We start from the raw sequence: 57,671 nt of genomic DNA, 5'->3' as shown, positions 1-57,671 counted from the left end.
CGCTGTCCAATGCGTCGGCCGCCTCCGACGTGAGGTAGTCGTCCCTGACGTACGGTCGGCTGGTCGCGTACCGCTCGCGGTAGTCGAGTCGGGGGTTGAGCAACACCAGCCGTCCGACGTCCTGCGGTCGGTGGGCGGCGTGCAGCGCGGCGGCGCCGCCCGAGAACGATGCGGCGATCACGTCGACGGGCCGGCCGGAGCTGTCGCCCGCCCGGATGTGGTCACAGGCGGCCCGGATGTCATTGGCGACCCCGGCAATGGTCACCTCGTCGGGCCGTCCCGCGCTGGCTCCGTGCGCGCGGAGGTCGAAGCGGAGACACCGGATGCCCGTGGCAGCCAGGCCGGCGGCGAGCCGGGTGAAGAAACCGCCCTCGTGACGGGTCACCCCGGCTCCGTGCACCAAGACCGCCAGGCCGCGTGCCGGTCCGTGCGACGCCGTGACGGTTCCCGCGAGAGCAGTGCCGTCGAGTGATCGGAAGGCCCTGTCCGACTCAGCCATGTCCCGAGCGTAGTGAGAGTGTTCCGGCGTCGCAGGCGTTCCACCGGACTGGCCTCACCGGCGGGGGTGCTTGGTGATGCCGGTGCCGACAGCGGCCCCATGGAAGTGCTGCGCTTCCCACATCACGCCGGTTTCCGGGCCGGTGCCGCCGCCCGGGAGGCGCGGGCCGCGACAAGGAAGCCGAGCGATGGGGCGACCGCACAGGCGACGGAGGCGACGCCGAAGACGGCCGGCCCGCACCGGAACACGCGGCGCCGCCCGAAGCGGTCCGCGAGGGCGCCGGACGCGATGAGGAGACCGGCCATGACCACGGTGTAGGCGTCCACGGCCCACTCCGGGCCGCGGGTGCCCAGGCCCAGGCCCCGGCGGACGCCGCCGTCATGACCCCGGGTACGGCGAAGGGCCGTCACTCCAGAGGGAGTGGCGGCCCTTCGTCAGCTCTGTCCGTCCGTCACATGACGCGCACGGCGCCCGTGGGCGGGGAGTAGCTCATGTCGCGCTCGACGATGCCCGTGCTGGGGTTCTGGGCGCCGATGAACTTGCCGCCGCCGATGTAGACGCCGACGTGGTACGCGCTGCCCGCGGAGCCCCAGTAGAGGATGTCGCCCGGCTGGAGGTTCGACAGGGACACCTGGGTGCCGGCGGTCGACTGGTCCTGGGAGACGCGGGGGAGGCTGATGCCGATCTGCTGGTAGGCGGCCATGACGAGGCCGGAGCAGTCGTAGGAGGAGGGGCCGGTGGACCCCATCACGTAGGCCTTGCCGACCTGCGCCCGGAGGAAGGAGACGAGGGTGGCGGCGTTGCCGGTCGCACCCGTGCTGCTCTTGGACGAGCTGGTGGAGGTCTTGGTGGCGCCCGAGCCGGAGCCGGAGGAGCCGGAGCCCTCGTCGTCACTGTCGGAGGAGGAGGCGGCGGTGGCCTTGGTGCCCAGCGAGGTGCGCTTGGCGTCGCGGGAGGCGCGGGCCTGCTCGGCCTCGCGCTTCTCCTTGGCCTCGGCGGCCTTGCGCTCGGCCTCGGCCTTGCGGTCGGCCTCCTGCTTCGCCTTCTTGGCGGCGACGCGGGCGTGGTCGACGGCCTTGTCCACCTGCGCACGGACCTGGTAGTCGTTCGCGGTCTGCTGCGTGGCGGCCGCGCTCTCGGCGACGGAGGAGGAGAGGGCGGCGTTGAGCGCCGGCATCTCGATCGTCGCCTCGGCCGGCTTCTCGGCAGCGGTCGCCTGAGCGGCGCCCGTGACGGCCAGGGTGCTGAGGACGCCACCGGCAACACCCGAGCGGATGGCCCACGACTGCGTCGCGGGGCGACGGGGCTTCCGGTGGCTGGTTATGTGCGCGTTGGGGGACATGGGACAAGGGCTTACCAGGCCCCGTAGGTTGAGTTCAATATAAGTGACGTGGACCACAAACGGCGTTCGGGGTCCCGGAATTCGGGGCAGGCGCACCGGAAGCGGTCTCTCCGCGGCCCGCTCCGGCAATCGTGATCATGCTCCTAAGCATGGCATTTGGGCGCCGGAGGCGATCAGCGGCACGGCATATCACGTTCCGGTCTCGGTCGTCGAGGTCCGCTTCACAAACCGGGCGCCGGGCGCACGCCTGCGTGGCGGAGTTCACGTGCGCACGCCCTTGCCGCGGGCTGGTGAAGGAAAGCACGAGCCGACGATCCGACGGCGGCCGGCGCGACGTGTCGGTGACACCGCTCCAGCGGGTGGCGCTCCTATATCAGTTGACGGAGGCATACGCCAATTTGCATGTAGGCCCCATGGCTTGATAGTGCCTCACCCCTTCGAGACCGCCTCGACCAGCGGAAAAGTGCCGGAATGTGACCACAGGCGATCACTCGGATGCTTCGGGTGAGAAGATCACCGCTCATCCGACTTGATGATCGTTCGTCAGGTGGTGGAGATCACAAACGCCGTCGCGTACGCCGTGTCGCAGATCACAGACCGCCGGGCATAAGATGCCCTCGACCAGGGCTTGTGAACTGCCTCACATATTCGCGATCTTCGCAGATCCCTTCCGCGGTGTTCGCCGGTGAGCGGTCCGCGCGGAGGTCCGGTCAGCCAGCAGTCAGTGTCGACTGGAAGGAGCGAGGAGCGGTGAACGCCTACGCGCCCATCCTCGTACTGGGAGCCCTCGGTGCCGGCTTCGCGATCTTTTCCGTGGTCATGGCATCGCTCATCGGGCCGAAGAGGTACAACCGCGCCAAGCTCGAAGCCTACGAATGCGGCATCGAGCCGACGCCGCAGCCGTCCGGCGGCGGCCGCTTCCCGATCAAGTACTACCTGACGGCGATGCTCTTCATCGTCTTCGACATCGAGATCGTCTTCCTCTACCCCTGGGCCGTCGCCTTCGACTCCCTCGGGCTGTTCGGCCTCGTCGAAATGCTGCTCTTCGTACTCACCGTCTTCGTCGCCTACGCCTACGTCTGGCGGCGCGGCGGCCTGGAATGGGACTAGGGGGCCACCGCACATGGGTCTTGAGGAGAAGCTGCCCAGCGGCTTTCTGCTGACCAGCGTCGAACAGGCCGCGGGATGGGTCCGCAAGGCGTCGGTCTTCCCCGCCACCTTCGGCCTGGCCTGCTGCGCCATCGAGATGATGACGACCGGCGCCGGCCGCTACGACATGGCCCGCTTCGGCATGGAGGTCTTCCGCGGCTCCCCGCGCCAGGCCGACCTGATGATCGTCGCCGGCCGGGTCAGCCAGAAGATGGCGCCGGTGCTGCGCCAGGTCTACGACCAGATGCCCAACCCCAAGTGGGTCATCTCCATGGGCGTCTGCGCCTCCAGCGGCGGCATGTTCAACAACTACGCGATCGTCCAGGGCGTCGACCATGTCGTCCCCGTCGACATCTACCTGCCCGGCTGCCCGCCGCGCCCCGAGATGCTCCTGGACTCGATCCTCAAGCTGCACAAGAAGATCCAGGGCGAGAAGCTCGGCCCGCACCGGGCCGCCGCCGAGGCCGAGACCGAGCGGGCGGCGCTGAAGTCCCTGCCGCTCATCGAGATGAAGGGGCTGCTGCCGTGAGCGAGCAGGACCGTCCGGACGAGCGGGTCCCCGTCCAGCGCGGCGACACCGGCGAGGCCATCGGCGTCCGCAAGGGCATGTTCGGCGCGAACAACGGCGGTGACACCACCGGCTACGGGCGCCTGGTGCGCACCGTCCGGCTCCCCGGGGAGAGCGTCCGCCCCTACGGCGGCTGGTTCGACGAGGTGGCCGACGAGCTGGAGGGGGCGCTGGAGGAGCAGGGCCTCGTCCCGTCGAACGCCATCGAGAAGACCGTCGTCGACCGCGGACAGCTCACCTTCCACATCGCCCGCGAGCACCTGCCGCGCGTCGCCCGGACGCTGCGGGACGACCCGGCGCTCCGCTTCGAGCTGTGCACCGGCGTCAGCGGCGTCCACTACCCCGGGGACAAGGGGCGCGAGCTGCACGCGGTCTACCACATGCGCTCGATCACCCACGCCAGGGTGATCCGGCTGGAGGTCACCGCCCCTGACGCCGATCCGCACGTGCCGTCCGTCGTCGACGTCTATCCGGCCAACAACTGGCACGAGCGCGAGGTCTACGACTTCTTCGGCCTGGTCTTCGACGGCCACCCGGCGCTCACCCGGATCATGATGCCGGACGACTGGCAGGGCTTCCCGCAGCGCAAGGACTACCCCCTGGGCGGCATCCCCGTCGAGTACAAGGGCGCCCAGATCCCGTCTCCGGACCAGCGGAGGTCGTACAGCTGATGTCCACCAGCGAATCCCCCACGAGCCCCCACGGCACCGCGGGCCCGCGCGAGACCACCGAGGGCACCGTCTACACCGTCACCGGCGGGGACTGGGACGAGGTCGTCGCCGCGGTCCGGAAGACCGACGACGAGCGGATCGTCGTCAACATGGGCCCCCAGCACCCCTCCACCCACGGCGTGCTCCGCCTGATCCTGGAGATCGACGGCGAGACGGTCACCGAGGCCCGCGCGGGCATCGGCTACCTGCACACCGGGATCGAGAAGAACCTCGAATTCCGCAACTGGACGCAGGGCACCACCTTCGTCACGCGCATGGACTACCTCATGCCGTTCTTCAACGAGACGGCGTACTGCATGGGCGTGGAGCGCCTGCTCGGCATCGAGGACCGGATCCCCGAACGGGCGACGACCCTGCGCGTGCTGCTGATGGAGCTCAACCGCATCTCCTCGCACCTGGTGTTCATCGCCACCGGCGGTATGGAGCTCGGCGCCACCACGGTCGCCGTCTTCGGCTTCCGGGACCGCGAGATGGTCCTCGACATCTTCGAGCTCATCACCGGGCTGCGGATGAACCACGCGTACGTCCGCCCCGGCGGCCTCGCCCAGGACCTGCCGCCCGGCGCGGTGGACCAGGTGCGCGAGTTCGTGAAGAAGATGCGGAAGAACCTCGTCGAGTACGACAAGCTCGCCGTCGGCAGCCCCGCCTACAAGGCCCGGCTGCAGAACGTCGGCTACCTCGACCTCACCGGCTGCATGGCCCTCGGCGTCACCGGCCCGGTGCTGCGCGCCGCCGGCCTCCCGCACGACCTGCGCAGGTCCGACCCGTACTGCGGGTACGAGACCTACGAGTTCGACGTGCCGACGGTCGACACCTGCGACGCGTACGGGCGCTTCCTCATCCGGCTGGAGGAGATGCGGCAGTCGCTGCGGATCGTCGAGCAGTGCCTGGACCGGCTGGAGCCCGGTCCGGTCATGGTCGGGGACAAGAAGATCGCCTGGCCGGCGCAGCTGGCCCTGGGGCCGGACGGGCTGGGCAACTCCCTGGACCACATCAAGAAGATCATGGGGACCTCGATGGAGGCCCTGATCCACCACTTCAAGCTGGTGACGGAGGGGTTCCGGGTGCCCCCGGGACAGGTGTACACGGCCCTGGAGTCGCCGCGCGGCGAACTGGGCGCACACGTGGTCAGCGACGGCGGCACCCGGCCGTACCGGGTCCACTTCCGCGACCCCTCCTTCCACAACCTCCAGTCCATGGCGGCGGTGTGCGAGGGCGGCCAGGTCGCCGACGTCATCGTCGCGGTGGCGTCCATCGATCCTGTGATGGGAGGCGTCGACCGGTGAGCGTCGCACGCGCGGCCGCCGGGCCGCAGATGACCGTGATGGCGGCACCTCTGCGCCGCGCGGGCGGAGAAGCGAACAAACAAGAGGGGTGCGTCGCACGCGCGGCCGCCGGGCCGCAGATGACCGTGATGGCGGCACCTCTGCGCCGCGCGGGCGGAGAAGCGAACGAGGAGGCGTGGTGACGACAGAAACGCACCTGGGGATGCCCCAGCTCCCCGCCCCCGACTACCCCGCCGAGGTGCGCGCCCGGCTGGAGGCCGACGCCCGGGAGGTGATCGGCCGCTATCCGGACAGCCGGAGCGCCCTGCTGCCGCTGCTGCACCTGGTGCAGGCCGAGGAGGGGTACGTCACCCGCACCGGAATGCGCTTCTGCGCGGAGCAACTCGGCCTGACCACGGCCGAGGTGACGGCGGTCGCGACCTTCTACACCATGTACCGCCGCCGGCCGGGCGGCGACTACCAGGTGGGGGTCTGCACCAACACCCTCTGCGCGGTGCTCGGCGGCGACGCCATCTTCGACGCGCTCCGCTCCCACTTGGAGGTGGAGAACGGGGAGACCACCGGCGACGGCAAGGTCACCCTGGAGCACATCGAGTGCAACGCCGCCTGCGACTTCGCACCGGTGGTGATGGTGAACTGGGAGTTCTTCGACAACCAGACCGTCGAGAGCGCCAAGCGGCTGGTGGACGACCTGCGCGCCGGGCGCGCGGTCGAGCCGACGCGCGGGGCGCCGCTCTGCACCTACCGGGAGACCGCCCGCATCCTGGCCGGCTTCCCGGACGAGCGGCCGGGCGCGGTCGAGGCGAGCGGCGGGGCGGGGCACGCCTCGCTGGCGGGGCTGCGGCTGGCGAAGGGCGAGACGGGTCCTGCCAGGGTCGGACCACCGCGCGGCGCACCGCCGTTGGGCGAGCGCCCCCCGGACCATCCGAGCTCCCACGACGCGCCCCAGCCGACATCCGCCTCGGACCCCGAGCACCCGAGCGGTCCGGTCACCGGGGACGCCGAGGAGGAGAAGGGATGACCGTGTCCACTCATTACGGAGGGGCCTCCCGGCCGGAGGCCGGGGGAGGGGACGCTCCGGAGAAGCTGCTCGCACCCGTGCTGAGCGCCTTCTGGGACGAACCCCGCTCGTGGACGCTGGAGACCTACCTCCGGCACGAGGGCTACCAGGGGCTGCGCAAGGCACTGGCGATGACGCCGGACGACGTGATCGCCTATGTGAAGGACTCGGGACTGCGCGGACGCGGCGGCGCCGGCTTCCCCACCGGGATGAAGTGGCAGTTCATCCCGCAGGGCGACGGCAAGCCGCACTACCTCGTCGTCAACGCGGACGAGTCCGAGCCGGGCACCTGCAAGGACATCCCCCTCCTCTTCGCCAATCCGCACTCCCTCGTCGAGGGAATGATCATCGCCTGCTACGCGATCCGTTCGGAGCGCGCGTTCATCTATCTGCGCGGCGAGACCGTCCCCGTGCTGCGGCGGCTGCACGAGGCCGTCCGCGAGGCGTACGCGGCCGGCTACCTCGGGCGGAACGTCCTCGGCAGCGGGATCGATCTCGACATCACCGTGCACGCGGGGGCGGGCGCGTACATCTGCGGCGAGGAGACGGCCCTCCTCGACTCGCTCGAAGGACGCCGCGGCCAGCCCAGGCTCCGGCCCCCCTTCCCCGCGGTCGCGGGGCTCTACGCGTGCCCCACTGTGGTGAACAACGTCGAATCCATCGCCTCGGTTCCCGCGATCCTCAGCAAGGGCAAGGACTGGTTCCGTTCGATGGGCAGCGAGAAGTCCCCGGGCTTCACGCTGTACTCGCTGAGCGGCCATGTCGCCGGCCCGGGACAGTACGAGGCGCCGCTGGGGATCACCCTCCGCCAGCTGCTCGCCATGAGCGGCGGTATGCGCCCCGGCCACCGGCTCAAGTTCTGGACGCCGGGCGGCTCCTCGACCCCGCTGCTCACCGACGAGCACCTGGACGTGCCGCTGGACTACGAGGCGGTCGGCGCCGCCGGGTCGATGCTCGGCACCAAGGCCCTCCAGTGCTTCGACGAGACCACCTGCGTCGTCCGGGCCGTCACCCGGTGGACCGAGTTCTACGCGCACGAGTCCTGCGGCAAGTGCACCCCCTGCCGCGAAGGCACCTACTGGCTCGTCCAGTTGCTGCGCGACATCGAGGCGGGCCGCGGCCGGATGGCCGACCTCGACAAGCTGAACGACATCGCCGACAACATCAACGGCAAGTCCTTCTGCGCGCTCGGGGACGGCGCCGCGAGCCCGATCTTCTCCTCGCTGAACTACTTCCGGGCCGAGTACGAGCAGCACGTCAAGGGCCGTGGCTGCCCCTTCGACCCGGCGAAGTCCACGGTGTGGGCCGACCAGTCGCACCCGGAGGTGCACGTATGACCGTCACCACGTCCGCGCCCTCAGGAGGGGGGAACGCGGCCGTACCCCCCGACGACCTGGTGTCCGTCACCATCGACGGCATCCCGGTGTCCGTGCCCAAGGGCACGCTCGTCATCCGGGCCGCCGAGCTGGTCGGCATCGAGATCCCGCGGTTCTGCGACCACCCGCTGCTGGACCCGGTGGGCGCCTGCCGGCAGTGCATCGTCGAGATCGAGGGCCAGCGCAAGCCGATGGCGTCCTGCACCATCACCTGCACCGACGGCATGGTGGTACGGACCCAGCTCACCTCCCCGGTCGCGGAGAAGTCGCAGCGCGGGGTGATGGAGCTGCTGCTCATCAACCACCCGCTGGACTGCCCGGTGTGCGACAAGGGCGGCGAGTGCCCGTTGCAGAACCAGGCGATGACCGCGGGGCAGGCCGACACCCGGTTCGAGGGCCGCAAGCGCACCTACGAGAAGCCGGTGCCGGTCTCGCCGCAGATCCTGCTGGACCGCGAGCGGTGCGTGCTCTGCGCCCGCTGCACCCGGTTCTCCAACGAGATCGCCGGGGACCCGATGATCGAGCTGCTGGAGCGCGGCGCGCTGGAGCAGGTCGGCACCGGCGAGGGCGACCCGTTCCTCTCGTACCACTCCGGCAACACCATCCAGATCTGCCCGGTGGGCGCGCTCACCTCGGTGGCGTACCGGTTCCGCGCCCGGCCGTTCGACCTTGTGTCGTCGCCGACGGTGTGCGAGCACTGCGCGGGCGGCTGCGCCACCCGCACCGACCACCGGCGGGGCAAGGTCATGCGGCGGCTGGCCGCCGAGGACCCCGAGGTCAACGAGGAGTGGCTGTGCGACAAGGGCCGCTTCGCGTTCCGTTACGCGCAGCGCCCCGAGCGGCTGGAGACGCCCCTGGTGCGCAACGCCGAGGGCGCCCTGGAGCCGGCGAGCTGGCCCGAGGCGCTGGAGGCGGCGGCCCGCGGGCTGACCGCCGCGCGCGGCCGGGCGGGCGTCCTGACCGGCGGCCGGCTGCCGCTCGAAGACGCCTACGCCTACGCGAAGTTCGCCCGCCTCGCGCTCGACACGCACGACGTCGACTTCCGCGCCCGGGTGCACAGCGGCGAGGAGGCCGACTTCCTGGCCGCCCGGGTGGCCGGACGGGGCAGGGACCTCACCGGGGACGGGGTGACGTACCGCTCCCTGGAGCAGGCCCCGGCCGTGCTGCTCGTCGGGTTCGAGGCCGAGGAGGAGGCGCCCGGCGTCTTCCTCCGGCTCCGCAAGGCCTGGCGCAAGCACGGCCAACGGGTGTTCTCCATCGCCCCGTTCGCCACCCGAGGCCTGGAGAAGGCGGGCGGCACCCTGCTGCCCGCGGCTCCCGGCACCGAGCCGGAGTGGCTGCGCGCCCTCGCCGACGGCACCGCCCCGGACGGCGACGCCCGGGCCGCGGCCGAGGCGCTGCGCCGCGAGGGCGCGGTGATCGTCGTCGGAGAACGGGCGGCCGGGGTGCCCGGGGCGCTGACGGCCGTCGCGGCGACGGCGGACGCGACCGGCGCCGCCCTGGTGTGGATCCCGCGCCGGGCCGGTGAGCGGGGCGCCGTCGAGGCGGGCGCCCTGCCGGGCCTGCTGCCCGGCGGCCGTCCGGCCACCGATCCGCGCGCCCGGGAGGAGACGGCCGCCGCCTGGGGCGTGCCCGAACTGCCGCGCAGCCCCGGCCGGGACACCGGACAGATCGTCGAGGCCGCGGCCACCGGCGAACTGGCCGCGCTGCTCGTCGCCGGGGTGGAGGTCGCCGACCTGCCCGACCCGGCGCGGGCCCGCGAGGCGCTGGACGCGGTCGGCTTCCTGGTCGCGCTGGAGCAGCGGCCGAGCGAGGTGACGGACCGGGCGGACGTGGTCCTCCCGGTCTCCGCCGTCGCCGAGCGGTCCGGCACCTTCGTCAACTGGGAGGGCCGGGCCCGCCCGTTCGAGGCCGCGCTCAAGCCCGACCAGATGGTCCGCCGGCACGTCCTGCCCGACCTGCGCGTGCTCCATATGCTCGCCGACGCGATGGCCGCCGAGGGCGGCCCGCACGGGCCCGCGCCGCTGGGCCTGCCGGACGTCCGGGCCGCCCGGGCCGAGCTGGCCCGGCTGGCCCCCTGGACCGGCGCCCCCGCCGCCGATCCCGTCGAACCCGCGCGCCGGATCCCCGCCGCCGGACCCGGCGAGGCGGTGCTCGCCGGCCACCGGCTGCTGCTCGACCAGGGCCGGCTCCAGGACGGCGACGACGCGCTGGCCGCCACCCGGCACCCGGCCGTCGCCCGCCTCTCCCCGGCGACGGCGGCCGAAACAGGCGTCGCGGACGGCGCGTTGCTCGCCGTCAGCGGCCCGGCCGGGACCGTCCGGCTGCCGCTGCGCGTCACGCCCATGCCGGACCGGGTGGTCTGGCTCCCGCTGAACTCGACGGGCGGCGGCGTCGCCTCCGACACCGGGGCGCTCCCCGGGGAGGCCGTGCGCATCGCACCCGGCGGGGACCCCGAGGGACCGGAGGTGCTGTCGTGAACGCGGTCGCTGCCGTGAACGCGGTCCAGGGCTGGGAGCCGGGCTCCCTGCACGTACTGGCCAACGAGAACCTGTCGATGTTCGGCCGCGACCCATGGTGGCTGGTCGTCGTCAAGGCCGTCTTCTGCTTCGCGTTCGTCATGCTGACGGTGCTGCTGTCGATCGTCATGGAACGCAAGCTCATCGGCTGGATGCAGCTGCGCATCGGCCCCAACCGGCACGGCCCGTGGGGAATGCTCCAGTCCCTCGCGGACGGCATCAAGCTGATGCTCAAGGAAGACATCGTCGTCAAGCGCGCCGACAAGGCCGTCTACATCCTCGCGCCGATCGTGGCGGCCATCCCGGCCTTCATGGCGATCGCGGTGATCCCCTTCGGGCCCGCCGGCAACGAGGTGTCGATCTTCGGCCACCGGACGACGATGCAGCTCACCGATCTGCCGATCGCCGTCCTCTACATCCTGGCCACGGCCTCCGTCGGCATCTACGGCATCGTCCTCGGCGGCTGGTCCTCCGGCTCCACCTACCCGCTGCTCGGCGGCCTCCGCTCCTGCGCCCAGATGATCTCCTACGAGATCGCGATGGGCGTCTCGTTCGCGGCCGTCTTCCTCTACTCCGGGTCGATGTCGACCTCGGCGATCGTGGAGGCGCAGCACAACCGGTGGTATGTGCTGCTGCTGCCGGTCTCCTTCATCATCTACATCGTCGCGATGGTGGGGGAGACGAACCGGGCGCCGTTCGACCTGCCGGAGTCCGAGGGCGACCTGGTCGGCGGCTTCAACACCGAGTACTCGTCCATCAAGTTCGCGATGTTCATGCTGGCCGAGTACGTGAACATGGTGACGGTGTCGTCGGTCGCCGTGACGCTGTTCCTCGGCGGCTGGCGGGCGCCGTATCCGGTCTCGGCATTCTGGGAGGGCGCGAACCACGGCTGGTGGCCGATGCTCTGGTTCGTCATCAAGCTCCAGCTGCTGCTCTTCTTCTTCATCTGGCTGCGCGCGACCCTGCCGCGGCTGCGCTACGACCAGTTCATGAAGCTGGGCTGGAAGATCCTCATCCCGGTCTCGATGGTCTGGCTGATGCTCGTCGCGACGGTACGGGCGCTGCGGAACGAGGACTACGACTTCCAGTCGATCGTCCTCTACGTCGCCGGCGCGGTCGTCGCCATCCTGCTGCTCTCCTTCGTCGCCGATCTCTTCCGGGACCGCGGCGACCGGGACGTCGAGGGTGCCGGGCAACCATCCGGCGACGGCGGCGAGTTCGATCCCATGGCGGGCGGCTTCCCGGTCCCGCCGCTGCCCGGACAGACGCTGCCGCCGGTGCCGCGCAGGCGCTCGCGGCGGGATCCGGAGCTCGCCGAGGCCGCTGTCAGTGGTGGAGTGGATACTGTGCGTGACGGCTCTCAGGACGGAAAGGAGGGTGACGGTGCCCACTGAGTCTTCCCGCGAGGACGCCCCGCGTCCCCGCAAGAACCCCGTGGCCGGCTTCGGGGTGACCTTCAAGGACGTCTTCAAGAAACGCCTCACCGAGCAGTACCCGGAGTACAAGAAGCCCACCGCGCCGCGCTTCCACGGCCGCCACCAGCTCAACCGGCATCCGGACGGCCTGGAGAAGTGCATCGGCTGCGAGCTGTGCGCCTGGGCCTGCCCGGCCGACGCGATCTACGTCGAGGGCGCGGACAACACCGACGAGGAGCGCTACTCGCCGGGCGAGCGGTACGGGCGCGTCTACCAGATCAACTATCTGCGCTGCATCCTCTGCGGGCTGTGCGTCGAGGCGTGCCCCACCCGGGCGCTCACCATGACCAACGAGTACGAACTCGCGGACAGGAGCCGGGAGTCGCTCATCTACACCAAGGAGGAGCTGCTCGCCGGGCTGGAGGACGGCATGGTCGACAGCCCGCACGCGATCTTCCCCGGGATGACCGAACAGGACTACTACCGCGGCCTGGTGACCGAGGTGGCGCCCGGCACCGAGCGCCAGGTGGCGGTCAGCAAGGGCGAGAAGCCCGAGTCCGAGGGGGTGGAGGCATGAACGTCGCCGCCGACTCCCTCACCTCCACGGGCGAGGCGGTCCAGTTCTGGATCCTGGCGGTCGTCGCCACGGCGGGCGCGCTGGCCACGGTGCTGATGAAGAGAGCGGTGCACAGCGCCCTCTCGCTCGCCGGGACCATGATCGTGCTGGCCGTGTTCTACCTGGCCAACGGCGCGTACTTCCTCGGCGTCGTGCAGGTCGTGGTCTACACCGGCGCGATCATGATGCTGTTCCTCTTCGTGGTCATGCTCGTCGGCGTCACCGCCGCCGACTCCCTGCGCGAGACCATCCGGGGCCAGCGGTGGCTGGCCGCCCTGTGCGGGCTGGGCTTCGGCATCCTGCTGATCGCCGGGATCGTCAACGCGTCCCTGCACCACTTCAACGGGCTCGGCCAGGCCAACTCCGGCGGGAACGTCGAGGGGCTCGCCGCCCTGATCTTCACCAAGTACGTCTTCGCCTTCGAGATCACCGGCGCCCTGCTGATCACCGCGGCGGTCGGCGCCATGGTGCTCACCCACCGCGAGCGCATCCGGCGGGCCGCCACCCAGCGGGAGCGGTCGCAGCAGCGGGTGCGCGACGGCGTCCAGGTGGCGCCGCTGCCCGCGCCGGGCACCTACGCCCGGCACAACGCCAACGACATCCCCGCCCTGCTCCCCGACGGCACCCCGTCCGAGCTCAGCGTCAGCGCCACACTGCGCTCCCGCGGCCAGGTGCGGGACGTCTCCGGGGAGGCGCTCGCGGACCTCGCGGCGCTGGAGCAGCGGTCGCGCCGGTGGCTGGAGCGCGACGGCGACGAGGACCGGAAGGGAGCCGCCAAGTGAACCCGGTCAGCTATCTCTACCTGTCCGCCCTCCTGTTCACCATCGGGGGCGTCGGCGTGCTCGTCCGGCGGAACGCGATCGTCGTCTTCATGTGCATCGAGCTGATGCTGAACGCCTGCAACCTGGCGTTCGTCACCTTCTCCCGGATGCACGGCAACCTGGACGGCCAGATCTTCGCCTTCTTCACGATGGTCGTGGCCGCGGCCGAGGTCGTCGTCGGTCTCGCGATCATCGTGTCGGTCTACCGCGCCCGCCACTCGGCCTCGGTCGACGACGCCAGTCTGCTGAAGCTGTAAGGGGACGCCGCCATGGAGAACCTCATCGGACTGCTCGTCCTCGCGCCCCTGCTGGGGGCGGGGATCCTGCTCTGCGGCGGGCGGGCCCTCGACCGGGCCGGGCACTGGCTGGGCACCCTGCTCGCGGCCGTCTCCTTCGCCCTCGGCGTGGTGCTCTTCGCCGACATGCTCGGCCGCGACGCCGAGGGCCGCGCGCTGGACGTGACCGTCTTCCAGTGGGTGCCGGTCGGCGGCTTCCGCGCCGACGTCGGCTTCCACCTCGACCAGCTGTCCATGACCTTCGTCCTGCTGATCACGGGCGTGGGCACGCTGATCCACCTCTACTCCGTCGGGTACATGGAGCACGACGAGCGGCGGCGCCGCTTCTTCGGCTACCTCAACCTCTTCCTCGCCGCGATGCTGCTCCTGGTCGTGGCCGACAACTACCTCCTGCTGTACGTCGGATGGGAGGGCGTCGGCCTGGCGTCCTACCTGCTGATCGGCTTCTGGCAGCACAAGCCCAGCGCCGCGACCGCGGCCAAGAAGGCGTTCCTCGTCAACCGCGTCGGCGACATGGGCCTGTCGATCGCGATCATGCTGATGTTCACGACATTCGGCACCTTCGCCTTCGACCCCGTCCTCGGCCAGGCCGACCGGGCGGGTGAGGGCAAGCTGACGGCGATCGGGCTGATGCTGCTCCTCGCCGCCTGCGGCAAGTCGGCCCAGGTGCCGCTCCAGAGCTGGCTCGGGGACGCCATGGAGGGCCCGACCCCGGTCTCGGCCCTCATCCACGCGGCCACCATGGTGACCGCCGGCGTCTACCTCATCACCCGCTCCGGGGCGATCTTCGAGGGGGCGCCGGACGCGCAGACCGCCGTGGTCACGGTCGGGGCCGTCACGCTCCTCTTCGGTGCGATCGTCGGTTGCGCGAAGGACGACATCAAGAAGGCCCTGGCCGGCTCGACCATGTCGCAGATCGGCTACATGATCCTCGCCGCCGGGCTCGGCCCGATCGGCTACGTCTTCGCGATCATGCACCTGGTGACGCACGGCTTCTTCAAGGCCGGGCTCTTCCTCGGCGCCGGATCGGTCATGCACGGCATGAACGACGAGGTGGACATGCGCCGTTACGGCGGACTGCGGAAGTACATGCCGGTCACCTTCGTCACCTTCGGCCTCGGCTACCTCGCCATCATCGGGTTCCCCGGGCTCTCGGGCTTCTTCTCCAAGGACAAGATCATCGAAGCGGCCTTCGCCAAGGGCGGCACCGAGGGCTGGATCCTCGGCGGCGCGGCCCTGCTCGGCGCGGCCATCACCGCGTACTACATGACGCGCGTGATGCTGATGACCTTCTTCGGCGAAGAGCGGTGGCGCCGGGCTCCGTCCCCGGCCCCATCCCCGTCCCCTGACGAGCCGGGCGCGGAGCCCGCCGCCGGGGCGCACGGCGCCGGCGAGATCCCCCACCCGCACGAGTCGCCGCGGACCATGACGATCCCCATGATCGTCCTGGCCTTCGGATCGGTCTTCGCCGGCGGCCTGTTCACGATCAACGACACCTTCCTGAAGTGGCTGGAGCCCGTCACCGGGCACGAGGAGGGCGACTCGCCGGTCAGCGCGCTCACCGTCACCGGGGCGACCATGGTCGTCCTCGTGCTGGGCGTCGCACTGGCCTGGGCCCAGTACGGCCGCAAGCCCGTCCCGGTCACCGCGCCCCGCGGCTCGCTGCTCACCCGGGCGGCCCGCCGCGACCTGCTCCAGGACGACTTCAACCACATCGTCCTGGTCCGCGGCGGCGAGCAGCTGACCCGCGGCCTGGAACGGATCGACCGCTCGGTGGTGGACGGCGCCGTCAACGGGACCGCCGTCACGGTCGGCGGCCTCTCCGGCCGGCTGCGCAGGCTGCAGAACGGCTACGCGCGGTCGTACGCGGTCTCGATGTTCGGCGGCGCGGCGGTGCTGATCGCCGCGACCCTGCTGATGAGGGCGGTCTGACATGTCATTTCCCCTGCTCACCGCGACGGCCGCGGTCCCCGCCGTGGGCGCCGTCGTCACCGCCGCGGTCCCGGCCGCCCGGCGCGAGGCCGCCCGGTGGCTCGCGCTGGCCTTCTCGCTGGCGACGCTCGCCCTGGCCGCGGCCCAGCTGATCCGCTTCGACCCGGACGGCGGGCAGTTCCAGCTCACCGAATCGCACGCCTGGATCGCCGACTTCGGGGTCCGCTACGAACTGGGCGTGGACGGGATCGGCGTCGTCCTCGTCGCCCTGACCGCGCTGCTCGTCCCCTTCGTCCTGCTGGCCGGCTGGCACGACGCCGACCCGCTGGAGGCCCCGTCGCCCAACCGGCGCTGGCGGCCCACCCAGGGGTTCTTCGCCCTGATCCTCATGGTCGAGGCGATGGTGGTGATCTCCTTCGAGGCCACCGACGTCTTCCTCTTCTACGTCTTCTTCGAAGCCATGCTCATCCCGATGTACTTCCTCATCGGCGGCTTCGGGGACCGGGCGGGGGAGCACACCGGCAAGGACGCCGAGGAGGCGGCGGCCCGCCGCTCCCGCGCCGCCGTGAAGTTCCTCCTCTACAACCTCGTCGGCGGGCTCGTCATGCTGGCCGCGGTGGTCGGGCTGTACGCGGTCACCGCCGACCAGCTCGGCGCCGGCACCTTCTCGCTCCAGGAGATCGTCCAGGCGCGGGCCGCCGGGAAGCTGGAGTTCGCCACCGTCACCGAACGGGCCCTGTTCCTCGGCTTCTTCTTCGCCTTCGCGGTGAAGGCGCCGCTGTGGCCGCTGCACACCTGGCTGCCCAACGCCATGGGCGAGGCCACCTCGCCGGTGGCCGTGCTGATCACCGCCGTGGTCGACAAGGTCGGCACCTTCGCGATGCTGCGGTTCTGCCTCCAGCTCTTCCCGGGGGCGTCCAAGTGGGCCACCCCCGTGATCATCGCGCTGGCGCTCGTCAGCATCCTCTACGGCGCCCTGCTCGCCGTCGCCCAGCGCGACATCAAGCGGCTGATCGCCTACGCCTCGATCTCGCACTTCGGCTTCATCATCCTGGGCATCTTCGCGATGACCAGCCAGGGCCAGGGCGGCGCCACGCTCTACATGGTCAACCACGGCATCTCCACAGCGGCGTTGATGCTGGTCGCCGGCTTCCTGATCACCCGCAGGGGCTCCCGGCTCATCGCCGACTACGGCGGGGTGCAGAAGGTCGCCCCGGTCCTCGCGGGCACCTTCCTGATCGGCGGCCTGGCCACGCTGTCCCTGCCGGGCCTGGCGCCCTTCGTCTCCGAATTCCTCGTCCTGGTGGGCACGTTCAGCCGCTACCCGGCGGCGGGCATCATCGCCACCGTCGGCATCGTCCTCGCCGCGCTGTACGTCCTGGTCCTCTACCAGCGGACCATGACGGGACCGGTGAAGGAGCCCGTGCGGAACATGCCGGACCTGCGGGTCCGCGAACTCGTCGTCGTCACTCCGCTGATCGCCCTGCTGCTCTTCCTGGGCGTCTACCCCAAGCCGGTGACGCGGATCCTCGACCCCGCCGTCGAACACACCATGTCCCAGGTCCACCGGACCGATCCCCAGCCTGATGTCCGAGTGAGCAACGCGGAGGGCGCGAAGTGAGCCGAGCAGCCGCCGTCCACAGCCTGTGGACAGACTTTTCCGCGACGTCGGTCCTCGCCGACGCCCCGAGGAAGATCCCCGGGCCGCACATCGAGTACGCCCAGCTGTCCCCGACGCTGATCGTCCTCGGCGCCGCGGTCCTGGGCGTCCTGGTGGAGGCGTTCCTGCCCCGCCGCTCCCGCCACACCGCCCAAGTCGCCACCACCGTCGTCGGCCTGGCCGCGGCGTTCGCCGCCGTCGTGGCGCTCGCCGCCAAGGGCTACGCCACCGGGAAGGCACACGCGGCGGCGATGGGCGCGGTCGCCGTCGACGGCCCCGCCCTCTTCCTCCAGGGCACGATCCTCCTCGTCGCCCTGGTCGCCGCCCTCGGCTTCGCCGAACGCCGGCTCGACCCCGCCGCGCACGGCCGTCCCGTCGACTCGTTCGCCGCCCAGGCCGCCGCTGTCCCCGGCGGTGACGCCGAACAGGAGGCCGTGAAGGCGGGCTGGACGACCAGCGAGGTCTTCCCACTGCTGCTGTTCGCGGTCGCCGGCATGCTGGTCTTTCCCGCCGCCGACGACCTGCTGACCCTCTTCGTGGCGCTGGAGGTCTTCTCCCTCCCGCTCTACGTCCTGTGCGCGCTCGCCCGCCGCAAGCGGCTGCTTTCGCAGGAGGCGGCGGTCAAGTACTTCCTCCTCGGCGCCTTCTCCTCCGCCATCCTCCTCTTCGGGGTGGCCCTGCTCTACGGCTACGCCGGGACCGTCACCTACTCCGGCATCGCCGACGTCATCGGCGGCACCGTCCGCACCGTCGACCCGGCCCTCGCCTCCTCCACCGGCAACGACGCCCTGCTGCTGATCGGCGGCGCGATGGTCCTCATGGGCCTGCTCTTCAAGGTCGGCGCCGCGCCCTTCCACATGTGGACCCCCGACGTCTACCAGGGCGCCCCCACCCCCGTCACCGGCTTCATGGCCGCAGCAACCAAGGTCGCCGCCTTCGGCGCCCTGCTGCGGCTCCTCTACGTCGTCCTGCCCGGGCTCCGCTGGGACTGGCGGCCCGTCATGTGGGGCGTCGCCATCCTCACCATGCTCGTCGGCGCCGTCATCGCCGTCACCCAGACCGACGTCAAGCGGCTCCTCGCCTACTCCTCCATCGCCCACGCCGGCTTCATCCTCGCCGGCGTCATCGCCATCAGCCCCGACGGCGTCTCCTCCGTCCTCTTCTACCTCGCCGCCTACTCCTTCGTCACCCTCGGCGCCTTCGCCGTCGTGACGTTGGTCCGCGACGCCGGCGGCGAGGCCACCCAGCTCTCCAAGTGGGCCGGTCTCGGGCGGCGTTCGCCGCTCGTCGCCGCCGTCTTCGCGGTGTTCCTGCTCGCCTTCGCCGGCATTCCGCTGACCAGTGGCTTCGCCGGGAAGTTCGCGGTGTTCAAGGCGGCGGCGGAGAGCGGGGCCGCTCCGCTGGTGATCGTGGGTGTGGTGTCGTCGGCGATCGCGGCGTTCTTCTACATCCGGGTGATCGTGCTGATGTTCTTCAACGAGCCGCGGGCGGACGGGCCTACGGTGGCGGTGCCTAGTCCGTTGACTTCGGTCGCCATCGGTGTCGGTGTCGTGGTGACGCTGGTACTCGGCGTCGCGCCGCAGTATTTCTTGGACCTGGCGGGGGATGCGGGGGTGTTCGTGCGCTGAAGGTGGGGGTGGGGGCGGGTGACTCGCCTCCACCCCTTCAGCGTTCTGTCCCAGGGTTGGAACCTCGGCTCATTCTCACGAACTCGGCACAGAACAGCCGTGACGCTTGGCCGAGTTCGCGGCGAACGTCTTCATTGCCTGTGTCTCCAACGCCGGCTCAGGCGGGACAGGACGGGATCCGTCGTACAGCCGGTCCATGACATAGAAGGCATCACCGGAAGGGCAAGTGGCCGTGGCCCGATGGTTCCGATCGGGTGAGGGGAACCCGATATCATGCCTCGCGCTTTGCACATACGGGCCGTAATAGGCTGTGAGCCTGAACTTTCCCTTGCCTGAACCGTCCGTCAGGACGCAGTTCTCGATGGGGGTGGTGTCGTCAGCAGCACTCTCGTATGACGGTGAGTCGATACCTCGGCACGTGCCGACGGCCTTGCCCGCTTGCTTCAGCACCTTCGTGGAATCACGGGGCACGCCGGTGATGGTGTTACCGCGCGGCTTTCCACCGCACCCCTCCTTCTTGGCTACTTTGATGAGGGTGCCGACCGCCGTGCCGGCCAGCTTGGTTCGCTCTTCACTGTTCAAGGCTGCGGAAGGACGCCCATTCAACTGCGCGCTGACCACTATGGCCTCACTCGTGGCCTTCCCGCAGCTCATGTACGCGTCGGCGTAGCTGGATCCTTCGCTGGTCGTCATGAATGCCGCCCAGCCATTCCCTACCGGACTCACCATCGGGTGTCTGTAGTTCTGCTTGTTCTGCGAGATCAGAAGATCGTGGACCCTTTCCCGCTGCTTGATGTCGACGCTCAGATAGTCCTTCCGACTGCCGGAGGCGCCCACGCTGCAGTGCGTAGAAGATGACAGCAGCGGGCGCAATCGACCGCCACCCAGCAGCTCCTTCAGCTCGGAGTGATCAAGCGTCCCTTCGCACAGGTCGGAGATCGAACGCTCGTACTGTCGATCGTCGTACGCATCGTAGATGTACAAGGCTGCCCCGCCCAGCACCGCGAGCGCAGTTACTACGGAACTGAAGATCCCGACCTTACGGTGCCACCAGGGGCAATTGCTTGCCATGATCAGGAGTTCCTCTTGAGTTCTGCGAAGGCCAGCGTACGGGCAGCTACATACTGCTGGGTGGCTTCATCCTTCATGTTGATGAAATAGGGGTCGGTTGCGCTCACATTCCGCCCCTTTGCCCAGCGTTCGATCAAGTGATGAGTGTCCCCACTCTTGGCTTTGAGGTCATTTATGGAGCGCTCTTGTGCAGCCTCGTCCGCCTGACTCTTTATGTCATTTGCCCATTCGTACGTAGCGGTATCGACGATACGCTGGGCAGCGTCACCAATAACAGGGAACGGTGTGATCGGGGTTCCCGCGCCGTGGTAGGCGTATTTCCCCACGTCGTCGGCCCAGGTCTTTCGGGCGTCGCGATCATCGAGGATGATGTCGGTGCCTATGGCGTTGAAGGTGCCTATTCCTGCGCCGGCGCTGTGTGCATGGTTGGCCCAGGTCACCGACCCTCGCTCGGCAGGGGTCTGGCTCAGGTCCTGCGCTGCTTGGGCTCTCTCCGCCTTGTACAGCATCGCGAAATCTTCCGGGGACTCCGAGACACCGCGGATGATTCTGATCACCGAGCCTCTGTCGGATTTGAGGTGCGCGCCGTCGTTCAGATCCTCCGCCCGGTCGGCGAGGATTTTGTGTGTATCGGGCGCGTAGTCGACCAGGGTTCGGGCCAGTGGGCTCCGCAGGCCCTCGGGTACCGAGTCCCCGCCGTATTTCTCGTCGAGCGTCGCGATCGTGTCCTGGAGGACACGGGCCTGGCCTGCCGTGTGCTTCCCGTCGTGACGTTCGCCGCTGTCGGGCGCCGAGCCGGTAGCCGCAGCCTCGATGGCTGCGCCGAGCCCCTTGCGGCTGTCCGCCGCCTCGGTGTCGTTGCCGCCGTGCCAGGAGTTGCCACCGTAAGCAGCGTCACCGTGCAGTTTGACCTCGTTGTTGACGACTTTCCAGTCCCGCTCCTTGAGCAGGTAGTGGAGACGGTCGTTGTCCCGGCCGGGTCCGGGGTCCAGGTAGGCGGTTGCCGTCTTCGGGTCGCGGCTCATCATTCCAAGAGCGTCATCCACTGGGTCATGGGCAAACCCATCACCCTTCTTACCGTGGGCATCTCCGTACAGGTCCCAGACGTCCTTGTGCTTCTTCTCCGCCGCGATCATGTCGTCGGTGACGTCGGTAAGGAACTGCGGCGAAACGTTGCCACCCTGTTTCATGAGAGTGATGAGTCGCTGGTATCCACGGATCTGTTGGCCGCGCCCCTTGGGGCCTACGCCTTGTTTTTCCGCGGCTTCGAGATCGTACTTATCGATCCCTGCCCTGCGCAGTCCCTCACGCCAGTTGTTGTAGAACTCCGCATCCTTCGACTTCGACCATGCGGCAAAGGCGTCCCGATACCCCGTGCTGCCGTACGGGAGCTCCTTGCCGGCCGCGTCCTTGAACCCCGGGGGGCGCGAGGCGGAATCGATGCTGGTGGCCAGCCCCTTTTCCAGGGTCAAGTAGTCCTTCTTGTGCTCCGTGTCGCCGAAGTACGCGAGGTCGTTCAGTTTGTTCGCGAGCTTGAGAGTGTCCTCGGGCCCGAGGGAGGTCAGCAAAGTGCGATTGAAGGTCGTGTCGTTGCCGTTGTCCCGGTAGAGCCGTGCGAACTCCGCGCGCTCTGCCGCGCTGAGCTTGTTGCCGCGGAGGAGCCGGTCCGCATAGGCCTTCGCCTCCCGGGCCTCGTAGACCTCTATGTCGCCGACTGCCTTGGAGTTGAAGAACTCGGAGGGGGAGTGCCCGGTACGGATGCCGGCCGCTTCGTGCAGCGCGTACTTGACGCCTTGGTCTGCGTCGTCGACTGCCTGCACAGCCTTCTTGATGGCCTCCGTCCACGTGGATTCGGCCTCATGACACTTACGGACGTAGGTCGCGTAGTCGGGGTCGTGCCGACTGATGTCGAGCGTACTGAGGTCGAAGGTGGCTCTGCCTTCGCTGTCGATGTGCATGCCCGCCTTTCGAGCGTCGGCGGCAAGGGATGTGACCCTGTGCGCGAGGCCCGAGAGCTGCGTGTGGGCATCCCGCAGCAGTGAGGCGATGGCTTTGGCCTGCGTCTGGGCGGCGGCCAACTGCTCCTGCGTCGCTGTGAATCGGTCGCCGGCCACCTCGACGGCCTGCCCGAGCCATAAGCCGTCCTTCGTTACGGAGTGCACTTTGTTCTTGTAGAGGGACTCAACTCCGTGGAGCGCTCTGGCCATCTCGTCCCACCTGGCGGCGGCCGAGGTGAGCGAGTCCAGTTTCGCGCTGACGGTTTCCTGGTATGTCGGCATGATGACCTCCTACCGGCTCCCCTTCTCGCCTTGTTCGGTCCCGGACTGGAACCTGCCGAGGATGGATGCGGTCCGGCGGTCGTACTCGGTGAAGCCCGTCAGTGCCTGCTGAAGGGCGGTCCTGTCTCCATCGAGCCATCCCTTGAGGTGCTGCACCTGCCGCCCCCACTCGTCGTGCACGTCCTTCAGACCCGCGCCGGTGGCCCAGCCGCGGAGTGCCGAGACGGCTTTGCCGGTCGCCTCGTCCGCCTTCATCGCCGCCGTGTCGGTGCCGGGTTGAATGTCCCCGGCCAGTGCCTTGACGGCGGCCTCCTTACCCGACCTGTTGGTCCTGAGCCTGTCCACGTTGCCGAAATCCCCATCGGACATGTGCCCTCCCCTGCCGTGAACCCCGACTCGACTGACCGGGCCGCGTCGCGCACCGTTGTCCCCATCGCTTGTGCTGACCCGATGACCGCGAGTCACATGTATAGCGCAACGGTCACTCGGTGCGCATGGGTATCAGCGCTCATATGCCGTAAAGATCGCGGGAGTTCGTGACGCCATCGCAGGGAGCGTTGTCAAGGCGAGTGGTGCTGGTGGGGCAGCATGGTGCTTGGTCGGGTGCGGGTTTCGTCTCGGGCCCTGCCGGGCCCAAAGCGGCCGGCTGCGGAGCGGGGGCGGGGCCGGATCTTGGCTGCGGGTGGGGGCCACTCCCGGCTACAGGCCGGAGGTGGGTGGATCCGACCGCCGGAAGAGGGGACCGGCGAGCCTTTCGCGCTCCCGTCCACCCATCTTGAAGAGCGAACCACCCCACCGGCCCTGTCCGCCCCCGCTTGCCACAGGAGTTGCGGAAGGAAGGCCCGGGCAGGCCCTGTCAGCACGAAATTGGTAGGAAGTGGCGCCGCTCGCTTTCCACCGCCCCCGCCCGGGAACACCCGCACCCGAAAATCCGGCCCCCGGCCCCGCCCGCCGTAGCCGGCCGCTGTGGGCCCGCAGGGCCCGAGACGAAACCGTTCGTCGACAGAGCACCATGCCGCCCCGCCGGCCCTCACCGGCCGCAGGAGTCAGCGAGAGGTCGGCTTGGGCGGCTTGGCGGCGACGAAGGAACCCATGCCGGGAGTGGTGACGATCAGGCCCTCGGCGCGGAGGGCGGCAGTGACCTTGCGGACGGTCACTCGCGCGACACCGAATTCCTGCTCCAGCTTCGTCTCGGAAATCAGGTGGTTCAGCGGGTACTCACCGCTCGCAATGCGTCGCCGGATCACGTCGGCGATCTGCGTCCACTTCGGCAAGGTCGGATCGAACTCCATCACGGGCGAAACTGTATGTATTGGCACACGTCCGAACATAGATGCTAGCGGCTATATCGGGCTCTAGACAGGCCCATACTGGTCCCACTAGTGTGGCGCGTCACAAGACCCCCGCGACCGCTCGCAACGGCCCGGGGGCATGGCCACCAGCCAACAGGAGCTGATGACGTGAAGAACTCTATCGCCCGCCTTCTCGCCTGGACGAGGGCGCAGTTCGGCTACCGCGCGGCGCCCGAAACCCCTGTTACGCCGGTTCCGAGGGAGTCGCCCGTTCCCGCGCCGGCCCCCGCCCCCGAACTGTTCCGGCCCCGCTGCGGCGTCTACATCTGGGCGACGGCCCACGGGATCGACATCCGTCCCACCAGCCCGCTGCACGCCTGTACCTGTTCCGGTGAGACGGATCCCGCCGCCGACACGGATCGGCTCCGCGCGAAGGTCCGTGAGGTGAACGCGCGCGGGACCTGGGGGAGGTGAGGGGCCCCAGTCCCGCCCTTTCACCGTTTCCCGGAGAGGGCCCCGGACCCCCTGAAACCGCGCTCCGCGCGGTTGTCCTCAATCGCCGGACGGGCTGAATAGCCCGTCCGGCGATTGAGGACGCGCGCCGCAGGCGCGCTCGCGGGGGTGCGGGGGCGCAGCCCCTGCAAGAAACGGCGAAAGGGGGGTGCCCCCTCTGGGGGAGGGGCCGGGGCACCCCACGGCGTCAGCCCCCAGCCGGAAGCACCCGCCCCGCCACCTCGCCCAACCCGATCCGGGCCCCGTCGCGCCCCGGCGCCCAAGCCGTGATCACAACCTCGTCCCCATCCGCCAGAAACGGCCCCTTCCCCTTGGTGATCTCCAAGAGGCACCCGAGCTGATCCGGCTCCGGCCCGCTCACCGTCCCCGACGCGTAGAAGTCACCGGTCCGCAACGAGGCGCCGTTCACGGTCATATGGGCCAACTGCTGGGCCGCCGTCCAGTACATGGCCGAGAACGGCGGCCGGGATACGACCTCCCCGTTGATGCGGACCTCCAGGCGCAGATCGATGCCGCCCGGCTCGGCCGCGTCGGAGTCGTCGAGGTAGGGGAGGAGAGGGAAGTCGCGCGCCGGCGGAGCGGTCCGGGCCGCGTCGAACGCCTCCAGGGGGGTGATCCAGGCGGAGACGGAGGTGGCGAAGGACTTGCCGAGGAAGGGGCCGAGGGGGACGTACTCCCAGGACTGGATGTCGCGCGCGGACCAGTCGTTGACGAGGCAGACGCCGAAGACGTGGTCGCGGAAGGCGTCGAGGGGCACGGGGGTACGGGTGGGGGCGGGGGTGCCGACGACGAAGCCGACCTCGGCCTCGATGTCCAGGCGTCGGGAGGGGCCGAAGGAGGGCAGGTCCTCGTCGGGGGCCTTGCGCTGGCCCTGGGGCCGTACGACGTCGGTGCCGGAGACCACGACGGTCCCGGCGCGCCCGTGGTAACCGATGGGCAGGTGCTTCCAGTTGCCGGGAAGGGCCTCGCCGTTGGGCCGGAAGATGCGCCCGGCGTTGGTGGCGTGGTGCTCGCTGGCGTAGAAGTCGACGTAGTCCGCGACCTCGAACGGCAGGTGCAGGGTCACCTCGTCCAGCGGGTGGGCGTACCCGCCGGTGAGCGTGCCGTCGTCGACCAGTCCGCGGATCTCGGCGCGCACCGCCTGCCAGACCGGGCGGCCCGCGGCCATCAGCGGGTTGAGCACGGGCTGGTCGAGCAGGTCGGCGTACGCCGAGCCGCGCTCAGCGGCGGCGCCCGCCGCGTCGAGCACGTACGCGCCGTAGCGCACGCCGATCCGGGGGTGGTCGGGAGCGCTCGGGGTGGTGAAGACGCCGTAGGGGAGTGCGTCCGCGCCGAAGGGGTCTCCTTCGGGCAGTGCGTGGGGGCTGTGCTGGGGCATGGGTCTCGCGGCCTCGCCTTCTCCACTCGGAATGCACGGGAGCCACACATTACGGGTTGACGGCCGACGGGCAAGAGCTGTTCGAGGAGTGTTCTCCCCCTGGGAAACCGTGTTCTACGAGAGGGAAAAGGTAGGGCAATGTCCGGTAACTCCTTGCTGGAGCCCACGATTCCGAAGTAGCGTCCTAAGTCGGGTCACACACAGTGGTCGGGTCACACACAGTGGGGGCCGCCGAGCCGGGGTGGCCGAGGGGGGAGCCGGTGGCGAGCAGGAGTGTGTCCGTGGCGGCGGACCGGTCAGTGCCCGGGTTGATCGTGAAGTTCGGTGACTATCCCCTGCACCACGGCGGCGTCGGTGCGATCCGCAGCCTCGGCAGACTCGGCGTCCCGATGTACGCCATAACCGAGGACCGGTGGACCCCCGCGGCCGTCTCCCGCTACCTGAGCGCCGGGTTCGTCTGGCCCACGACCGGCACCGAACGGGCCGAGGAGCTGGTCGCGGGGCTGCTCCGGATCGGCGACCGGATCGGCCGTCCGGCCGTACTGCTGCCCACCGACGAGGAGGCGGCCGTGCTCATCGCCGAGCACGCGGCCGCGCTGGCCGGACCCTTCCTCTTCCCGCCCGTGGAGCGGGAGTTGCCGCGGCGGCTCGCGAGCAAGCAGGGGCTGTACGAGCTGTGCGTGGAGCACGGGGTGCCGGCCCCGGCCACGCTGTTCCCGGGCACGTACGAGGAGGTCGAGAAGTACGCCGGCACCGCGGTCTTCCCACTGGTGGCCAAGAACCGCGAGGCGTTCGAACGCCGCCGCCGGCCGGCCGTGGCCGGGACGACCCGCATCGCCGACGCCCGTCGGCTGCTGGAGCTGGCCCGCGGCTGGGGGCCGTCCCCGGGAGTGATTCTCCAGGAGTATCTGCCGCGCGAGGAGGCCGAGGACTGGATCGTCCACGCCTACTTCGACGCGGACAGCGCGCCGCGTGCCCTGTTCACCGGCGTCAAGGTGCGCTCCTGGCCGCCGCACGCGGGGATGACCGCCAACGCCTACATCGTGGACAACCCCGAACTGGCGGCGATGAGCGCCCAGTTCATCAAGCAGATCGGGTTCTGCGGCATCGTCGACCTGGACTGGCGGTTCGACCGCCGCGACGGGCAGTACAAACTGCTGGACTTCAACCCCCGGATGGGCGCGCAGTTCCGGCTCTTCGAGACCGAGGCCGGCGTCGACGTCGTCCGTGCCCAGCACCTGGACCTCACCGGCCGCCCGGTGCCCGAGGGCGAACAGCTGGCCGGCCGCCGGTTCGTCGTCGAGAACATCGACCTCCCCGCGCTCGTCGCCTACCGGCGCAGCGGGTACACCACCCCGCACGCCCCCGCCCGGGCCAACGGCACGGAGCTGGCCTGGGCGGCGCGTGACGACATCAAGCCGTTCCTCACCATGCTCGCCCGGCTCGTCCGGCCGGGTGCGAGACACCTGTGGCAGATGTGGCGCTCCAGGCGCCGTGCCTCCGCGCCGCCCGCCGGCGCCGTGACCGCTCGGGCCGTGGCGGCCGAGCGCACCGAGTGACCCGGTGGCCGCGGCGCCTCCGGCGCTCCCGGTGGTCCAGGGCCACCGGGCCGGGGGGCCCGCCGGGGCCGTACGGTCCGTTCCACACGGTCTGTTCCATCCGCACCGCATCGCACCACTCGCTCCACAGCTCACCCCGCAGTTCCACGTGACGCAGCAGAACCGGCCGCGCGGGCCGGGAAACGCCCTGGGAGGGGACACGTGACACTTCCGGTAGCAGTCATCGGGGCCGGTCCGTACGGTCTCTCCACCGCAGCACACCTCAAGGCACGCGGTGTTCCGACACGCGTCTTCGGCTCGCCGATGGTGAGCTGGCGGGAGCAGATGCCCGCGGGGATGCTGCTGAAATCCACCCCCTCGGCCTCCGACATCGACGCCCCGCAGCCGGGCCACACCCTGCTCGACTACTGCCTGGACGCGGGGGAGCGGCGCTACGAGTCCGACTGGGACATCATCCCGGTCGAGACCTTCGCGGGGTACGGACAGTGGTTCCAGCAGCGGCTGGTGCCCGGTCTCGAACAGGTGCGGGTGAAGTCCGTGGAGCTCCGCCAGGGGCGCCCCGGCTTCGAGCTGAAGCTGGACTCGGGCGAGCAGTTCGCCGCCCGCGCGGTCGTGGTGGCCACCGGTCTGAGCGGTCTGGCGCGGGTCCCCGCCGAGCTCGCCGCCGCGGTGCCGGAGGGTCCGACGGAGGGCGGCCCGTTCTCCCACAGCTCGCACCACCGCGACCTGTCCGGCTTCGCCGGCAAGCACGTCGTCGTCATCGGCGCGGGGCAGTCCGCCCTGGAGAGCGCCGTGCTGCTCGCGGACGCCGGGGCCGCGTCGGTGCGGGTCGTCGCCCGGCGGCGGGGCGCGGTCCGGTTCGGGGCGGCGCCGGACGGGCAGTCGCCCCTGAAGCCGGACACTCCGTTCGGCCGGGCCTGGTCGCTGTACGCCTTCTCGTACCACGCGGACGGCTTCCGCCGGCTGCCCCCGCAGACCCGCGCGTTCCTGGTCCGGCGGGTGCTCGGCCCGCTCGGCGCCTGGTGGCTGCGCGACCGCTTCGTGGGCCGGGTCCAGGTCACGGAGGGCAAGCGGGTCGTCCGGGCCCGGCTGGCGGAGGGCCGCCCGGTGCTCACGCTCGCCGGTGCCGTGGACGGCCCGGAGACCGAGCTGACCGCCGACCACGTGATCGCCGCCACGGGCTACCGCGTCGATCTGGGCGCCCTTGACTTCCTCGGCGACAGCGTCCGCGCCCGGCTCGTCGCGAGCGCCGGCGGCCCCCGACTGGCCGCGGGCTACCGCTCGTCGGTGCCAGGGCTCTTCTTCACCGGCCTGCCGGCCGCGGCGAGCTACGGCCCGGTGATGCGGTTCGTCTGCGGGACGGAGTACGCGTCACCGCGTCTGGCACGAGCGGTGGCGGCGCTCTGACCGTCCGTTCACCGCCGGTTGGGGCGTGCGCCGTCCTTCACAGGGCGTGCGCCGTCTTCCACAGGGCGTGCGCCGTCTCCCGCAGGCCGTGCGCCGTCCCCCACAGGGGGCACGTTCCGTCGTACCGCGCCCCGGGGACGGATCCCGGGACCGGAAGCGGATCCGCCGCCGCCGTCCACCCGCCGGACGGGCTGATTCCAGCCCGTCCGGCATTTTTCCGGCCGGGAACCGTGTGAGGGGACGGTCGGGGGGAACCCGAGAAAAACCCGAGGACAAGAGGGGTAAAACGCCCAGGGGAGGGTCGAGGGAGGGCCGTCGTGGGGGCAGCCGCCCACGGTGATCCACAACCGACCGGATACGCTGACTTTTGGTGAAGACAGCGACACATCGACAATCCCCGTGATCGCAGGCAGACAGGAGTACCCCTCGTGACCGTCGTCGGGCCCTTCGGGCTGAGCGTGCGGGACCAGGCTCTTGAAGCCGATGTCCAGGCCGGGTTGGCCGCTGTCGAGGAGGGCCTCCTGGAGGCCACCAAGAGCGGTGTGCCCTTCATCACCGAAGCCGCGCAGCACCTCGTGCGGGCCGGTGGCAAGCGCTTCCGTCCGCTGCTCGTGACGCTCGCCGCCCAGTTCGGCGACCCCTATGCCCCCGGCGTGGTGCCCTCGGCCGTGGTCGTCGAGCTCACCCACCTCGCGACGCTCTACCACGACGACGTCATGGACGAGGCGGACATGCGCCGCGGGGCGCCCAGCGCCAACGCCCGCTGGGGCAACTCCCTGGCCGTCCTCACCGGCGACTTCCTCTTCTCCCGTGCCTCCCGGATACTCGCCGACCTCGGCCCGGAGGCCGTCCGGATCCAGGCCGAGGCGTTCGAACGCCTGGTGACCGGGCAGATCCTGGAGACCGCGGGCCCGCGCGACGGACGCGACCCGATCGAGCACTACCTCGACGTCATCGGCGGCAAGACCGGCTCGCTGATCGCCGTCGCCGGCCGCTACGGCGCGATGATGTCCGGCGCCGACGAGCGCGTGGTGGAGATCCTGACCCACTACGGAGAACGGCTGGGAACCGCCTTCCAGCTCGCCGACGACGTCCTCGACATCGCCAGCGACTCCCACGAGTCGGGCAAGACCCCGGGCACCGACCTCCGCGAGGGCATCCCCACCCTGCCCGTGCTGCACCTGCGGGCGCGGGCCGCCGCCACCGGCGACCCCGACGACCTGGAACTGTGCGCCCTGCTGGAGGGCGACCTCGCCGACGACGACCGGCTCGCCGAGGTGCTGCGCCGGCTCCGCGTGCACCCCGCCCTGGAGCAGGCCCGCCGCGACACCGTCCGCTACGCGCAGGAGGCCCGCGCCACCCTCGCGCCGCTGCCCGAGTGCCCGGCCAGGACCGCGCTGGAGGAGCTCTGCGACGCGGTGGTGCACCGCGCCGGCTGACGGACCCGGCTCCGCCCAGGGGCGGTCCGTCCCCTAGGGGTTGTCATACCCGAGGGGTACGGTGAGTTGAGCCCGACGGGTGATGACCGGGACGCCGTCCGTTGGTGGAATGGACGGAGTCGTGCGGGGGGCCGATCCTCCCGACTCCGGCGCCCCCACCGAGCGGTCGGGCCACTTGAGCCTGGGGATGGGCGAGTGCACGACGTGAGAGACCGCCGCAGACGACGGAGGTAGAGCACATGGCACCGATCCAACCGACACCGGACGCCGACGGCCGCGAGCCGTCCGGGGCCACCGGGCCCTCGGGGGCCGGCCGGCGCAAGGCCGTCCGTTACGCGGTCCCCGTCGCGGTGGCCGGCGTCGCCGCCGCCACGATCGGCATCGGCTCGGCCCTCGCCACCTCGGGCGACCCCGATCTGCCGAAGATCAGTGCGCAGGACCTGATAGCGAAGGTCGCCGCCTCGGACGTGCAGCAGCTGTCCGGCTCCGTCCGCGTCACCACCGACCTCGGCCTGCCGTCCCTGCCGTCGGGTATCTCCCTCGGCGGGGCGGGCCACGAGGGCGGCAAGGGCAAGGGCGCCGCCCCTCAGGACAAGCTCACCGAGCTCGCCTCCGGCACCCACACGCTGCGCGTCGCGGCGGACGGCCCGGACAAGCAGCGGGTCTCCATCGTCGAACGGGCCGCCGAGTACAGCCTCGTCCGCAACGGCGACCAGGTCTGGGCCTACGACAGCGGCAGCAACACCGCGTACCACGCGAAGGCGCCCAAGGACGCCGGGCCGTCGGACCGGAAGCAGCAGCTCCCCGGCGACCTGACCGGCGCCTCGCCGCAGGAGCTGGCCAAGAAGGTCCTCGCCGCGGCCGGCGGCACCACCGACGTGGCGGTCGACGGCACGGCCAAGGTCGCCGGCCGGGACGCCTACCAGCTCACCCTCAAGCCCCGGCAGGACGGGACGACCGTCGACTCCGTGCGCATCGCCGTGGACGCCAAGAACGGCGTGCCGCTGAAGTTCACGCTCACCCCGAAGGGCGGTGGCAAGGCGGCCGTCGACGTGGCCTTCACCAAGGTCTCCTTCGACAAGCCGAGCGCGTCCGCCTTCTCCTTCACCCCGCCCAAGGGCGCCAAGGTGACCGAGGGTTCCGGGCACGGGGCCGGGGCCGGGGCCGACGGGTCTGCCGCCGAGCACGGCAAGGGCCGGCTCCCGGGCGCCCCGGGGACGGACGCCGCGTCCGCGCCCAAGGTGACGGGCACGGGCTGGGCGACGGTCGTCGAGCTCAGCGGTGACAAGGGCGGGCTGCCGGGCGCGGGCGGCGCGGCAGGCGCGGACAAGATGGACAAGATGGGCAAATCCTCGGACAAGAACGCCGAGAAGCTGCTCGACAGCTTCGGCAGCAAGGTCTCGGGTTCGTTCGGCTCCGGCCGGATCGTCAGCACCCGCCTGGTGAACGTGCTGCTGACGGACGACGGCAAGATCTACGCCGGTGCGGTCACCAAGGACGCGCTGGTGAAGGCCGCGAACTCCGCCGGATAGGCAAGGGGGCGCGGGGGACGAGGAGGGGCAGGGGCCTGTGACGGAGCCGCCGGCGGTCATCGAGACGCATGGGCTCACCAAGCGCTACCGGGGCGGACAGCTCGCGGTGGCCGACCTCGACCTCGTCGTGCCGCGCGGCAGCGTGTTCGGGTTTCTCGGCCCCAATGGATCGGGCAAGACGACGACGATCCGTATGCTCATGGGGCTGATCGAACCCACGTCGGGGCTGGCCCGGGTGCTCGGTGAGCCGATGCCCCGGGCCGGCGGCCGGGTCCTGCCCAGGGTGGGGGCTCTCATCGAGGGACCCGCGCTCTACGGCTTCCTCTCCGGCCGCGACAACCTCGTCAGATACGACGCCGCGGACCCCACGGCAGACCCGCGCACCCGCTCCGCCCGGGTGGCGACGGCCCTGGAACGGGTGGGCCTGGCCGGCGCCGCCGGCAAGAAGGCCCGTGCGTACTCCCTCGGGATGAAGCAGCGCCTCGGCCTGGCCGCCGCCCTGCTCCAGCCGCGCGACCTGCTGGTCCTGGACGAGCCGACCAACGGCCTGGACCCGCAGGGCATGCGCGAGATCCGGTCCCTGGTCCGCGGCCTGGCCGCGGAGGGCACCACCGTCTTCCTCTCCTCCCACCTGCTCGACGAGATCGAGCAGGTCTGCACACACGCCGCGGTGATGGCCCGGGGGCGGCTGCTCACCCAGGGCACGGTCGGCGAACTGGCCTCCTCCACCCGCGGCCGGCTCGCCGTCACCACCCCCGACACGGCGGACGCGGTCCGCGTCCTCAAGGAGCACGGCGTGAACGACCTGGTGGTCACCGACGACCGCGTCACCGGCGAACTGCCGTCCGGCCCGCCGCCACCGGAGCTCGCCGACCTCAACGCCGCCCTCGTCCGGGCGGACGTCCGCGTGCGATCCTTCGGCACGGAACGCGTCTCGCTGGAGGACGCGTTCGTCGCGCTCACCGGGGAGGGCTTCGATGTCGCGGGCTGAGACCGGGGAGGTCGCCGCGGACATCCGCGCGCCGCGCGCGGTGTGGCGGCTGTCCCTCTTCCGCAGCGAGATCACGACGGTCTTCCGGCGCTGGCGCACCCTGGTGCTGCTCGGTGTGCTCGCGGCGGTGCCCGTGCTGGTGGGCGTGGCGGTGAAGATCGAGACCAGCGACGGCGACGGCTCGTTCGGCGGCGGGACCGGCGGCGACGGCCCGGCCTTCGTCAGCCAGGTCACCAACAACGGCCTCTTCCTCGTCTTCGCCTCGCTCGCCGCCACACTGCCGTTCTTCCTCCCCATGGCCACCGGTGTGATCGCCGGTGACGCGATCGCCGGCGAGGCCGGCAGCGGCACCCTGCGCTACCTCCTGGTCGCCCCGGCCGGGCGCACCCGGCTGCTGCTCGCCAAGTTCGCCAGCATCATGGTCTTCTGCCTCGCCGCCACCCTGGTGGTGGTGAGCTCCGCGTTGCTGGTGGGGGCTCTGCTCTTCCCGATGGGCGAAGTCACGTTGATCAGCGGCACGACCGTCCCGTTCGGGGAGGGCCTGCTGCGGGGGCTCGTCATCGCCGGTGTGGTGGCGGCCTCGCTGGTGGGCGTCGCGGCGCTGGGGCTCTTCGTCTCCACCCTCACGGGCAGCGGCATCGCGGCGATGGCCACCACGGTGGGGCTGCTGATCACCGTGCAGATCCTCGACCAGTTCCCGCAGTTGCACGTCGTGCAGCCGTATCTCTTCCCGCACTACTGGCTGTCCTTCTCGGACCTGCTCCGGGACCCGGTCTACTGGGACCAGATCGGACGGAACCTCGGGCTCCAGGGGCTGTACGCGGCCGTGTTCGGCTCGGCGGCGTGGGCGAGGTTCACGGCGAAGGACGTGACGGCGTAGCGAGTGGAGTGCCGGACGGGCTGGGCAGGCCCGTCCGGCGTTCGCGCGCCTGCTTTTAGAAGGTGAGCTTCCAGCTGTTGACCGTGCCGGAGTCCTGCGGGGCGACGTCCTGCACACGCAGCTTCCACGTGCCGTTCGCCGTCTCCGCCGAGGCGTCCACGGTGTACGTGGCCACCACGTCCGCGGCGGAGTCGTTGGCGTCCGACCCCTTGAGCCGGTACGTGCGTCCGCTCGGCCCGACGAGGTCGACCGTCAGGTCGCCGCGGTAGGTGTGCTTGATGTCCACCGCCACCTTGAGCCCGGCGGGAGCATTGCCGGTGAGACCGCCGACGGCGATCGGGGACTCCACGGCCGCGCCGTTGTCCGGGACGGCGATGGCTGCCTTGCTCTCGAAACTGGTGCCACCGGGCGGGTTGGTGGAGCCGCCGCCGCTCAGCTTCCAGACGGCCCCCGCGATGGCGGTGCTGTGGTTGCCCAGCGCCTTGTCGTCGATGTTGCTGAGGGTGTCGCACGACCGGTGGTAGCAGCTGTCGAACGCCTTGCCCGCCGTACCGCCCCAGTTCCGGGCCTGCGCGGCGGTCTTGATGTAGTCCGCCCCGCTGAACAGCCCGCCGACCTTGATGCCCGCCCGCTGGAACGGCGCGTGGTCCGAGCGTCCGTCGCCCTCGGTGTCGATCTCCGTCGCGATCTTGCGGGCGGCGAACCAGTCCTCGAACAGCGTCTTGAGCGGCGCGTCGTAGCCGTAGACGAAGTAGCCGGGGTTCGGCGACCCGATCATGTCGAAGTTCAGATACGCGTCGATCTTCGACTTCTCGGCTGCGGGCAGCTGGTTCACGTAGTACGACGACCCGCGCATTCCCAGCTCTTCCGCACCCCACCAGCCGAACCGCAGGTGCTTGTCCGGCTTGTAGCCGGACTTGGCCACGGTGAGCGCCACCTCCAGGATCCCGGCGGATCCCGAGCCGTTGTCATTGATGCCCGGACCGGACGTCACCGAGTCGAGGTGCGACCCGGCGAACACCACGTGATTCGCGTCCCCGCCCGGCCAGTCGGCGATGAGGTTGTACCCCGTCGCGCCGCCGGTTGTGAACTGCTGGACGGTCGTGGTGTACCCGGCGGCGTCCAGCTTGGCCTTCACGAAGTCGAGCGATGCCTTGTAGCCACTGCGGCCGTGGGCTCGGTTGCCGCCGTTGGCGTTGGCTATCGACTGGAGTTGGTTGAGGTGCGCCTTGACGTTGGCGGCGGGTATCTCGGGTGCGTCGGCGGCGACTTGCGCGGCCCGCGCGGGTGCTGTCGCTGTTGCCGTTGCCGTCGTGGTCGGCGCCGCGAGCGACGGGGACGCGCCGATGAGCGTCGCCGTCACGGCCGCACCGCACGCCAGCAGGGTGGCGGAGAGGCGGCGTCTTCGGGGGTTGGTGGGCAGGGTGGGACCTTGGACTTCAAGCATGGGGGGCTCCCGTCCTTTTGACGTGCCCATGATGTTCAAGGGGTTTTTGGACATGCGTCAAGGGCGGAATTCGGACAGGAGGGTCCGGTATCCGGATATCGGGCGCGGCGGGGGCCGCGTCCCCGCTTGCGCGGGGACCACGACCAGTACCGCTGTCCCTGTCGGGCGATGCGCGGACCACCCCCGCCTGCGCGGGGACCACACTTCCTGACCTGCGCCTCCTGGCTCCCGAGGCAACGTTTTCATTCACTTGCGTGGGGACCATCCGACGCCGTGAAGCGGGCGTTTATACGCCCGCGACCCCGTGTGCGCGGGGGCTACACAGCGCACTTTGCGTCTTCGCCTTGCAGCCGGCTGGATGTTACTCCTTCCGCGGCTTCGAGATTCGGGCTGCCCCGGCGGCAATCCGGCTCCCTAGACGGAAACTTGAAAGGACAGCCTGCCCGGCGTAGGGCCCGGCGCGCTCAGGACATCCCCGCCTGCGCCCGCCCGCCCCACCCCGCTCACACCCCGCCGCGCCCCACCGTCACATCCCCCTCGCCGCCGCCCCCGGCCGCCGCCTCCAGCGCGGCCTCGGGCCCCGGCCCGGCCGCGCCGGCAGCCGCAGCGGCGCCCGCCGCACCGGAAACGTCCGCAGCACCCGCCGCACCAGCAGCCCCCGCCCCGGACACCGCCCGCTTACGCGCCGCAAGCAGCTCCACCCGCGTCGCGCGCGCAGAGCGCAGCGCATCCCACGTGAGAACGGCCAGGGCGAGCCACACCAGACCGAACCCGGCCCACCGCTCAGGCGGCATCGACTCGTGGAAGACGGCCAGCCCCAGGGCGAACTGGAAGACGGGCGCGAGGTACTGGAGCATCCCGAGCACTGACAGCGGCAGGCGCACCGCCGCCATGCCGAAGGAGACGAGCGGCAGCGCGGTGATGGCGCCGGAGGCGAGGAGGAGCAGCAGATGCCCCGTCCCCGCGCTCGTGAAGGTGCTCTTGCCGTCGGTGCCGAGGAAGATGAGGAAGCCGAGGGCGGGGAGGAACTGCACGGCGGTCTCGGCGGCCATGGATTCCAGGCCGCCCAGCCCGACCTGCTTCTTGAAGAGGCTGTAGGTGCCGAAGGAGGCGGAGATGCCGAGGGCGATCCAGGGCAGCTTGCCGTAGCCGACGGCGAGGACGACGACGGCGGCCGCGCCGATGCCGACGGCGGCCCACTGCGCGGGGCGCAGGCGTTCGCGCAGGACAAGGACGCCGAGGGCGATGACGACGAGGGGGTTGATGAAGTAGCCGAGGGAGGTCTCGACGACGTGGCCGGCGTTGACGGCCCAGATGTAGATGCCCCAGTTGACCGAGATCATCGCGGCGCTCAGGACGATCATGACGAGCCGCTTCGGCTGCCGCATCAGCGGGCCTATCCAGTCCCAGCGCCGGGTCAGGGCGAGGGCGGCCACCACGGTCACCAGCGACCACACCATCCGGTGGGCGAGGATCTCGAACGCCCCGGACGGCTCCAGGAGCGGCCAGTACAGGGGGAACAGCCCCCAGATCGCGTAGGCGAGGACACCGCACAGGAACCCCGTGCGCGTCTCGTTCTGCTGCGTGTCCGGCTTCACGGATCCCTCCCGGCGGTGCGACGACGACCTCGCGAAGGTAACGCCGCCCGGGGGTGCCTGTCATGTCCGTATCGGATGACGGTCATGACGGGCGCGAATCGGGTGATCCGGCCGTACCGGCCCGGCTCCGGCGGAGCCGTTCGACGGCCTGCGAGACGTCGAACGGCAGGACCGTCACCGCCACGTTCGGCAGCTGCTCCAGCGCCTTGGCCATGAGCTCGCCCGTGTCCCGGTGGAGCAGCCGGCCGAGCGGGGTGGAGTACGTCCGCCGGGGGATCAGCAGGGTGAGGGCGGTCTCGCCGCCGGCGGTGGTCCGGGCCGCGAGCCCGATGACGGCGTGCCGCAGTCGCCGGTCGGGGCAGTCGACGAGTTCCAGCGGGACGTCCGCTCCGGGCGTCGCGTCCCACCGTTCGGTCAGCCGGCGCGCCCTCGGCTCGTCGATCACGAAGTGCACGGCGCGCACCTCGTCCGGCCGCAGCTCGTGCGCGTACCGCAGCGCCTTCACCGTCGCCAGGTCGAGGCTGTCGACGAGGACGAACACCCGGTGCCGGCGCCAGTGCGGCCGGTCGGCGGTGAACGCGGGGACGTTCTCCAGCGCCTCGGCCTCCGCCCGGTACTGGTGGTTGATGCGGATCAGCGCCCACACCCCGATGGGGAAGACCACCACGACCAGCCACGCGCCCTCGGTGAACTTGGTGATCGCGAAGATCACCACGACCAGGGCGGAGACCACGGCCGCCGCCAGGTTCACCCACACCTTCGCGCGCCGGCCCGGTGCGTCGGAACGCCAGTGGTGCGCAGTCATCCCGGCGGTGGCCATGGTGAAGCCGGTGAAGACGCCGATCGCGTAGAGCGCGACCAGCTTGTCGACGTTGCCCCCGGTGAGGAAGAGCAGCCCGACGGAGACGACGGTGAGACAGATGATGCCGTTGGAGAAGGCGAGGCGGTGGCCGCGCCGCATCAGCGGCCGGGGCAGGAAGCGGTCCTCGGCGACGAAGCTGGCGAGGAACGGGAAGCCGGTGAACGGTGTGTTGGCGCCGGTGAAGAGGATCAGCGCGGTGGCGAGCTGGACGTAGACCAGGCCGACCGTCCCCACCCAGCCGTCCCCGAAGATCAGATGGGCCTCCTGGGCCAGGACGGTCGGGTTGCCGTCCTCGTACGGGATGGCGTGCGTGAAGTGGGCCAGCGTGGAGACGCCGAGCACCATCACGCCCAGGATCAGGCTCATCGTGGTGAGCGTGCGCCGGGCGTTGCGCCCCTGCGGCGCGCGGAACGCCGATACGCCGTTGGAGATCGCCTCCAGCCCGGTGAGCGACGAGCCGCCGTTCGCGAAGGAGCGCAGCACGATGAAGAGCGAGGTGCCGTAGAGCCAGCCGTGCCCCGGTTCCCCCAGCGGGACGGCGCCGTGCGCCGTGACGTCCGCATGCGGGATCCCGCCGTTCAGTGCCCGGACCAGGCCGACGACCAGCAGCAGCGCCACCGCCACGATGAACAGGTACGCGGGCGTCGCGAAGGTCCGGCCCGCCTCGCGGATCCCCCGCAGGTTCCCGTACATCAGGAGCAGCACCACGGCCACGGTGATCGGCAGTTTGAGGTGGTCGATGCCCCGGAAGCCGTTGCCCACCAGGTGGGCCAGGGAGATCAGCGCGTCCGTCCCCGCCGCCGTCTGAACGGCCACGGTGACGATGTAGTCCACCAGCAGAGCGACGGCCGCGATCTGCGCGACGCGCGGCCCGAAGTTCTCCCGGGCGACGACGTACGAGCCGCCGGCGCGGGTGTAGACCGACACCACGTCCCGGTACGACAGCGTCACCAGCAGCAGGACCAGCAGGATGCCGCCGGTCACCGGCATCAGCAGCGTGAACGCGGCGATCCCGGCCACCGGGACGAGGATGCGCAGCATCTCCTCCGTGCCGTACGCGGTGGACGAGATGCAGTCCGAGGCGAGGACGCCCAGGGCCATCGGGTTGGACAGCTTCTCCTGCGAGAGGCGTTCGGTGACGAGGGGCGGGCCGAGGAGGCGGCGCTTGACGCGGTAGCGGAGGCGGTCGGCGGGGAGGGAGACTTCGGCGTCGGCCATGTCCCTTATGAGAGCGGGTGGGGGAGGGGGTGGGCGGGGCGGCGCGGCGGGTGGGCACCCGATTGGTGGGTGCCCCGGACCCGCCCCTTCGCCGATTCCTGGGGGCAAGCCCCCAGACCCCCTGAAAGCGGCTTCGCCGCTTGTCCTCAACCGCCGGACGGGCCGAAGTCAGCCCGTCCGGCGTTTGAGGACAGCGGGCCCCTCTACCCCACCACCGTCCAGGTGTCCCCACCCGCAAGCAGCGCCCCCAGATCCCCCTTGCCCCGCTGCTCCACAGCAGCCTCCAGCTGATCGGCCATCAACGTGTCGTACACAGGCCGCTCCACACTCCGGAACACCCCAATGGGCGTCTGATGCAACGTATCCGGATCAGCAAGCCGCGACAGCGCGAACGCCGTGGTCGGAGACGCGGAGTGCGCGTCATGCACAAGTACCCGCGACTCGTTCTCGGGCGTCACCTCGACGACCGAGAGGTCACCGGTGGCCGCGTCCCGCACCACGCCCTTCGAGCCGTCCGTGCCGAAGCGGATCTGCTGTCCGTGCTCCAGCCGGATCACCGCCTCCTGGGCGGTCTCCTTGTCCTTGAGGGCCTCGAAGGCGTTGTCGTTGAAGATGTTGCAGTTCTGGTAGATCTCGACCAGGGCGGTGCCCGGGTGGTCGGCGGCCTGGCGCAGGACCTCGGTCAGGTGCTTGCGGTCGGAGTCGATGGTGCGGGCGACGAAGGAGGCCTCGGCGCCGAGTGCGAGCGACACGGGATTGAAGGGGGCGTCGAGGGAGCCCATGGGCGTGGACTTGGTGATCTTGCCGACCTCGGAGGTGGGGCTGTACTGGCCCTTGGTGAGGCCGTAGATCCGGTTGTTGAAGAGCAGGATCTTGAGGTTGACGTTGCGGCGGAGGGCGTGGATGAGGTGGTTCCCGCCGATGGAGAGGGCGTCGCCGTCGCCGGTGACGACCCAGACGGACAGGTCGCGGCGGGAGGTGGCGAGGCCGGTGGCGATGGCGGGGGCGCGGCCGTGGATGGAGTGCATCCCGTAGGTGTTGAGGTAGTACGGGAAGCGGGAGGAGCAGCCGATGCCGGAGACGAAGACGATGTTCTCGCGGGCGACGCCGAGTTCGGGCATGAAGCCCTGGACGGCGGCCAGGATGGCGTAGTCGCCGCAGCCGGGGCACCAGCGGACTTCCTGGTCGGACTTGAAGTCCTTCATGGACTGCTTGGCTTCCGCCTTGGGCACCAGCTTGAGCGCCTCAGTCATCGATGGCCTCCTTGAGCACGGTGGCGAGCTGCTCGGCCTTGAAGGGCATACCGCTCACCTGGGTGTGGGAGCGGACGTCCACGAGGTACCGGGCGCGCAGCAGGGTGGCGAGCTGGCCGAGGTTCATCTCGGGCACGACCACCTTGTCGTACCGCTTCAGCACCTCGCCCAGGTTGCGCGGGAAGGGGTTGAGGTGGCGCAGGTGCGCCTGGGCGACGTGCCCGCCGGCGGTGCGCACGCGGCGGACGGCGGCGGTGACGGGCCCGTAGGTGGAACCCCACCCCAGGACCAGGGTCCGGGCTTCCCCGGAGGGGTCGTCGACCGTCACGTCCGGCACGGCGATGCCGTCGATCTTCGCCTGCCGGGTGCGGACCATGAAGTCGTGGTTGGCGGGGTCGTACGAGATGTTGCCCGTGCCGTCCTGCTTCTCGATGCCGCCGATGCGGTGCTCGAGACCGGGGGTGCCGGGCACCGCCCAGGGGCGGGCCAGGGTCTCGGGGTCGCGCTTGAAGGGCCAGAAGACCTCGGTGCCGTCGGCCAGCTCGTGGTTGGGCGTGGTCGCGAACTGCACGCGCAGGTCCGGGAGTTCGTCGGTCTCGGGGATGCGCCAGGGCTCGGAGCCGTTGGCCAGGTAGCCGTCCGAGAGCAGGAAGACCGGCGTCCGGTAGGTGAGCGCGATCCGGGCCGCGTCGAGGGCGGCGTCGAAGCAGTCGGCCGGGGTTCTCGGCGCCACGATCGGCACCGGCGCCTCGCCGTTGCGCCCGTACATCGCCTGGAGCAGGTCGGCCTGCTCGGTCTTGGTGGGCAGCCCGGTCGAGGGGCCGCCGCGCTGGATGTCCACGACCAGCAGCGGCAGTTCGAGCGAGACCGCGAGGCCGATGGTCTCCGACTTCAGGGCCACGCCGGGCCCCGAGGTGGTGGTCACCGCGAGCGCGCCGCCGAAGGCCGCGCCCAGCGCCGCGCCGATGCCCGCGATCTCGTCCTCGGCCTGGAAGGTGCGCACACCGAAGTTCTTGTGCTTCGACAGCTCGTGGAGGATGTCGGAGGCCGGGGTGATCGGGTACGAGCCGAGGTAGAGCGGCAGGTCCGCCTGGCGGGAGGCGGCGATCAGGCCGTACGACAGGGCGAGGTTGCCGGAGATGTTGCGGTAGGTGCCGGCCGGGAAGGCGGCCGCGGCGGGGGCGACCTCGTAGGAGACCGCGAAGTCCTCCGTGGTCTCGCCGAAGTTCCAGCCGGCCCGGAAGGCGGCCACGTTCGCCTCGGCGATCTGCGGCTTCTTCGCGAACTTCTTCCGCAGGAACTTCTCGGTGTTCTCGGTGGGCCGGTGGTACATCCACGACAGCAGCCCGAGGGCGAACATGTTCTTGCTGCGCTCGGCCTCCTTGCGGGGGAGCCCGAACTCCTTGAGCGCCTCGATCGTCAGCGTGGTCAGCGGCACCGGGTGGACGCTGTAGCCGTCCAGCGAGCCGTCCTCCAGCGGGTTGGTGGCATAGCCGACCTTGGCCATCGGGCGCTTGGTGAACTCGTCGGTGTTGACGATGATCTCGGCGCCGCGCGGCACGTCCGCCAGGTTGGCCTTGAGGGCGGCAGGGTTCATGGCGACCAGGACGTTCGGGGCGTCGCCCGGGGTGAGGATGTCGTGGTCGGCGAAGTGCAGCTGGAACGACGAGACGCCCGGCAGGGTGCCGGCGGGCGCCCGGATCTCGGCGGGGAAGTTCGGCAGCGTGGACAGGTCGTTGCCGAACGAGGCCGTCTCGGAGGTGAAACGGTCACCGGTGAGCTGCATGCCGTCGCCGGAGTCGCCCGCGAAGCGGATGATCACCCGGTCCAGCCGGCGCACCTCCTTGCCGCCGGCGTCCTGCGCGGGGCCGCGCTGTCCGGCGAGCTGCGACGGCTCGTCCCCGGCCCCGGGCGGGGAGAAGCCTGGCTGTTCGGCTGGATCGGCCTGCTCGGCCGGGCTGCTGACCTGGCTGGTCACTGCTTCGGACCTCCCTCGTGACGGCGGTCCCGCACACACGTGGTGCCGACCGGCGTTCCCATCGCCATCGTACGTGGGCGGGGCACGCCCATCCGGGACGGATCACGGGATGGGGAGGCCCCGCAGCACCCCCATCCTGGCACGCCCTCCCCGGGCCGCCCGCGTGCCCGTCGGCGGGCCCGGGACCAGGGATCGGACCTCGGGCCCAGGACCGGAGGAGGAGCCCCGGGGTCCGTCTCCCGCCCCCGCGGCCGACGCCGCGTCGGGCCGCGCGTCCATCAGGCCGGGAGGGCCGGGAGCCGGAGGAGGGACGGGCGGGCGGCCGGAAGCGGAGGCGCCGGCCGGTCAGGACCTGAGGTAGCCGGTCAGGACCTGAGGTAGGTGAGCACCGCGAGGACGCGGCGGTGATCCCCGTCACTCGGCGACAGCCCCAGCTTCAGGAAAATGTTGCTGACGTGCTTCTCCACGGCCCCGTCGCTCACCACGAGCTGCCGGGCGATGGCACCGTTCGTCCTGCCCTCGGCCATCAGGCCCAGGACCTCCCGCTCGCGCGGGGTGAGCCCGGCCAGCACGTCCTGCTTGCGGCTGCGGCCGAGCAGCTGGGCGACGACCTCGGGGTCCAGCGCGGTGCCGCCCCGGGCCACCCGGACCACGGCGTCCACGAACTCGCGCACCTCCGCCACCCGGTCCTTCAGCAGGTAGCCGACGCCACGGCTGCTGCCGGCCAGCAGCTCCGTCGCGTACTGCTCCTCCACATACTGCGAAAGGACCAGGACCCCCAGGTCCGGGTGGTCGCGGCGGAGCTGGACGGAGGCCCGTACCCCCTCGTCCGTGTGGGTCGGCGGCATCCGGACGTCCGCCACCACCACATCCGGCAGCGCCCCCTCGTCGGCCAGCTCCCGCACCGCCTTCAGCAGCGCCTCGGCGTCCCCGACCCCGGCCACGACCTCGTGCCCGCGGTCGGTCAGCAGCCGGGTCAGGCCCTCCCTGAGCAGTACTGAATCCTCGGCGATGACCACCCGCACCCTGTCTGCGGCGTTCTCGACCACGACGTCCGGCCCCCTGGGGTTCCCGCAGGCACCCCGGCCCGCGCTGTCGGCAACAACGTCCACAGCATCGCAGCAAAACGGCCCCGGGACGGACGGTCCGGGGCCGTGGTGCCGCGAAGGGAGGCGGAGGGACGTGCGTCAGCGGTCGCGCCAGGGCAGCTCGGCGGTCACGGTGGTGGGCCCGCCGGCGGGGGAGTCGACCACCAGCAGTCCGTCCACCGAGCCGAGCCGTTCGGCGAGCCCGGCCAGTCCGCTGCCGGACTCGGTGGAGGCGCCGCCCTGCCCGTCGTCCCACACCTGGAGCATCACGCGGTTCCCCGAGCGCCAGATCTCCACCCGCGCGGTGCGGGCGCGGCTGTGCTTGCTGACGTTCTGGAGGAGTTCGGAGACGGTGAAGTAGGCGATGCCCTCGATGGCGGGCGCGGGCCGGGTGTCGAGGTCGACGTGGACGGCGACGGGGACGGTGCAGCGGCCGGCGACGGAGGAGAGGGCGGCGTCGAGGCCGCGGTCGGTGAGGACGGCCGGGTGGATGCCTCGGGCGAGGTCGCGCAGTTCCTGGAGGGCGAGCTTCACCTCGCCGTGCGCCTCGTCCACCATCTGCGCGGCGGCCTCCGGGTCCTCCAGCAGCTTCTCCTTGGCGAGACCGAGGTCCATGGCGAGGGCGACGAGCCGGGCCTGGGCGCCGTCGTGCAGGTCGCGCTCGATACGCCGCAGGTCGGCGGCGGCGGTGTCGACCGCCACCCCGCGGTCCTGCTCCAGCTCGGCGACCCGGACGGCCAGCTCGGACGGGCCGAGCAGGGACTTGACCAGCATCCGGTCCAGCCCGGCCATGCCGTGGATCAGCCATGGGGTGATCAGGACGATCACCAGGCCGACGGCGGAGGTGACGGTGATCTCGAAGGGGTTGTCGAGGTAGAGATCGCGGTTCCGGTCGCTGAAGACCTGCATGCCCGGCTGGCCCCACCAGGTCGGGTACATCCACTGGTAGGCCGGGTAGAGGAACAGGGCCCAGCCCAGGAGCTGGAACACCAGCGACACGGTGAACGCGCAGATCGCCCACGGCATGTGCACCACCGCGTAGACCAGGTGCCGCCACGACGCGCCGCTCTTCAGCAGCGCCCACACCCAGCCCATCATCCCGCCGCGCTGGTTCTCGGCCTGGACGGGGTGCGGCCCCTCGACGTCCGCGCCCAGCAGCAGCCGGGCCCGGGTGCGCTCGACCGCGCCCAGCACCCGTGCCCCGGCGAGGCCGACGGCCAGCACCGGTACGCCGATGAAGGTGATCAGCAGGCCGAAGCCCATCGACATCGTGGCGACGGCCCAGGTGAAGCCGGCGATCGCGATCGGCAGGCTGAGCTGGAGGTACAGGAACTCGCCCCATGTGCGGCGCGACAGGGGCGCCCGCAGCACGAGCGGCAGCCGGTGGCGCCGGGGCGCCGGTTCCGCCCGGTATCCGTAGTCGAAGGCCATCTCGGGTTCCTCTGTCCTCTGCGTCCGTCCGCCGGGGGCGTCGCCCCCGGCCCTCCCATGACTCCAGGCTCTCCCGTAAGGGGAGGGGAGACCATGCGGTGAGTGGGTGTTCCCGGGGTGGGGTTCTCCCTACCCCGGGGTGCGGGGTGTGGCCCGGGCCCGGGCCGCCGTGCGTCAACTCCGCGCCCGCCACGGCAGTTCGGCCGTGATCACGGTGGGCCCGCCGACGGGGGAGTCCACGCCGAACAGCCCGTCCACCGAGCCGAGCCGTTCGGCGAGCCCGGCCAGTCCGCTGCCGGACGCGGTGGAGGCGCCGCCCTGCCCGTCGTCCCGCACCTGGAGCAGCAGCCGGTCGCCCGCCCGCCACACCTCGACCTCGGCCGTGCGGGCGCGGCTGTGCTTGCTGACGTTCTGGAGGAGTTCGGAGACGGTGAAGTAGGCGATGCCCTCGATGGCGGGCGCCGGGCGGCTGTCGAGTTCGACATGAACACTGACCGGGACGGTGCAGCGGCCGGCGACCGAGGAGAGGGCGGCGTCCAGGCCGCGGTCGGTGAGGACGGCCGGGTGGATGCCTCGGGCGAGGTCGCGGAGCTCCTGGAGGGCGAGCTTCACCTCGCCGTGCGCCTCGTCCACCATCCGCGCCGCGGCCTCGGGGTCTTCGAGGACCTTCTCCTTGGCGAGACCGAGCCCCATGGCGAGCGCGACGAGCCGGGCCTGGGCGCCGTCGTGCAGATCGCGCTCGATACGCCGCAGGTCGGCGGCGGCGGTGTCCACCACCACCCCGCGGTCCTGCTCCAGTTCCGCCACGCGCCGCTCCAGCTCGTCGGAGGGGGACAGCAGCCCGCGCACCATCGACCGGTCCACCGTGGCCATCGCCCGCGCCAGATGGCCGAGAACCGGCCAGGCGACGAAGAAGGCGACCAGGGTCACGCCGAAGGTGAGCACCCCCCACGGCAGCCGGACGAACGCGTACAGCGTCGTGCGCCAGGCCACCGTGTCCCGCAGGGTCGCCCACACCCAGCCGAGGATCCCCCGGCGCCTCCCGGCGCGCGGGAGGGGGCTCGGCTCGTCGACCCGGACGCCCAGCAGCCTCCGCGCCCGGCGCCGTTCCGCCCGCCCCAGCCACCGCATGCCCACCAGGCCCGCCGCCAGCAGCGGCAGACCCACCACCGTGAACGACAGCACCAGGCCCACGAACAGCCACAGCGCGACGTACACGAACCCGACGAGCCCCGCCGCCAGGTTGCTCAGCAGGTAGGCGACCTCCCGCCAGGTCCACGCGTCGAAGGCGGGCCGGACGGGCGGCGGCTGCTCGTCCTCGGGCACGCCCCCGGCGGGGACGGGCACCGGGGTGCGGGGACGGGTACGGGCGGTGCGGGCGGTCATGGTCCAAGCGTGCCCCGACCTCCCCGTGCCCTGCCATGGGGGCCCCGGGAGCCCTCCGGTGGGGAGAACCCCACCTCCGGCCGGACAGCGCTGCCCGCTCCCGGCCCCGCAGCACCTAGACTCCTGTGCGTACAGATCGTCGAATGCGGACGAACAGCCGCACACAGGGAGCGAGGGGCCGGACGTGCCGGAGGCAACCGCGCGCATCGCGTCCGCCGATGTCCCGCTCGCGGCGGATTCCACTGCCTACTTCCACGGCTACGGCGTCGTCGCTCTTGTCGGCGTCCTCGGCGTGCTCTTCGTCGCCGTCGCCTTCGGCGCCGGGCGGCTGCTGCGGCCCGTGGTGCCGACCCCCGAGAAGCTGCTGACGTACGAGTGCGGCGTCGACCCCGTCGGCGAGGGCTGGGCCCACACCCAGGTGCGCTACTACGTCTACGCCTTCCTGTACGTGATCTTCGCGGTGGACTCCGTCTTCCTGTTCCCCTGGGCGACGGTCTTCGCCGCGCCCGGCTACGGTGCCACCACCCTCGTCGAGATGTTCGTCTTCCTCGGCTTCCTCGCCGTGGGCCTGTTGTACGCATGGAAGAAGGGCGTCCTGGAGTGGACGTGACACGCGCTGACCTTCCCGAGCCCCGTCGGCTGGGCGCGCTGGCCCGGCTGGCGCCCGAGCCCATGAAGGTGGTCCTGAACTGGGGCCGGCGCTACAGCCTCTGGGTGTTCAACTTCGGCCTCGCCTGCTGCGCGATCGAGTTCATCGCCGCGTCCATGGCCCGGCACGACTTCATCCGCCTCGGCGTCATCCCCTTCGCGCCGGGCCCCCGGCAGGCCGACCTCATGATCGTCTCCGGCACGGTGACGGACAAGATGGCGCCCGCCGTCAAGCGGCTGTACGAGCAGATGCCCGAGCCGAAGTACGTCATCTCGTTCGGCGCCTGCTCCAACTGCGGCGGGCCCTACTGGGACTCGTACTCCGTCACCAAGGGCGTCGACCAGATCATCCCCGTCGACGTCTACGTCCCCGGCTGCCCGCCCCGGCCGGAGGCGCTGCTCCAGGGCATCCTCAAGCTCCAGGAGAAGATCGCCGCCGAGTCGACGGCCGAGCGGTACGGGCCGTCCGGGCCGTCCGGGCCGGCGGCTTCGACGGCGGAGCTCCGCAGCGGGCTGGTCGAGGCCCCCGCTCCGGCTCCGGCTCCCGCTCCCGAGGAGCGCGCCCGATGACCGGCTGGCTGCCCGCCCCCGTGACCGAGCTCTTCGGCGAGGGCGCCACCGCGGCCGAGGCGTACGAACTGCTCACGGTCGACGTCCCCGCCGAGACCTGGACCACCGCCCTCGACACCGCCCGGACGACGCTCGGCTGCACCTTCTTCGACTGGCTGAGCGCCGTCGACGAACCCGGCACCGGCTTCCTCGTCTGCGCCCACGTGGCGGCCCTGCCGTCCGGCCAGGGCACACCCCTCCGCCGCCTCGTCCTCCGGACCACCGTCCCGCACGACGCTCCCGCCCTGCCCACCGCCGTCGCGGTGTACGCCGGAGCGGAGTGGCACGAGCGCGAGACCCACGAGATGTTCGGCATCGACTTCACCGGCCACCCCCACCTGGTGCCCCTGCTCCTCCCCGAGAACTTCGAGGGCCACCCGCTGCGCAAGGACTTCGTCCTGGCCGCCCGCGTCGTCAAGGCCTGGCCCGGCGCCAAGGAGCCGGGGGAGTCCGAACACGGCGGCCCCAAGCGCCGGCAGATGCTTCCCCCCGGCGTCCCCGACCCCAACGAGTGGGGCCCCCTCAAGGGCCAGCTTCCCCCCGCCCCGTCCCGCCCGGCCCGCGGCGCCCGCGCCGCTGCCGCCTCCGCCTCCGCCTCCGGGGAGGGCGAACGCCCGGTCCGCCGCGCGCGGAGCGCGGGCGAGGGCTCGGCGAGCCAGGGCGACGAGGCTCCGGCTCCGCGGCGGGCGCGGGGTGCGGCGGACGGTTCGGCGAGCCAGGAGGGCGCGGCGCCCGCGCCTCGCCGCACGCGGAGTGCGGCCGAGGGGTCGGCGAGCCAGGAGGGTGCCGCCCCTGCTCCGCGCCGCACGCGAAGTGCTGCGGACGGATCCGCGAGCCAGGAGGGCGCCACCTCCGCGCCGCGTCGTACCCGGAGCGCTGCGGACGGATCCGCGAGCCAGGAGGGCTCGGCCCCCGCGCCACGTCGTACCCGGAGCGCGTCGGAGGGTTCGGCGAGTCAGCAGGAGGGTGCGACGGGCACACCGCGTCGCAGCCGGAGCGCGGCCGAGGGGTCGGCGAGCCAGGAGGGTGCGACGGGCACGCCGCGTCGTACCCGCAGCGCGGCGGACGGCTCCGCGAGCCGGCCGGAGGGCGCGGACACCGAGACGGGCACAGGCACGGGTACGGACCGCCCGGCGGCGCCCGCCCGGCNGCGTCGTACCCGCAGCGCGGCGGACGGCTCCGCGAGCCGGCCGGAGGGCGCGGACACCGAGACGGGCACAGGCACGGGTACGGACCGCCCGGCGGCGCCCGCCCGGCGCCCCGCGCCGCGTTCCGCGGACGCGCCCTGGCACCACGCGCGCCCGGCCTTCGAGGAGACCCCGCCCGCGACGCCGACCCGCCCCGAGAAGGACGAGCCCGAGGCGCCCGCCCCGGACGAGCCGACCCCCGAGGCCGGAGGCACCCGCGAGAGCGGCCCGGCCCCGAGCGGCCCGGCCCCGGACGTGCGGGAACCGAACGTGCGGGAACCGAACGTGCGGGAACCGGAAGCCGAGGGCCGCCCCGCCGAAGGTGACAGCCCGGCGCCGCGCGAGCGGTCCGCCGAGGGCGACAGCCCCGCCCCGCGCGAGCGCCCGGCCGAAGACGGCTCCCCCGCCCCGCGCGAGCGCCCCGCCGAAGGCGGCGACACCGAGAACGACCCCCACCCCGCCGGAGGCGACCCCGCATGAGCAGCAGCGACACCGTGGACGTGGTGCTGCGCCTCGTGGCCCTGTTCGCCGTCTTCCTGGTGTTCCCGTTGCTCGTCGGGCAGATGGAACACAAGGTGATGGCCCATATGCAGGGCCGGCTCGGGCCGATGTACGCGGGCGGGTTCCACGGCTGGGCGCAGCTCGTCGCGGACGGGGTGAAGTTCGCGCAGAAGGAGGACATCGTCCCGGCCGACGCGGACCGGCGGGTGTTCCAGCTCGCGCCGGCCGTGGCGCTGCTGCCGTACCTGCTGGTCCTGGTGGCGATCCCGATCGGCCCGGGCAAGGCGGTCGGCTGGTACATCGACGCGGGCGTGTTCTTCGTGCTCGCGGTGATGGGCGTGGGCGTGCTGGGGTCCCTGATGGCCGGCTGGGCGTCCGCGAACAAGTTCTCGCTGCTCGGTGGCCTGCGGACGGCCGCGCAGCTGATGGCGTACGAACTGCCGATGCTGCTCGCCGCCGCCTCGGTGGCGATGGCGGCGGGCACGGTCTCGCTGCCCGGGATCCTGGGCGCGTTCCACTGGTGGTGGGTCCCCTGGCAGATCGTCGGCGGGCTGGTGTTCTTCACGGCGGGCCTGGCGGAGCTGCAACGGCCGCCGTTCGACATGCCGGTCGCCGACTCCGAGATCATCTTCGGTGCGTACACCGAGTACACGGGCCTGCGGTTCGCGATGTTCCTGCTCTCCGAGTACGCGGGCATCGTCGTCCTCTGCGGGCTGACGTCCGTGCTGTTCCTCGGCGGCTGGCACGGCCCCCTCGGGGCCGACGGGCTCGGCTGGGTGTGGATGCTGCTCAAGACCGCGGTGCTCGCGTTCGTCGTGATCTGGTTGCGGGTGAGCTACCCGCGGCTCCGCGAGGACCAGCTGCAGAAGCTCGCCTGGACCGTGCTCATCCCGCTCGCCCTCGCGCAGATCGCGCTGACCGGCGTCGTCAAGGTGGCGATCTCATGAACATCCCCGGCAGCGGCCTGGCCAAGGGCCTGGCCGTCACCCTGCGGACGCTCACCCGGCGCACGCAGACCGTCCAGTACCCGGACGCGCAGCCCGAACTCGCCCCCCGCACCCGCGGGGTGATCGGCCTGTTCGAGGAGAACTGCACGGTCTGCATGCTGTGCGCCCGCGAGTGCCCCGACTGGTGCATCTACATCGACTCCCACAAGGAGACCGTCCCCCCGGCCGCCCCGGGCGGCCGCGAGCGCAGCCGCAACGTCCTCGACCGCTTCGCGATCGACTTCGCGCTGTGCATGTACTGCGGGATCTGTATCGAGGTGTGTCCGTTCGACGCCCTCTTCTGGTCGCCGGAGTTCGAGTACGCCGAGACGGACATCCTTGACCTCACCCACGAGCGCGACCGGCTCCGCGAGTGGATGTGGACCGTGCCCGAGCCGCCCGCGCTCGACCCGGCGGCGGAGGAGCCGAAGGAGGTCGCGGCGGCCCGCAAGACGGCGGAGAAGCTGGCGGCCGCACGGGCGAAGGAACAGGAAAACGGGGAAGCGAAGGAGGACGGGGCATGAGCACCCACAGCGTCGCGCTCGCCTCGGGCGCGCACGGCTTCCTCTCGCCGACCGGCGTCGAGATCGCCTTCCTGCTGGTCGGTATCGTCACGTTCGGCGCCGCCGTCGTGACCGTCACCACCCGGCAACTGGTGCACGCCGCCCTGTGGCTGGTCGTGGCGCTCGGCGGGCTGGCCGTCGAGTACCTGCTGCTGACGGCCGAGTTCGTCGCCTGGGTCCAGGTGCTGATCTACGTCGGCTCGGTGGTCGTCCTCCTCCTCTTCGGGCTGATGCTCACCAAGGCGCCCATCGGCCGGTCCCCGGACGCCGATTCGGGCAACCGCCCGGTGGCGCTCGCGGTGGCCGGTGCCGCCGCCGTCGCCCTGGTCTGGGTCGTCGTGGACGCCTTCCGGGCGACCTGGATCGACGTCCATGGTCCCGTCCAGGGCTCCACCAAGGTCTCCGGCGAGATGCTCTTCCGGTACTGGGTGCTGCCCTTCGAGGCACTGTCGGTGCTGCTGCTCGCCGCCCTCGTCGGGGCGATCGTCCTGTCCCGCCGGGGCAAGGACGACAAGGGCGACAAGGGCGACGGGAAGAAGCAGAAGGAGGCCGCGCGCTGATGCACCTCGTCTACCCCGCCGTCCTGGCCGCCCTCCTCTTCTGCGCCGGTCTCTACGGCGTCCTCGCCCGGCGCAACGCCATCCTGGTCCTGATGTCCGTCGAGCTGATGCTCAACGCCGTCAACCTCAACCTCGTCGCCTTCGACGTCTGGCTGCGCGACGAACTCCACGCCGGGCAGGCGCTCACCCTGTTCACCATCGCCATCGCCGCCGCCGAGATCGGCATCGGCCTGGCCATCGTCCTGCTCGTCCACCGCAACCGCGGCGCCGCCGACCTCGACCGGCTCCGCGACCTCCGCGAGGACGACGGGGACGGGACCGCATCCGAAGGCGGCGGCGACGACGGCGACGCCGGCCGCGAGCAGAAGGCCGAGGCCGCCGCGTGACGACCACGACCACCGCCGCCCTCGTCCCGCTGCTGCCCTTCCTCGGTGCCGTCGGCGGCATCCTGGCGGGCCGCCGCGCACCCGGACTCGTCCGCCCCCTCGCCCTCCTGCCGACCGCCGTCGCCGCCGTCCTCACCGTCGTCGTGGCGTGGCAGCAGGGCGGCGGCCGGCCCCTCGACGCGTCGACCCGGCTCACCCCGACCGGCTCCGTCCCCGTCGACCTCGCCCTGCACCTCGACGGCTTCGCCGTCCTCGTCGCCGTCCTCGTCGGCACCGTCGCCACCTGTGTGCAGCTCTACTCGACGGCCTACCTCCGCGACGACCCGCGCTACCCGTCCTACGCCGCGCTCGTCTCCCTGTTCACCTCCGCGATGCTGCTCGTCGTCTACTCCGGCGACCTGATGGTGCTGCTGGTCGGCTGGGAGGTCATGGGCATCTGCTCGTACTTCCTCGTCGGCCACTACTGGGAGACCGAGGCCGCCCGCGCCGCCTCCCTCAAGGCGTTCCTGGTCACCAAGCTCGGTGACGTCCCCTTCCTGATCGGCGTGTTCGCGCTGGCCGCCGACGCCGGGACGTTCCGCATCGACGGCATCGTGCGGACCGCCGCGTCCGGCGGCCTCGACCACCCCACCCTGGTGGCGCTGCTGCTGCTCGCCGGCGTGGCGGGCAAGTCCGCCCAGTTCCCGCTGCACACCTGGCTGCCCGACGCGATGGCCGGCCCGACGCCGGTGTCCGCGCTCATCCACGCCGCGACGATGGTCGCGGCCGGTGTCTACCTCGTGGCCCGGCTCCTCCCCGTCTTCACCGCCTCCACGGCGGCCCTGGTGGTGCTCGCGGTGATGGCCGCGGTCACCATGGTCGGCTCGGCCCTCGCCGCGCTCGCCCAGGACGACATCAAACGCGTCCTCGCCTACTCGACCGTCGGCCAGCTCGGCTACATGACCGGCGCCCTGGCCGTCGGCGACCGGAGCGCCGCCGTCTTCCACCTGGTCTCCCACGGCGCGTTCAAGGCCCTCCTCTTCCTCGGGGCGGGCGTGGTCATCCACGCCGCCGGCACCAACTCACTGGCCGCGACGGCCCGCACGGGCGGCCTCGCCCGGCGCGTCCCGGACGCGTTCTGGACGATGACCGTCGCCCTCCTCGCGCTCGCCGCGATCCCGCCCTTCAGCGGCTTCTTCTCCAAGGAGGCCGTGCTGGGCGCCGCCGAGCACGCCGCCCGCGGCGAGGCGTCCGGCATCCCCGGCGCGGTCGGCTGGACCGTCCTCCTCGCGGGCCTGGTCACCGCCCTCCTCACCGCCGGCTACGCCACCCGCCTGTGGCTGCTCGCCTTCCGCGGCAAGGGCCCCGAGGCCGCCGACCACGGCCGGCAGCCCACCGCCATGACCGCCGTCCTGTGGGTGCTGCTCGTACCCACCGTCGCCCTGGGCCTCGCTGCCTGGAAGCTCCCCGACTGGTTCGACGGCGGCTCACTGACCCCGGCCCTCACCACCTCCCTCCTCTCGACCGGCTGTGCCCTCGCCGGCGTACTCGTCGTCACCGCGGCCTGGCGCCGCACCGCCGCCCTCGCCGCCCGCACCCCCATGGGCGCCGTCGCCGCCGACCCGGACGAGGCCCCGGCCGTCTCCGAGGAGGAGGCCATCGCCACCCACGAGGCCGCGTACGGCAGCGTCTCCGGCGCCCAGGACCCCGCCGACCCCGGCCGGCTCCTCCTCGGCCCGCTGCACCGGCACGCCGCCGTCGGCTTCCACCTCGACGCGGTCGTCCACGCCGTCGTGGTCCGGCCGGTCCGGGGCGCCGCCCGCCTCGCCCGCTTCCTCGACCGCGAGGTCGTCGAGACCTACGTGCGCGGCGCGGCGTCCGCCCCCGGCCTGCTGGGCGCGGCCGTCCGCCGGGCCCAGACCGGCAACACCCAGACCTACCTGAGCGTCCTGTTCGCGGGCTCCGTCGTCCTGGCCGTCGCCGCCGTCCTCGTAGCCTCCGGAGCCTGACCGTGAGCCATACCGTTCTCCAGATCCTCCTCCTCGCGGTCGTCGTCCTCCCCCTCGTCGGAGCCGTCGCCGCCCTGCTCCCGGCCCCGCCCGGGCTCAAGGGCCGCGGCCCCGACCAGGCCGTCCTGCGGCACGGCGTCACCGTCACGGGCGCCGTGCTCGCGCTCTCCGTCGCCCTGGCCGCCGGCTTCGACCGCGACGACCCGGCCACGATGCAGGCCACCACCGACCTGAGCTGGATCCCGGCCCTCGGCATCCGGTTCCACCTCGGCGTGGACGGCGTCTCGCTCCCCCTCCTCGTCCTGACCTCGCTCCTCACCTTCCTCTGCGCGCTGTACAGCTACTTCCGGCCGCAACATATGCCGCTGACGCGGCGGGCTGACGGCCCGTCAACCCGGGCCTTCGTCGCGCTGCTGCTGCTCCTGGAGGCCGGCACCCTCGCCTCGTTCGCCGTCCTCGACCTCGTGCTGTTCTTCCTCGCGTTCGAGACGGTGCTCGTCCCGATGTACTTCCTCATCGCCCGCTGGGGTGGCGAGGGACGCGAGCGCGGCGCCTGGCGCTTCATCCTCTACACCCTGCTCGGGTCCGTGGTGATGCTGCTCGGCCTCCTCCTCATCGGCATCAAGGGCGGCACTTTCGACATGGTGGCACTCGCCACTGACAACGGGTCGGGGCTGAGCCACTCCACGCAGGTCATCGCCGTTCTGGCGATCGGCACCGGACTCGCCGTCAAGGCCCCGATGTGGCCGCTGCACAGCTGGCTGCCCGACGCCCACACCTCCGCCCCCACTGTCGGCTCGGTGCTCCTCGCGGGCGTCCTGCTGAAGATGGGCACCTACGGCCTCGTCCGCATCGTCCTGCCCATGGCCCCCGACGGCGCCCACACCTTCGCGCCGTACCTCGCCGCCTTCGCGGCGGTCGGCGTCGTCTACGGCTCGCTGGTCTGCCTCGCGCTGGCCCGCCGCGGTGCCAAGGGCGACCTCAAGCGGCTCATCGCCTACTCCTCCGTCGGGCACATGGGCTTCGTCCTCCTGGGCATCGCCACCCTCACCCCGACGGGCGTCAACGCCGCCCTGTTCGCCAACGTCGCCCACGGCCTCATCACCGGCCTGCTGTTCTTCCTCGTCGGCGGCGTCAAGGACCGCTACGGCACCACCGACCTCGACCAGCTCTCCGGCCCCACCGGCGCCGCGCTCTACGGCCGGGCCCCGCGCCTCGGCGGCCTCCTCGCCTTCGGCGCCGTCGCCTCCCTCGGACTGCCCGGACTGGCCGGGTTCTGGGGCGAGATGCTGGCGATGTTCGCCTCCTTCCGCCCCGCCGACGGGCTCAGCCGCCCGGCCTACCTCACCTTCATGGTCCTGGCCGGTCTCGGCACCCTGCTGACCGCCGCCTACCTCCTGGCCGTCGTCCGCCGCGTCTGCATGGGCGGCAACGGCGAACAGCACCCCGCCGGGGCGGTCGGTCCCGCGCTCACGGACGTCCGCCCGTACGAGTTCGCCGCCTGGACGCCGCTCGTCGTCCTCACCGTCCTCGCCGGGCTCTGGCCCGCGGCCCTCCTGGGCCTCACCGACCCCGCCGTCCAGCAGCTCCTCGGAGGAGGCAACTGATGGTTCTCCTCGCCGACTCCCTGGCCGGGTCCCTCACCCCGAGCATCGTCCAGTCCGTCGACTGGCTCGCCGTCGCACCGCCCCTCGTCACCGCCGTCGTGGCGCTCGTCGTCCTGGTCGCCGACCTCTTCCTGCCCGCGGAGAAGAAGAACGTCCTCGGCGGCATCACCGTCGGCGGCCTCCTCCTCGCCGGACTCGCGCTGATCCCGCTGCGGGCCGGCACCCGCAGCACCTTCTGCCTCACCGGCGGCAGCCACACCTGCAGTTACGAGGCCGACCACTTCACGCTCGTCATCCAGTTCCTGGTGCTCGGCGGGGCGCTGCTGACCGCGCTGCTGTCCTTCACCACCGTCCGGGACGAGGACCTGCCCGCCGGCGAGTACTGGTTCCTGCTGCTGTCCTCCGCCGCCGGCGCCGCCCTGCTGCCCGCCTCCCGCGACCTCGCCACCCTCGTCGTCGCCCTGGAGGTCGCCTCGCTGCCCGCCTTCGCCCTCGTCGGCCTGCGCCGCGGCGACCGGCGCTCCTCCGAGGCGGCGCTGAAGTTCTTCCTCTCCTCGGTCACCGCCACCGCCGTCACCCTCCTCGGCGTCAGCTTCGTCTACGCGGCCACCGGCACCATGCACCTCACCGACGTCGCCCACAGCCTCGGCGACGTCGACCCGCGGCTGACCGTCCTCGCCCGCACCGGCGTGGTGCTCACCCTCGTCGGCTTCGCCTTCAAGACGGCCGCCGCCCCCTTCCACTTCTGGGTGCCGGACGCCTACGTCGGCGCCCCGCTGCCGGTCGCCGGCTACCTCTCCGTCGTCGGCAAGGCGGTCGGCTTCACCGGCATCGCCCTCGTGACGGTCGTCGCGTTCCCGTCCTACTCCGACGTCTGGGGCCCGGCCCTCGCCGTCCTCGCCGCCCTCACCATGACCGCCGGCAACGTCGCCGCGCTGCGCCAGCGCCCCGACCGGCGGCACAGCGCCGTACGCCTGCTCGCCTGGTCCTCGGTCGGCCAGGCCGGCTACCTGCTGGTCCCGCTGGCCGCCGCCGGATACATCCAGGACCCGGGCCACGCCGTCGGCTCCACCGTCGCCTACGCCCTGATGTACGCGGCCGTGAACCTCGGCGCCTTCGCGGTCGCCGCCCTCGTCGCCCGCACCAGCCCGGACCACCGCCTCACCGACTACCGCGGCCTCTCCGCCCGCAGCCCCCTCGCGGCGCTCGCCCTCGGCTTCTTCCTGCTCTGCCTCGCGGGGCTGCCGCCGGGCGTCATCGGACTGTTCGCCAAGGTCACGGTCTTCTCGGTGGCGATCGACGCCGGGCTGGGGTGGCTGGCGGCGGTCATGGCCGTCAATGTGGTGATCGCCCTCTACTACTACCTCCGGTGGACGGCCGTGCTCTTCCGCCCGGCGGGCCCGGCGGAGGGCGGCGTCGAGGGCGGGACCGAGGGCGGCATCGCCGCGACGAGGACCCGCGTGCCCTTCCCCCTCGCGGCGGCGATCGGCGCGGCCGCGCTGGCGGGGGTCGCCCTCTCGGGCGCACCGCAGCTGGTGCTGCGCTTCGCCTCGGGAACGCTCCTGTAAAGGGTTGGGGCGTCCCCTCCAGAAAGATCGGGGCGCCCCTCCGCGGTGCCGACGAGATCCGCCGCCGCGCTCACCCGAACAGCCCACGCCCCACCCCGTGCACAAGGGAACTAGCGAGCTCCGCCTCGCGTTGACCAGTACGAAAGGTTCCACTGGTTCAAGGGTTCCCCTGCCGCACCACCTGGAGGGCGTACCGTGCACCGCCGGCACAACGGGCTCAGGACCGCCGTACTTCTCGGCGGCCTGTCCGCGCTCATCATCGTCATCGGCAGCCTCTTCGGCCGCACGGGCTTGCTCGTCGCCGTCCTGGTGGCGCTGGGCACCAACGCCTACGCCTACTGGAACAGCGACAAGATCGCCCTGCGGGCCATGCGGGCCCGCCCGGTCAGCGAGTTCGAGGCGCCGCACCTCTACCGCATGGTCCGCGAGCTCTCCACCGCCGCCCGCCAGCCCATGCCCCGGCTGTACATCTCGCCGACCGAGGCCCCCAACGCCTTCGCCACCGGCCGCAACCCGCGCAACGCCGCGGTCTGCTGCACCGACGGCATCCTGCGCCTCCTCGACGAGCGCGAGCTGCGCGGCGTCATCGGCCACGAGCTCAGCCACGTCTACAACCGCGACATCCTGATCTCGTCGGTCGCGGGCGCCCTCGCGTCGGTGGTGATGTTCCTGGTGAACTTCGCCTGGCTGATCCCGATCGGCCGGTCCGACGACGACGAGGGCCCCGGCATCATCGGCATGATCATGATCATGCTGCTGGGCCCGATCGCCGCCTCCCTGATCCAGCTCGCCGTCAGCCGCTCCCGCGAGTACGAGGCCGACGCGTCCGGCGCCCGCCTCACCGGCGACCCCCTCGCCCTGGCGTCCGCCCTCCGCAAGCTGGACGCGGGCACCAAGCAGCTGCCGCTCCCGCCCGAGCCCCGCCTGGAGACCGCGAGCCACCTGATGATCGCGAACCCGTTCCGGCCCGGCGAGGGCATGTCCAAGCTCTTCTCCACCCACCCGCCCATGGCCGAGCGGATCGGCCGCCTGGAGCGCATGGCGGGCGGCGGCCGGGGCCCGACGGGGGACCGGGAGCTCGGCTAGGAGACCGTCTCGCCGTTGTGCGAGCCGCCCTTGCAGGTGGCCTTGATGTCCACCGTCAACTCGCCCTTGTCGGCGTCGCCGTAGTCCGGTATGCCGCCACCGTCGACGCAGGTGAACACGTCGATGTCGGCCGGCCCCGCCTGCGCGGTGGTGACGCCGAGCACGCTCACGGCGGCCAGTGCCACCGACAGGATCACAGTGCGCATGGTTCCTCCTGGGCTCCCCCTGGACGGCCTCGCCCGCCGGACGGCGGCACGCCCACCATGGCCTCCGGGCCGCCCGGCGGCGCGCTGCGCTACGCCGAACGGGGGACGCCCGCCGCCTCAGGCCGCGGCCCGCGCCGCCCTCCGGTACCCGCCCGGCGGCTGCCCGAACTCCCGCTTGAACGCCTTGGCGAAGGCGAACTCCGAGCCGTACCCGGCCCGCGCCGCCACAGCGGTCAGCGGGGCGTCCGACTCGCGCAGCAGCCGCGCCGCCGTCGT

Annotated in this window: 51 protein-coding genes (2 of these 51 cut by a window edge); 33 read left to right on the top strand and 18 right to left on the bottom strand. The window is 71.5% G+C overall.

Annotated elements, in window-relative coordinates; translation table 11 throughout:
• From HN013_RS18830 to HN013_RS18820, 3 genes are all read right to left on the bottom strand, one after another.
• On the bottom strand, positions 1 to 499 hold the 5' portion of the coding sequence (locus HN013_RS18830; protein WP_171167659.1) for an alpha/beta hydrolase. The gene continues 314 nt to the left of window position 1, outside the view; the window shows 499 of its 813 coding nt (coding positions 1-499); its start codon is at positions 497 to 499; its stop codon lies beyond the left edge, outside the window.
• A 122-nt stretch (positions 500 to 621) separates the two neighbouring features.
• Positions 622 to 909, bottom strand: a complete 288-nt coding sequence (locus HN013_RS18825; protein ID WP_249375138.1) for an MFS transporter — start codon at positions 907 to 909, stop codon at positions 622 to 624.
• Positions 910 to 950: 41 nt separating this feature from the next.
• The gene (locus HN013_RS18820; RefSeq protein WP_171167657.1) at positions 951 to 1,841 is read right to left on the bottom strand and encodes a C40 family peptidase; all 891 of its coding nucleotides are present in this window, start codon (positions 1,839 to 1,841) and stop codon (positions 951 to 953) included.
• Between the two features lie 750 nt (positions 1,842 to 2,591).
• Between HN013_RS18820 and HN013_RS18815 the strand changes: the two genes are divergently transcribed.
• The 15 genes from HN013_RS18815 to nuoN all read left to right on the top strand — a co-directional run bounded on the left by HN013_RS18815 (position 2,592) and on the right by nuoN (position 18,898).
• Positions 2,592 to 2,951 carry an NADH-quinone oxidoreductase subunit A gene (locus HN013_RS18815; protein WP_004941767.1) on the top strand — a complete coding sequence of 120 codons (360 nt, stop codon included), beginning with the start codon at positions 2,592 to 2,594 and terminating at the stop codon, positions 2,949 to 2,951.
• Between the two features lie 13 nt (positions 2,952 to 2,964).
• Positions 2,965 to 3,519 (top strand): NADH-quinone oxidoreductase subunit B family protein, encoded by a 555-nt coding sequence (locus HN013_RS18810; protein WP_171167655.1) that lies wholly within the window; start codon positions 2,965 to 2,967, stop codon positions 3,517 to 3,519.
• Positions 3,516 to 4,229, top strand: coding sequence for an NADH-quinone oxidoreductase subunit C (locus HN013_RS18805; protein WP_171167652.1), 714 nt, complete (start codon positions 3,516 to 3,518; stop codon positions 4,227 to 4,229). The genes HN013_RS18810 and HN013_RS18805 overlap by 4 nt, the downstream gene beginning before the upstream one ends.
• Positions 4,229 to 5,575, top strand: coding sequence for an NADH-quinone oxidoreductase subunit D (locus tag HN013_RS18800; protein ID WP_171167651.1), 1,347 nt, complete (start codon positions 4,229 to 4,231; stop codon positions 5,573 to 5,575). Before HN013_RS18805 ends, HN013_RS18800 begins: the two co-directional genes overlap by 1 nt.
• Positions 5,572 to 5,757, top strand: coding sequence for a hypothetical protein (locus HN013_RS18795; RefSeq protein WP_171167649.1), 186 nt, complete (start codon positions 5,572 to 5,574; stop codon positions 5,755 to 5,757). Before HN013_RS18800 ends, HN013_RS18795 begins: the two co-directional genes overlap by 4 nt.
• 20 nt (positions 5,758 to 5,777) lie before the next feature.
• Positions 5,778 to 6,596, top strand: a complete 819-nt coding sequence (nuoE, locus tag HN013_RS18790) for an NADH-quinone oxidoreductase subunit NuoE (RefSeq protein ID WP_171167706.1) — start codon at positions 5,778 to 5,780, stop codon at positions 6,594 to 6,596.
• Positions 6,593 to 7,972 carry an NADH-quinone oxidoreductase subunit NuoF gene (nuoF, locus tag HN013_RS18785; protein ID WP_171167647.1) on the top strand — a complete coding sequence of 460 codons (1,380 nt, stop codon included), beginning with the start codon at positions 6,593 to 6,595 and terminating at the stop codon, positions 7,970 to 7,972. The genes nuoE and nuoF overlap by 4 nt, the downstream gene beginning before the upstream one ends.
• Positions 7,969 to 10,491 (top strand): NADH-quinone oxidoreductase subunit G, encoded by a 2,523-nt coding sequence (locus HN013_RS18780; protein WP_171167645.1) that lies wholly within the window; start codon positions 7,969 to 7,971, stop codon positions 10,489 to 10,491. Before nuoF ends, HN013_RS18780 begins: the two co-directional genes overlap by 4 nt.
• A gap of 77 nt (positions 10,492 to 10,568) precedes the next feature.
• Positions 10,569 to 11,924 carry an NADH-quinone oxidoreductase subunit NuoH gene (gene nuoH, locus HN013_RS18775; protein WP_249375149.1) on the top strand — a complete coding sequence of 452 codons (1,356 nt, stop codon included), beginning with the start codon at positions 10,569 to 10,571 and terminating at the stop codon, positions 11,922 to 11,924.
• A complete protein-coding gene (gene nuoI, locus HN013_RS18770; protein ID WP_398980203.1) occupies positions 11,908 to 12,522 on the top strand; it encodes an NADH-quinone oxidoreductase subunit NuoI in 615 nt (204 codons plus the stop codon). The genes nuoH and nuoI overlap by 17 nt, the downstream gene beginning before the upstream one ends.
• Positions 12,519 to 13,343, top strand: coding sequence for an NADH-quinone oxidoreductase subunit J (locus tag HN013_RS18765; RefSeq protein ID WP_171167641.1), 825 nt, complete (start codon positions 12,519 to 12,521; stop codon positions 13,341 to 13,343). Before nuoI ends, HN013_RS18765 begins: the two co-directional genes overlap by 4 nt.
• Positions 13,340 to 13,639, top strand: a complete 300-nt coding sequence (gene nuoK, locus HN013_RS18760) for an NADH-quinone oxidoreductase subunit NuoK (RefSeq protein WP_171167638.1) — start codon at positions 13,340 to 13,342, stop codon at positions 13,637 to 13,639. The genes HN013_RS18765 and nuoK (HN013_RS18760) overlap by 4 nt, the downstream gene beginning before the upstream one ends.
• Positions 13,640 to 13,651: 12 nt before the next feature.
• Positions 13,652 to 15,610, top strand: coding sequence for an NADH-quinone oxidoreductase subunit L (gene nuoL / locus HN013_RS18755; RefSeq protein WP_171167637.1), 1,959 nt, complete (start codon positions 13,652 to 13,654; stop codon positions 15,608 to 15,610).
• A gap of 1 nt (position 15,611) precedes the next feature.
• Entirely contained in the window at positions 15,612 to 17,231 is a 1,620-nt protein-coding gene (locus HN013_RS18750) for an NADH-quinone oxidoreductase subunit M (protein ID WP_171167635.1), read from the top strand.
• The gene (gene nuoN, locus HN013_RS18745; RefSeq protein WP_171167633.1) at positions 17,228 to 18,898 is read left to right on the top strand and encodes an NADH-quinone oxidoreductase subunit NuoN; all 1,671 of its coding nucleotides are present in this window, start codon (positions 17,228 to 17,230) and stop codon (positions 18,896 to 18,898) included. Before HN013_RS18750 ends, nuoN begins: the two co-directional genes overlap by 4 nt.
• A 75-nt stretch (positions 18,899 to 18,973) precedes the next feature.
• Here nuoN and HN013_RS18740 read toward each other — a convergent pair whose 3' ends face one another.
• From HN013_RS18740 to HN013_RS18725, 4 genes are all read right to left on the bottom strand, one after another.
• The gene (locus HN013_RS18740; protein ID WP_171167631.1) at positions 18,974 to 19,969 is read right to left on the bottom strand and encodes a hypothetical protein; all 996 of its coding nucleotides are present in this window, start codon (positions 19,967 to 19,969) and stop codon (positions 18,974 to 18,976) included.
• Between the two features lie 2 nt (positions 19,970 to 19,971).
• Positions 19,972 to 22,248 (bottom strand): hypothetical protein, encoded by a 2,277-nt coding sequence (locus HN013_RS18735; RefSeq protein WP_171167629.1) that lies wholly within the window; start codon positions 22,246 to 22,248, stop codon positions 19,972 to 19,974.
• 9 nt (positions 22,249 to 22,257) lie between these two features.
• Positions 22,258 to 22,617 (bottom strand): hypothetical protein, encoded by a 360-nt coding sequence (locus HN013_RS18730; protein WP_171167627.1) that lies wholly within the window; start codon positions 22,615 to 22,617, stop codon positions 22,258 to 22,260.
• Between the two features lie 677 nt (positions 22,618 to 23,294).
• Positions 23,295 to 23,540, bottom strand: a complete 246-nt coding sequence (locus HN013_RS18725; protein WP_212764533.1) for a GntR family transcriptional regulator — start codon at positions 23,538 to 23,540, stop codon at positions 23,295 to 23,297.
• A gap of 168 nt (positions 23,541 to 23,708) precedes the next feature.
• On the opposite strand from HN013_RS18725, the gene HN013_RS18720 reads away from it, so the two are divergent.
• Entirely contained in the window at positions 23,709 to 24,014 is a 306-nt protein-coding gene (locus HN013_RS18720; RefSeq protein ID WP_171167623.1) for a hypothetical protein, read from the top strand.
• 226 nt (positions 24,015 to 24,240) lie between these two features.
• Here the strand turns inward: HN013_RS18720 and fahA are convergent, their stop codons facing one another.
• Positions 24,241 to 25,431: a fumarylacetoacetase gene (gene fahA, locus HN013_RS18715; protein ID WP_171167621.1), complete on the bottom strand. Its 1,191-nt coding sequence runs from the start codon at positions 25,429 to 25,431 to the stop codon at positions 24,241 to 24,243.
• A 299-nt stretch (positions 25,432 to 25,730) separates the two neighbouring features.
• On the opposite strand from fahA, the gene HN013_RS18710 reads away from it, so the two are divergent.
• From HN013_RS18710 to HN013_RS18685, 6 genes are all read left to right on the top strand, one after another.
• Positions 25,731 to 26,990 (top strand): ATP-grasp domain-containing protein, encoded by a 1,260-nt coding sequence (locus HN013_RS18710; RefSeq protein WP_398980194.1) that lies wholly within the window; start codon positions 25,731 to 25,733, stop codon positions 26,988 to 26,990.
• Positions 26,991 to 27,191: 201 nt separating this feature from the next.
• Entirely contained in the window at positions 27,192 to 28,397 is a 1,206-nt protein-coding gene (locus HN013_RS18705; protein ID WP_171167619.1) for an FAD-dependent oxidoreductase, read from the top strand.
• A gap of 428 nt (positions 28,398 to 28,825) precedes the next feature.
• On the top strand, positions 28,826 to 29,836 hold the full coding sequence (locus tag HN013_RS18700; protein ID WP_171167616.1) for a polyprenyl synthetase family protein: 1,011 nt from the start codon (positions 28,826 to 28,828) through the stop codon (positions 29,834 to 29,836).
• Positions 29,837 to 30,075: 239 nt separating this feature from the next.
• Positions 30,076 to 31,368 carry a DUF2092 domain-containing protein gene (locus HN013_RS18695; RefSeq protein WP_171167614.1) on the top strand — a complete coding sequence of 431 codons (1,293 nt, stop codon included), beginning with the start codon at positions 30,076 to 30,078 and terminating at the stop codon, positions 31,366 to 31,368.
• Positions 31,369 to 31,405: 37 nt separating this feature from the next.
• Entirely contained in the window at positions 31,406 to 32,359 is a 954-nt protein-coding gene (locus HN013_RS18690) for an ABC transporter ATP-binding protein (RefSeq protein WP_171167612.1), read from the top strand.
• Positions 32,346 to 33,239, top strand: a complete 894-nt coding sequence (locus tag HN013_RS18685; RefSeq protein WP_171167610.1) for an ABC transporter permease — start codon at positions 32,346 to 32,348, stop codon at positions 33,237 to 33,239. Before HN013_RS18690 ends, HN013_RS18685 begins: the two co-directional genes overlap by 14 nt.
• Positions 33,240 to 33,294: 55 nt before the next feature.
• Here HN013_RS18685 and HN013_RS18680 read toward each other — a convergent pair whose 3' ends face one another.
• The 8 genes from HN013_RS18680 to HN013_RS18645 all read right to left on the bottom strand — a co-directional run bounded on the left by HN013_RS18680 (position 33,295) and on the right by HN013_RS18645 (position 45,500).
• On the bottom strand, positions 33,295 to 34,686 hold the full coding sequence (locus HN013_RS18680) for a M28 family metallopeptidase (protein ID WP_171167608.1): 1,392 nt from the start codon (positions 34,684 to 34,686) through the stop codon (positions 33,295 to 33,297).
• Positions 34,687 to 35,189: 503 nt separating this feature from the next.
• Positions 35,190 to 36,284 (bottom strand): EamA family transporter RarD, encoded by a 1,095-nt coding sequence (rarD, locus tag HN013_RS18675; RefSeq protein WP_171167606.1) that lies wholly within the window; start codon positions 36,282 to 36,284, stop codon positions 35,190 to 35,192.
• A gap of 82 nt (positions 36,285 to 36,366) precedes the next feature.
• A complete protein-coding gene (locus tag HN013_RS18670) occupies positions 36,367 to 38,364 on the bottom strand; it encodes an APC family permease (RefSeq protein ID WP_171167605.1) in 1,998 nt (665 codons plus the stop codon).
• A gap of 203 nt (positions 38,365 to 38,567) precedes the next feature.
• A complete protein-coding gene (locus HN013_RS18665; RefSeq protein WP_171167603.1) occupies positions 38,568 to 39,617 on the bottom strand; it encodes a 2-oxoacid:ferredoxin oxidoreductase subunit beta in 1,050 nt (349 codons plus the stop codon).
• Positions 39,610 to 41,595, bottom strand: coding sequence for a 2-oxoacid:acceptor oxidoreductase subunit alpha (locus tag HN013_RS18660; protein WP_171167601.1), 1,986 nt, complete (start codon positions 41,593 to 41,595; stop codon positions 39,610 to 39,612). The genes HN013_RS18665 and HN013_RS18660 overlap by 8 nt, the downstream gene beginning before the upstream one ends.
• Before the next feature lie 365 nt (positions 41,596 to 41,960).
• On the bottom strand, positions 41,961 to 42,620 hold the full coding sequence (locus HN013_RS18655; protein ID WP_171167701.1) for a response regulator transcription factor: 660 nt from the start codon (positions 42,618 to 42,620) through the stop codon (positions 41,961 to 41,963).
• Positions 42,621 to 42,782: 162 nt separating this feature from the next.
• A complete protein-coding gene (locus tag HN013_RS18650) occupies positions 42,783 to 44,114 on the bottom strand; it encodes a sensor histidine kinase (protein ID WP_171167599.1) in 1,332 nt (443 codons plus the stop codon).
• 174 nt (positions 44,115 to 44,288) lie between these two features.
• Complete coding sequence (locus HN013_RS18645) at positions 44,289 to 45,500, bottom strand: sensor domain-containing protein (protein WP_171167598.1); 1,212 nt, start codon at positions 45,498 to 45,500, stop codon at positions 44,289 to 44,291.
• A 184-nt stretch (positions 45,501 to 45,684) separates the two neighbouring features.
• On the opposite strand from HN013_RS18645, the gene HN013_RS18640 reads away from it, so the two are divergent.
• From HN013_RS18640 to htpX, 11 genes are all read left to right on the top strand, one after another.
• On the top strand, positions 45,685 to 46,110 hold the full coding sequence (locus tag HN013_RS18640; RefSeq protein ID WP_171167596.1) for an NADH-quinone oxidoreductase subunit A: 426 nt from the start codon (positions 45,685 to 45,687) through the stop codon (positions 46,108 to 46,110).
• Positions 46,080 to 46,718: an NADH-quinone oxidoreductase subunit B gene (locus HN013_RS18635; protein ID WP_171167594.1), complete on the top strand. Its 639-nt coding sequence runs from the start codon at positions 46,080 to 46,082 to the stop codon at positions 46,716 to 46,718. The genes HN013_RS18640 and HN013_RS18635 overlap by 31 nt, the downstream gene beginning before the upstream one ends.
• Positions 46,715 to 48,424 (top strand): NADH-quinone oxidoreductase subunit C, encoded by a 1,710-nt coding sequence (locus HN013_RS32410; protein WP_212764515.1) that lies wholly within the window; start codon positions 46,715 to 46,717, stop codon positions 48,422 to 48,424. Before HN013_RS18635 ends, HN013_RS32410 begins: the two co-directional genes overlap by 4 nt.
• Positions 48,421 to 49,392: a complex I subunit 1 family protein gene (locus HN013_RS18625; RefSeq protein WP_171167592.1), complete on the top strand. Its 972-nt coding sequence runs from the start codon at positions 48,421 to 48,423 to the stop codon at positions 49,390 to 49,392. Before HN013_RS32410 ends, HN013_RS18625 begins: the two co-directional genes overlap by 4 nt.
• Positions 49,389 to 49,955 carry an NADH-quinone oxidoreductase subunit I gene (locus HN013_RS18620; RefSeq protein WP_171167590.1) on the top strand — a complete coding sequence of 189 codons (567 nt, stop codon included), beginning with the start codon at positions 49,389 to 49,391 and terminating at the stop codon, positions 49,953 to 49,955. The genes HN013_RS18625 and HN013_RS18620 overlap by 4 nt, the downstream gene beginning before the upstream one ends.
• Positions 49,952 to 50,554, top strand: a complete 603-nt coding sequence (locus HN013_RS18615) for an NADH-quinone oxidoreductase subunit J (protein WP_171167588.1) — start codon at positions 49,952 to 49,954, stop codon at positions 50,552 to 50,554. Before HN013_RS18620 ends, HN013_RS18615 begins: the two co-directional genes overlap by 4 nt.
• Positions 50,554 to 50,940 carry an NADH-quinone oxidoreductase subunit NuoK gene (gene nuoK, locus HN013_RS18610; protein ID WP_171167586.1) on the top strand — a complete coding sequence of 129 codons (387 nt, stop codon included), beginning with the start codon at positions 50,554 to 50,556 and terminating at the stop codon, positions 50,938 to 50,940. The genes HN013_RS18615 and nuoK (HN013_RS18610) overlap by 1 nt, the downstream gene beginning before the upstream one ends.
• The gene (locus tag HN013_RS18605; protein ID WP_171167584.1) at positions 50,937 to 52,928 is read left to right on the top strand and encodes an NADH-quinone oxidoreductase subunit L; all 1,992 of its coding nucleotides are present in this window, start codon (positions 50,937 to 50,939) and stop codon (positions 52,926 to 52,928) included. Before nuoK (HN013_RS18610) ends, HN013_RS18605 begins: the two co-directional genes overlap by 4 nt.
• A gap of 2 nt (positions 52,929 to 52,930) precedes the next feature.
• Entirely contained in the window at positions 52,931 to 54,535 is a 1,605-nt protein-coding gene (locus HN013_RS18600) for a NuoM family protein (protein WP_171167582.1), read from the top strand.
• Positions 54,535 to 56,103: an NADH-quinone oxidoreductase subunit N gene (locus HN013_RS18595; RefSeq protein ID WP_171167580.1), complete on the top strand. Its 1,569-nt coding sequence runs from the start codon at positions 54,535 to 54,537 to the stop codon at positions 56,101 to 56,103. The genes HN013_RS18600 and HN013_RS18595 overlap by 1 nt, the downstream gene beginning before the upstream one ends.
• A gap of 195 nt (positions 56,104 to 56,298) precedes the next feature.
• Positions 56,299 to 57,189, top strand: coding sequence for a zinc metalloprotease HtpX (gene htpX, locus HN013_RS18590; RefSeq protein WP_171167578.1), 891 nt, complete (start codon positions 56,299 to 56,301; stop codon positions 57,187 to 57,189).
• Here the strand turns inward: htpX and HN013_RS18585 are convergent.
• Both HN013_RS18585 and HN013_RS18580 read right to left on the bottom strand, forming a co-directional pair.
• A complete protein-coding gene (locus tag HN013_RS18585) occupies positions 57,186 to 57,395 on the bottom strand; it encodes a hypothetical protein (protein ID WP_171167576.1) in 210 nt (69 codons plus the stop codon). The two genes, htpX and HN013_RS18585, sit on opposite strands and share 4 nt — an antisense overlap.
• 117 nt (positions 57,396 to 57,512) lie before the next feature.
• A protein-coding gene (locus HN013_RS18580; protein ID WP_171167574.1) for an AraC family transcriptional regulator crosses the window boundary here: on the bottom strand, positions 57,513 to 57,671 show its final stretch. Its footprint extends 783 nt past the window's final position; the window shows 159 of its 942 coding nt (coding positions 784-942); the start codon falls outside the window, past its right edge; it ends in the stop codon at positions 57,513 to 57,515.

It is taken from the genome of Streptomyces sp. I05A-00742, from assembly GCF_013055795.1.
GTDB lineage: Bacteria > Actinomycetota > Actinomycetes > Streptomycetales > Streptomycetaceae > Streptomyces.
The sequence above is the reverse complement of the archived record's forward strand: the minus strand, read 5'-3'. Positions and strand labels throughout refer to the sequence as shown.

Coding starts and splice junctions, on each gene's coding strand:
- HN013_RS18820 (WP_171167657.1), bottom strand. CDS start 1,841: ATGTCCCCCAACGCGCACATAACCAGCCACCGGAAGCCCCGTCGCCCC.
- HN013_RS18810 (WP_171167655.1), top strand. CDS start 2,965: ATGGGTCTTGAGGAGAAGCTGCCCAGCGGCTTTCTGCTGACCAGCGTC.
- HN013_RS18800 (WP_171167651.1), top strand. CDS start 4,229: ATGTCCACCAGCGAATCCCCCACGAGCCCCCACGGCACCGCGGGCCCG.
- nuoE (WP_171167706.1), top strand. CDS start 5,778: ATGCCCCAGCTCCCCGCCCCCGACTACCCCGCCGAGGTGCGCGCCCGG.
- nuoF (WP_171167647.1), top strand. CDS start 6,593: ATGACCGTGTCCACTCATTACGGAGGGGCCTCCCGGCCGGAGGCCGGG.
- HN013_RS18780 (WP_171167645.1), top strand. CDS start 7,969: ATGACCGTCACCACGTCCGCGCCCTCAGGAGGGGGGAACGCGGCCGTA.
- nuoH (WP_249375149.1), top strand. CDS start 10,569: ATGTTCGGCCGCGACCCATGGTGGCTGGTCGTCGTCAAGGCCGTCTTC.
- HN013_RS18765 (WP_171167641.1), top strand. CDS start 12,519: ATGAACGTCGCCGCCGACTCCCTCACCTCCACGGGCGAGGCGGTCCAG.
- nuoL (WP_171167637.1), top strand. CDS start 13,652: ATGGAGAACCTCATCGGACTGCTCGTCCTCGCGCCCCTGCTGGGGGCG.
- HN013_RS18750 (WP_171167635.1), top strand. CDS start 15,612: ATGTCATTTCCCCTGCTCACCGCGACGGCCGCGGTCCCCGCCGTGGGC.
- HN013_RS18740 (WP_171167631.1), bottom strand. CDS start 19,969: ATGGCAAGCAATTGCCCCTGGTGGCACCGTAAGGTCGGGATCTTCAGT.
- HN013_RS18735 (WP_171167629.1), bottom strand. CDS start 22,248: ATGCCGACATACCAGGAAACCGTCAGCGCGAAACTGGACTCGCTCACC.
- HN013_RS18730 (WP_171167627.1), bottom strand. CDS start 22,617: ATGTCCGATGGGGATTTCGGCAACGTGGACAGGCTCAGGACCAACAGG.
- HN013_RS18725 (WP_212764533.1), bottom strand. CDS start 23,540: ATGGAGTTCGATCCGACCTTGCCGAAGTGGACGCAGATCGCCGACGTG.
- fahA (WP_171167621.1), bottom strand. CDS start 25,431: ATGCCCCAGCACAGCCCCCACGCACTGCCCGAAGGAGACCCCTTCGGC.
- HN013_RS18695 (WP_171167614.1), top strand. CDS start 30,076: ATGGCACCGATCCAACCGACACCGGACGCCGACGGCCGCGAGCCGTCC.
- HN013_RS18685 (WP_171167610.1), top strand. CDS start 32,346: ATGTCGCGGGCTGAGACCGGGGAGGTCGCCGCGGACATCCGCGCGCCG.
- HN013_RS18680 (WP_171167608.1), bottom strand. CDS start 34,686: ATGCTTGAAGTCCAAGGTCCCACCCTGCCCACCAACCCCCGAAGACGC.
- HN013_RS18670 (WP_171167605.1), bottom strand. CDS start 38,364: ATGGCCGACGCCGAAGTCTCCCTCCCCGCCGACCGCCTCCGCTACCGC.
- HN013_RS18665 (WP_171167603.1), bottom strand. CDS start 39,617: ATGACTGAGGCGCTCAAGCTGGTGCCCAAGGCGGAAGCCAAGCAGTCC.
- HN013_RS18650 (WP_171167599.1), bottom strand. CDS start 44,114: ATGGCCTTCGACTACGGATACCGGGCGGAACCGGCGCCCCGGCGCCAC.
- HN013_RS18645 (WP_171167598.1), bottom strand. CDS start 45,500: ATGACCGCCCGCACCGCCCGTACCCGTCCCCGCACCCCGGTGCCCGTC.
- HN013_RS18635 (WP_171167594.1), top strand. CDS start 46,080: ATGGAAGAAGGGCGTCCTGGAGTGGACGTGACACGCGCTGACCTTCCC.
- HN013_RS18625 (WP_171167592.1), top strand. CDS start 48,421: ATGAGCAGCAGCGACACCGTGGACGTGGTGCTGCGCCTCGTGGCCCTG.
- HN013_RS18620 (WP_171167590.1), top strand. CDS start 49,389: ATGAACATCCCCGGCAGCGGCCTGGCCAAGGGCCTGGCCGTCACCCTG.
- HN013_RS18615 (WP_171167588.1), top strand. CDS start 49,952: ATGAGCACCCACAGCGTCGCGCTCGCCTCGGGCGCGCACGGCTTCCTC.
- nuoK (WP_171167586.1), top strand. CDS start 50,554: ATGCACCTCGTCTACCCCGCCGTCCTGGCCGCCCTCCTCTTCTGCGCC.
- HN013_RS18595 (WP_171167580.1), top strand. CDS start 54,535: ATGGTTCTCCTCGCCGACTCCCTGGCCGGGTCCCTCACCCCGAGCATC.
- HN013_RS18585 (WP_171167576.1), bottom strand. CDS start 57,395: ATGCGCACTGTGATCCTGTCGGTGGCACTGGCCGCCGTGAGCGTGCTC.